Source organism: Streptomyces sp. PTY087I2 (assembly GCF_001687325.1).
Classification (GTDB): Bacteria; Actinomycetota; Actinomycetes; order Streptomycetales; family Streptomycetaceae; genus Streptomyces.
This window is the reverse complement of the sequence record NZ_LZRD01000011.1, coordinates 1-56313: the sequence shown is the minus strand read 5'-3', so window position 1 is coordinate 56313 and position 56313 is coordinate 1. Positions and strand designations below refer to the sequence as shown.

The window sequence follows — 56313 nt, the reverse complement described above, 5'->3', positions numbered from 1 at the left end:
GGGCGGACGCGGGGCTGTACCTCTGACGCCGGGTCGCGGGGTCGTACCTCTGACCCCGGGCCCACGGGTCGGCCGGGTCCCCGGGGCCGCCGGGTCCACGGGTTACCGGTACGGCTGCGCGGTCAGTCGCCGTACGCCGCCCGCACCGCGTCCTTGGCCAGCGACAGGGCCTGCTGCCGGGTGAGGCCGAGCCGCTCGGCGGTCTCGGCGTACTGCTGCGCGGCGGCCGCGGCCCGCTGTTCGGCCGCTCCCCCGGCGGCCGCGACGAACGTTCCGTTACGCCCCCGGGTCTCGATCACCCCGTCCGCCTCCAGGGCCCGGTAGGCCTTGGCGACGGTGTTGGCGGCGAGGCCCAGTTCCTCGGCGAAGCCGCGTACGGTCGGGAGCCGGTGGCCGACGGGCAGCGCGCCGGAACGGGCCAGTTCGGAGAGCTGTGTGCGCAGTTGCTCGTACGGGGCGATGCCGGAGTCCGGGTCGAGGACGATCTTCTCAGTCACGGGCCGATTGTCCCCCACGGGCGGAAAAAGGGGAGGCGTTCGGGGCGCGGCTGCGCATACGGTCCACCGCATGACTGTGATCGTGCGTGACTTCCGCCCGTCCGACGCGGAGGCGTGGACCCGGGCCCGCCGGGCCTCGGTCCCCTGGATGGTGGCCACCCCCGAGCAGATCGTCCACGACCTGGCGCACGCCCATCCGGACAAGCACTACCGGCTGCTGGTCGCCGAGGAGGACGGCGAGATCATCGCCACGGCCCAGGCGGGCATCGCCCACGAGAGCCCCGAGCCGGGGCAGGGCTACTTCACCCCGCAGACGCTCCCAGGCCGCACCAACCGGGGCGCGGGCTCGCTGCTGCTGCGCACGGCGGAGGAGCACCTGGCCGGGGTCGGGGCCACGGTGCTGTACGCGTGGGTGCTGGACAACGCGGAGAGCCTGGAGTTCGCCCGTAAGCGGGGTTACGAGCCCAAGCGCTCGGCGCACTTCCAGCGGCTGGACCTGGCGGGTGGTTCCCTGCCGCCGCGTCAGGAGCTGCCGCCGGGTGTCGAGCTGCGGACCGGGGCGGACTTCGCCGACGATCCCCGGGCGCTGTTCGAGGCGGACGCCGAGGTGACGGCGGACGAGCCGGGCGACATCGCCTCCGAGCTGGACGACTACGAGGACTGGCTGACGAACGTCTGGCGGCACCCGGCCTTCGACCAGGGGCTGACGTCGGTGGCGCTGGTGGACGGGAAGGTGGCGGCGTTCAGCGCGGCGACCACCGACGGCGTACGGACGTATCTGAGCGCCATGACCGGCACCCTGCGGGAGTTCCGGGGGCGGGGCCTGGCGAAGCTCGCGAAGAACGACTCGCTGCACCGGGCACGGGCGGCCGGCTACACGGACGCCTACACCTCCAACGACACCGGCAACGGCCCGATGCTGGCCGTCAACCAGTGGTTCGGCTACCAGGTCTGCGCGACGGAGGTCCGCCATGTCCGCACCCTCTGAACCGCTGGTCGTCGCCCTGACCAAGGCGGGCCGCACCAAGATCCGCTATCCGGCGGAGCTGGTCCGGGACGACGGTGTCCGCGTCACCGTCCGGGCACCGTGGGCCGCGCCCGGGGTACGGGACTTCGGCTTCGTCCGGTTCGAGCCGGGCGATGTGTTCACCGAGCACTACGGGCGGGACCGGTGGTTCGCGGTGAAGGAGGTCCGCACCGGCGACGGCGGGCTCAAGGGCTGGTACTGCGACATCACCCGCCCCGCCGTGCTCGCGGACGGGGTGCTGACGGTCGAGGACCTGGACCTGGATCTGTGGGTCTCGGCCGACGGCTCGACGGTCCTGCGGCTGGACGAGGACGAGTTCGAGGCGAGCGGCCTGACGGACCGCGACCCGGCGGCGGCCCTCGCGGCAGCCTCGGCCCTGGACGAGCTGGAACACCGGGCGAAGTCCGAGGGGCTGGCTCCTCTCCTGGCCTGACCCGACCGGCCCCGCGCTTGAGCCGATCCGGGGCCGACTTACGGCACCCGGCAGCCGGACCGAGTCACAGCGGCGGCCCCGCTCAGGGGCGCGGCCGTGACGCGGCAACCAGCTCCACCTCGTAGCCCGCCGGGTCCTCCAGATAGGCGGCGTGGTGGCCGGTGCCGCCCGCGTGCGGATGGCGGTCCGGGAACAGCAGGCGCCAGCCGTACGCCGGGGCCTCGGCCGTCAGGGCGTCCAGGGCCGCCCGGTCCGCGACGTGGAACGCCAGGTGGTTGAGGCCGGGGCGGCGGCGGTCGTGGTCACCCGCGACCAGGTCCGGGGACTGCTCCAGGACGACGTACGCGTCGCCGCGCCGCCAGCTGCGGCCATGGGCCCAGTGCTGGTACGGGACATGGCCGAGGCGGCCCAGCAGCCAGCCCCAACTGCGCTCCGCCGCCGCCAGGTCCGCCACCCACAGCTCGATGTGGTGCACCCGGCCGGTCGCCTCCCCGGCGGCGGGCAGCGGGACGGCCCGCCCGACGCCGCCCGGGACGTACGCGATCGGCTCCCCGTCCCGATGCCAGTGGATCATGAAGTGCTCGCCCGCCCGATAGCCGTCCAGGCCCGCGCGGCAGTACGCCACCATGTCGTCCGGCAGCGCGGCCAGCGGGAACCAGTCCAGCTCGGAGCACTTCTCCGGCTCCGCGTTGCGCGGCGGGCGCTCCGGGTCGTACTCCGCGACGAAGAACCAGCCCATGCGCGCCCCGCCGCCGGGCCCCCGGTGCTGCATCACCAGGGCCACCCGCAGCTCGTCGGGGTCCAGTTCGAGGCCGATCTCCTCGGCGGCCTCCCGGATCATCGCCTCCCGGACGTCCTCGCCGTCCTCCGCGTGGCCGGAGGGCATATGGAGCAGCCCGTCCGCATAGCCCGTGTTGGAGCGGCGGGCCAGCAGGACGTCCGGGCCCCGGCGCAGGATCAGATGGACGTCGACGACCTCAGTGTGCCGGTGGGGCGGCATCGCGCGGGCGACCAGCGCATAGCGTTCGTCGTCGACCTTCTTGCCCCAGAGCCGGCTGTCGGACGCCAGGTCCTCGTGGTGGATGCGCTCGGTGTGCGCGGAGAGCAGGGCGGTGAGCGTGGTGGCGGACAGACCGGTGCCGTTCCACACCCCTTCGACCAGGACGAGCCGCCCGCCCGGCTTCAGCAGGCCGAACCAGTGCTCCAGGGCGGCCGCCGGGTCGGGCAGCAGCCAGACGACGTGCCGGGCCACGATCACGTCGAACGCCCGCTCCCCGACCGGGGGCCGGGCGGCGTCCCCGACGAGGACCTCCGCGCCGGTCCCGGCGAGCTTGGCCCGGGCCAGCTCGGCCATGCGGGGCGAGCGGTCGACGGCGGTGACGCGGTGGCCCTGGCCCGCGGCGAGCAGCGAGAGACTGCCGGTGCCGCACCCCACATCCAGCACATCGCCGCGGGTGGCGGGCAGCCAGCTCTCCAGCCGCCCGGCCCAGGCGTCGCGCACCGCGGGGTCGAGAAGCCCGTGGTCGGGCTCCTCGTCGAAGGATCCGGCCGCCGCGTCCCAGTCGATCGTGGTCATGGCTCCGATGCTCTCAGCCGCCACCGACAGTGCGGGACTTCTCCGCCGTTTTCCGGTCACCGCGCAGCCGTGCGATCAGCCGGCCGATCAGCGGCCAGGCCACGATCAGCACCACGATCACGTAGACGGTGACGGAGAACGGGGTGTTGACGAGGCCGGTCACGCTGCCGTCGCTGATCTGGAGGGCGCGGCGCAGCTGCTGTTCGGCGGCCGGGCCGAGGATGACTCCGATGACGGCGGGCAGCACCGGCAGCCCGTACCGCCGCATCCCGAACCCGATCAGCCCGATGACGAGAAGGATCACCAGGTCGAGGGACTCGCCGCCGACCGCGTACGCGCCGACGGCGGCGAAGAAGAGGATGCCCGCGTAGAGATAGGGGCGAGGGATCCGCAGGAGCTTCGCCCAGACGGGGGCGAGCGGGAGGTTGAGGGCGAGCAGCAGAACCATTCCGACGAACAGCGAGGCGATGAGGCCCCAGACCAGCTCCGGTTCACGCTCGAACAGCAGCGGGCCGGGCTGGATTCCGTACTGCTGGAAGGCGGCCAGCATCACGGCGGCGACGGCGGTGGTGGGCAGCCCAAGGGTGAGCATCGAGACGAGGGTTCCGGCGGCGGAGGCGGAGGCGGCGGCCTCGGGTCCGGCGACGCCTTCGATGGCGCCCTTGCCGAACTGGTCGCGGTGCTTGGAGAGCCGCTTCTCGGTGACGTAACTGAGGAAGGTGGGGATCTCCGCGCCGCCCGCCGGGATCGCCCCGAACGGGAAGCCGATGGCGGGCCCGCGCAGCCACGGTTTCCAAGTGCGCTTCAGATCGGCCCGGCCGAGCCAGGGCCGGCCGACGGGGATCGGCTTTCCGGTGGAGCGGCGCAGATGGGCGGCGACCCAGAGGGCCTCACCGATAGCGAAGAGCCCGACTGCGACGATCACCACGTCGACGCCGTCGGCGAGTTGGAGCGAGCCGAAGGTCAGGCGCTGCTGGCCGGTCATCTGGTCGAGGCCGACCAGGCCGATGGTGAGGCCGATGAGGAGGGAGGCGATGCCGCGGATGCGGGAGGCGCCGAGGACGGAGGTGACGGCGATGAAGGCCAGCACCATGATGGCGAAGTAGTCGGGCGCGCCGATGCCGATGGCGAGCGACGCGACAGTCGGGGCGAGGACGACCAGCAGGATCGTGCCGATCATGCCGCCCGCGAAGTGACCGATCGCGGCGGCGGCGAGCGCCTGGGCACCGCGTCCGGCCTTCGCCATCGGGTTGCCCTCGATCGCGGCGACCACGGCGGCGCTCTCACCGGGGGTGTTGAGGAGGATCGAGGTGGTGGAGCCGCCGAACATCGCGCCGTAGTAGATGCCCGCGAACATGATGAACGCGCCGGTCGGGTCGAGTCCGTACGTCACCGGGAGCAGCAGCGCCACGGCCATCGCCGGGCCGATGCCGGGCAGCACACCGATGGCGGTGCCGAGCAGGACGCCTATCGCGGCCCACAGCAGGTTCATCGGGGTGAGCGCGGTGCCGAAGCCGTCGATGAGGGAGTTGAGGGAATCCATCGGTCAGAGCACCCCCATCAGCGGGCCGCCCGGAAGGGGGACACCGAGCAGGTTGTCGAAGACGAAGTAGGTGAAGAGGGAGAGTCCGGCCGCGATGAGCGGGTCGCGGTCGTAGTGGCGGCTGCCCAGCGCGTAGGCGGAGCCCCAGAAGAGCAGCGCCCCGGCGATCGGGAAACCGAGCGGGCCGATCAGGACGGCGGCGCCGAGGAAGACTCCGGTGAGCAGGAGCACGGTGCGCCAGTCGGCGGGTTCGTCGAGGTCGACGTCCTCGCCGCCCTCGGCCTCGCCGCGGCCGCCGCGCAGGACGTCGACGGCGAGCAGGGCCCCGACCAGCAGGAGCCCGGCGCCGACGACGAAGGGGACGGTGCGGGGGCCGATGGGACCGCGCTGGGCGATGTCGACGTTCATGGTGAGGGCGTCGGTGAGCACGAGCACGCCGAGCGCGAACAGGAGGACGCAGACGCCGAGCTCGGAATGCTCGCGCAGCCAGGCGCGGGCGCCGCTCGCCTCGCCGGGCCCGGTGGGTTCGATGGGTTCGGTGGTCACAGTCCCAGCTCCTTGAGGACGGTGGCGACGCGCCGGTCCTGCTCGTCGAGGAAGTCGCCGAAGGGTTTGCCGGCGAGGAAGGCGTCGTCCCAGCCGTTCTTCTTCATCGACTCCTTCCACTGCTTCGAGGCGTGGAGTTCGCGGATGAGAGCGGTGAGCTTGTCGCGCTCGGTGTCCGAGAGGCCGGGCGGGGCGACGATGCCGCGCCAGTTGGTGAACTCGGTGTCGAGTCCGGCTTCGCGCAGGGTGGGGGCGTCGAGGCCCGGTACCCGCTCGGGTCCGGTCACCGCGAGCAGCCGCAGCTCGCCGGCCTCGATCTGGTCGCGGTACTCGCCGAGGCCGGAGACCCCGAAGCCGACCTTGTTGCCGAGGATGGAGGCGAGGAGTTCGCCGCCGCCGTCGAACGGGACGTAGTTGACGGTCCTCGGGGCGATTCCGGCGGCCTGCGCCATGAGCATCGGGGCGAGGTGGTCGGGGCCGCCGGGCGAGGAGCCGCCGCCGACCGGGACGCGGGCCGGGTCCTTCTTCCAGGCGGCGAGGAGGTCGGCGATGGTGCGGTAGGGCGAGTTCTTGGCCACCACCACGATGTCCGGTTCCTCGGTGAGCCGGGCGATCGGGGTGGTGTCGGCGAGGGTGCTAGGGGACTTGTTGGTGTGGACGGCTCCGACGACGCCGAGGCCCATGGAGAGTGCGAGTTTGCCGTTGCCGTGTTCGCCGACGAGCCGGGTCAGCCCGACCGTGCCGCCGGCGCCCGGCAGGTTGAACACCTCGATGTTGTGGGTGAGTCCGGCGTCCTCGGCGTTCTTGGCCATGGTGCGGGCGGTGATGTCGTAGCCGCCGCCGGGGGTGTTGGGGACCATGAAGCGGAGCCCGGGAATCTGGGTGCCGGTGTCGGAGCCGTCGCCGGTGGAGAGCAGGGGCGGCCCGACCACCACCAGCAACGCGGCCCCGAACAGGGCGAGGAGAGTGCGCAGTCGCACAGGTTCCGCCTTTCGCTGTGAAGTGGCCCACATGTTGCCCGCGCGTTAAGGAGCTGTCTCTCTTCCGGTATCAACGGACGTTGTGGTCATTGAGGTCGCGGCCTAGCGTGTCGGCGTGACAACTGTGCTGGTGGTGGACGACGACTTCATGGTCGCGAAGCTGCACGGCCGCTATGTGTCCGCGATGGACGGTTTTACGGTGGTCGGGGTGGCGCACAACGGCGCCGACGCCCTGCGGGCCGCCGAGCGGCTGCACCCCGATCTGGTGCTGCTCGACATCTACCTGCCCGACATGGACGGCATCGACGTCCTGCGCGCCCTGCGCACGGCGGAGGAGCGGGACGCATCGCGCCCCAGCACGGACGCCCTGTTCATCACGGCGGCCAAGGACGCGGGCGTGATCCGGGCGGCGCTGCGGGCAGGAGCCCTCCATTACCTGATCAAGCCGTTCAACCGCTCCGCCCTCCAGGAGCAGTTGCGCCATGTCGCCGCCCTGCGCACCCGCCTGGACGAGCTGGGCGAGGCCCGCCAGGAGGACGTCGACCAGATCTTCGGCACCCGCCCGCCCGGCTCCCGGGAGCTGCCGAAGGGCCTGGCCGCCCCCACGGCCGACCTGGTGGAACGCACCCTGCGCGACCACCCCGGGGGCCTGTCGGCATCGGAGTGCGCGGAGGCGGGAGCCCTGTCCCGGGTGAGCGCGCGCCGCTACCTGGAGTGGTTCGCCGGAACGGGCCGCGCGGAGGTGACCCTGCGGTACGGGGGAACGGGGCGGCCGGAGCGGCGCTACCGCTGGAAGGGCTGAGGCGCGGCGGAGCGCCGTTGACGGCGCACCCGCCCGAGGTGTCCCGGGGCGGGGCCCTGACCGGTTCCTGAGCCCACGCCTAACCGCTCCTTAAAGGGACCATAAGGATCGCCCTCACCCCGTCCCAGCAGGGGTTTTCGTCCTTCCGAGCGGCTAGCTTGCTGATCGCCACCCCGACAGCAGTGCCGTACAGAAGGAGATCCACCCATGACCGCTCGTCGCAAGGCCGCCGGAATTCTCGCCCTCGGGTTCGCACCGCTCGCGCTGGCCGGGCTGACCGCCACGCCGGCCGTCGCGCACGGTTCGCTGACGGACCCGGTCAGCCGGGTGTCGGCGTGCTTCGCGGAGGGGCCGGAGAGCCCGAAGTCGGCGGCGTGCCAGGCGGCGGTCGCGGCGGGCGGGACGCAGGCGCTGTACGACTGGAACGGGGTCAACATCGCCAACGCGGCGGGCAAGCACCGTGAGCTGATCCCGGACGGCAAGCTGTGCAGCGCGGCCAACGACAAGTTCAAGGGGCTCGACCTGCCGCGCGCCGACTGGCCGGCCACCGCGTTGTCGGCGGGCAAGCACACCTTCAAGTTCCGTGCGACGGCCCCACACAAGGGCTCGTTCGAGCTGTACATGACCAAGCCCGGCTATGACGCCACGAAGCCGCTGGCCTGGTCGGACCTGGAGGCGAAGCCCTTCGCCGAGGTCACCGACCCGGCGCTGGTGGACGGTTCGTACGTCTTCGACGGGACGATCCCCGAGCGCTCCGGGCGGCAGCTGGTCTACACGATCTGGCAGCGCTCCGACTCCCCCGAGGCGTTCTACGCCTGCTCCGACGTGACGTTCGGCGGCGGGTCCGCGGGTGGCGGTTCGGCGGAGAAGGAGGAGGGGAAGGGCGAGCAGGGGTCCGGTGGCGACACCGGCGCCGAGGCTCCGGCGCCGGCTCCCTCCGCGCCGTCCGAGAAGGCGATCACCGAGGGCGCCGAGAAGTCCTCCGTCGAGCACAACGGCCACGGTGACGACGACGCGAACACCGGGGCGAAGGTCACCGCCGCCGCTCCGGCCCCGGAGAAGAAGGCCGAGGGCAACGCCCCCGAGGCCAACACCGCGAGCAAGGACGAGGTGCTGGCCGAGACCGGTGGCTCCGGCAGCAGCACCTACCTGGCGATCGGGGGCGCCGGAGTGCTCGCCGCCGGTGCGGCCGTGCTGTTCGCCTCGCAGCGCCGGCGGGCCGCCGCCGCGACGGGGCGCCACAGCCGCTGACCGCGGCGCCCCTCTCCGTACCCCTGCCGCGTCCCTCCGGGACGTCGGGCGCGGCAGGATGTGACGGGCCGGGGTCCGCCGTCCGTACGACTCGGACGGCGGGCCCCGGCCCGTCGCTGTCGTGCGGTGGGTCAGCCGATGACCGAGGCGCAGGTGGTCGGGGTGGCGCGGGCCGGGTCGAGGGCGTTGGCCACCTCGTGGAAGGCGATGCGGTCGATGGTCCCGATCGCGACGTGCTCGGAGAGGTCGAGCGGGCACAGGTCCTGGAGCAGCACATTGCGTACGTTCGGCCCGTCCAGGTACTGCGTGCGGTACGGGGTCACGACCTGGTCGTACTTGGTCGCGATGACGGTGTAGCGGACGCCGGGCACGGTGTCGCCGCCCGCCGTGAGCTTGGTGATGAAGGGCGATCCCGCGATCTGGTCGGCGAGTCCGGGGGTCTTGTCGTTGATGAACTTCTCCACGCCGGGGAAGAACGGCAGCAGTTCGGTGAGGCCGAGCAGCGTGGTGCCGTGGTTGTCCGGGGCGATGCCGACGAGGGCGTTGACCTTGTCGGCGCCGCCGAGGAACTTCAGGTAGTAGTTCGGCATCATGCCGCCCTGGGAGTGACCGACGATGTCGGCCTTCGGGGCTCCGGTGGAGGCGAGCACCTTGTCGACGAACACGTCGAGCTGTTCGGCGGACTTGTCGATGGGCCCGAGGCCGTGGAAGAACGGCACGCCGGGGAGCTGGCCGTAGTCGAGGGAGAAGACGCAGTAACCCCGGTTGACCAGGTAGGGGGCGAGGACCAGCCAGTTGTCGATCGAGTTCCCGAAGGTTCCGTGGACCAGGACGACGGGGCGGGGATGGGCGGCGGAGGGTTTGCAGGAGTAGTCGTTCCACCCTCGCGATGTGGCCGTTTCGGCGGCCGGGGCCGCGCTCGCGGTCGCCGTGGGGGCGACGAGAACGGCGAGGGCCAGGAGCAGGGCGGCGAGCAGACTGCGCGTGCGGGGAACGCGCGCAGCACGGATCCAGGGCAGCATCGTGTGGTCTCCTTGCGGCTCAAGGGAGGTGCGATGGCGGTGCGCCCTGTGGCCCGGACCACAAGCTGTGTGTGCTCATGCCAAATTACGCACGAGTAAGCTCGCGAGGGAAGTTACGCGTCGGTAAAAACTGGCACGGCCTCGGCCCGGATCACGTAATGAGGGTGAGCCGCAGACAGGGCCCCGACGACGGCCCCACCTGACGTACGCCCCAACTCCCGGTGCCGGGCCGACAATTCCTGATGTCCACTCGGCGTAACCCCTAGGCATGACGCGTACATGACGGCATGCTGCTCCTGCCCCTCGCACCACCCGGCGAGGAGCGCCTCAGGAGCAACTCCATTCACCCCCACGGAGGTCGTTCATGCGTCGTCGCTTCATGGTTCCGCTCGCCGCGGTCGCCCTGTCCCTCCCCCTCACCCTGGGCAGCGCCGTCTCCGCCTCGGCCGCCCCCGCCGACAAGCCCCAGGTGCTCAGCTCCTGGACCCAGACGAGCGCCTCCAGCTACAACGCCTGGAACGCGGCCCGCAACAACCAGGGCGCCTGGGCCGCGTACGGCTTCGACTGGTCGACGGACTATTGCAGCAGCTCCCCCGACAACCCCTTCGGCTTCCCGTTCCAGAACTCCTGCGCCCGCCACGACTTCGGGTACCGGAACTACAAGGCCGCGGGCACGTTCTCCGCCAACAAGGCCCGGATCGACTCCGCCTTCTACGAGGACCTCAAGCGCGTCTGCGCCGGCTACTCGGGCGCGACGAAGACCTCGTGCAACAGCACGGCCTGGGCCTACTACCAGGCCGTGAAGATCTTCGGCGTCTCCCCGGCGGACGCGGGCACGCGCAATCTGCCCCAGGCCGCCTGAGCCCGGCCGCGTCAGGTACATACAGGAAGGGCCCCCGGCGTAAAAACCGGGGGCCCTTCCTCGCGCCGTCGTACGGTGGAGCGGTGGTGCGTCAGCCGATCTCGGCGCCGTAGGCGGCCAGCGCCTCCGGGACCGGCTGGAAGAAGGTCGTACCGCCCGAGGAGCAGTCGCCGCTGCCGCCCGAGGTCAGACCGAGCGCGGTGTCGCCCGCGAAGAGGGCGCCGCCGCTGTCGCCCGGCTCGGCGCAGACCGTCGTCTGGATGAGGCCGTTGACGATGTCGCCGTTGCCGTAGTTGACCGTGGCGTCCAGCGCGGTGACCTCGCCGTCGTGCACCTGGGTGGTGGAGCCGCTGCGGGTGACCTGCTGGCCGACCGTCGCGTCGCCCGCCCGGGTGATCGCCTGGGTGGAGCCGTCGTAGAGGTTCACCTCGCTCGGGTGCTCGATGTCCGAGGTGTACTTGACCAGGCCGTAGTCGTTCTCCGGGAAGCTGGAGCCCTCGTTCGCCCCGATCTCCGCGCCGCCCTGGGAGTCCGACCAGCTGGTGACCGACTCGGTGCAGTGGCCGGCGGTCAGGAAGTACGGCTCGCCGTCCTTGACCACGTTGAAGCCGAGGGAGCAGCGGGAGCCGGAGCCCCAGATGGCGTCGCCGCCCGCGATCAGCGGCTTGAACTCACCCGCCGCCTTGTTGAGTTCGGCCTTGCCGCCGAGGCCCTCGACCACGGCCGTGAGCTTCTTCCAGGCCGCGCCGTCGACCGTGCTGTCGGCGGTGACCTTCACCTTGTTGGTCACCGGGTCGACCGCCCAGGAGGTGCCCGGGATCGTCGCCCTGTCGGTGAGGGTCTGCCGGGCCGACTTCAGCTCGGCGAGGGAGTTCTCCACGATCCTGGCCTTGGCGCCCGCCTGGCGGACCCGCTCGGCGCCGGCCTCGTCGACGACGTTCACGACGAGGGTCTTCGCCGTGGTGTCGTAGTACGCGCCCGCCGCGTCCGCGCCCAGGTCACGGTCCAGGGTGTCGGCAAGCTTTCCGGCCGCGTCCGCGCTGAGGGTCTCGGCCACGAACTCCGGCACATCGTCACTGGCGTTCGCAGACTGGAACGTGAATCCCGCTGCGACCAGAGCGACGACCGCCGAGCCGGCCAGCGTCGCGCGCTTCCTGGATATCCGTCGATGCTTCAACTTCGACCTCCTGTGGGGCCGTGCACGAAGCATGTGGGGTGCCCGTACACGGAGGATGGGGCGCCCACTATTCCGAGGCCGGGAAACGCACACAAGGCCGACTTCCGGACGTGCACACGACGCCGACGCTTCGCCCTTGGGTCGTTCACTTACCCCCGGTCATGCCATGTCGATTCCGTTCGCGAACACCCGGTGCAACCATCGGCGGCCCCAGGGTGAGGACTAGTCCTGTCCGATTTTCGTCCCCTCGGTCCGGATGGTGGTGCGGTCCGTCCGGATGGCGACGGACCTCGTCCGCCGGGAGCCTCCCCGTACCTTCACAGTTCCTGTCGTCGAACAGTCCCCGTAACGCCCCTGATGGGTCATCATCGAAAAGGCGGCACGCGCCCGCCGGACGACCGAGCGGAGGAGGCACGGGTGCGCAATCGGGTGCTCGCGGCGGACGGCCGGCATCTGATGGTGGAGCGGATGGGGGATCCACGGGGAAGACCGGTGTTCCTGCTGCACGGCACCCCGGGCAGCAGGCTCGGGCCCGCCCCCCGGGGCATGGTGCTGTACCAGCGCCATACGCAGCTGATCACCTACGACCGCCCCGGATACGGCGACAGCGACCGGCACGAGGGCCGCCGGATCAAGGACGTCGTCGAGGACGTCCGGGCCATCGCCGACTCGTTGGGCCTGGAGCGGTTCGCCGTGGTGGGCCGCTCCGGCGGCGCCCCGCACGCCCTGGCCTGCGCGGCGCTGATGCCGGAACGGATCACCCGGACCGCGGCGCTGGTCAGTCTCGCGCCCCCGGACGCGGCCGGCCTCGACTGGTTCGACGGGATGGCCGCGTCCAATGTCCTCGCGTACTCCACGGCGGCGGACGACCCGGCCGGCCTGGCGGAGTCCTTCATCGACCGCTCCGCGCAGATCCGGCGGAACCCGGTCCGGCTCCTGGACGATCTGCGCCGGGAGCTGACCGACTCCGACCGGATGGTGGTCAACGACGCGGGGATCCGGTCCATGCTGCTGCGCAACTACAGCGAGGGGCTGCGCCATTCGGCGTACGGCTGGATCGACGACGCCCTCGCGTTCTCCAGCCCCTGGGGGTTCGATCCCGCCCGGATCACCGGCGAGGTGCTGCTCTGGCACGGGGTGCAGGACGTCTTCGCCCCGGTCGGCCACTCCCGCTGGCTGGCCGGGCAGATCCCGGGCGCCACCGCCGTACTCGAACCGTCGGCGGCCCACTTCGACGCGTTCCCCATGCTGCCCCGGGTCCTGGACTGGCTGCTGGACGCGCGGGAGCACCCGTACCGGACGCTGCCGACGGCCGTGCCGGGAGGGTGAGCCCTCCCGGCACGGCCGGTCCACGTCCGGTCACACCGACATCGGCTCCAGCTCCCGTCGGAACCGCTCCTCGGTGCGGGCGATCCGGGCCAGCGGATGGTCGTCGCCGAGCTGCCGCGACAGCTCGACGACGATCTCCGACCGCAACTGCTCCGCCTCGTCCTCCCGGCCCATCGCGTCGAGCGTGACCGCCATGTTCGAGGTCATGGCCAGGGTCTCCGGATGGTGCGCACCGAGCGCCGCGCGCAACTGCCCGGACAGCCGCTGCTCCGTCTCCAGCACGATGTCCAGCTCGCCCCGGTCGGCCGTCGCACTGGCCAGGTTCATCACACAGAACAGGGTGTTGGGGTGCTCCCGGCCGAACGTCTCCCGCATACCGGCGACGACCTGCTTCAGCACCCGTTCCGCCGCCTCCGGCTCCCCGGCCCCGGTCAGATAGACGCCGAGGTTGTTCTGTGCCGCCAGGGTGTACGGGTGCTTCTCCCCCGGCACCTTCATGTACTGGTCGACGACCTCCTGTGCGGTCTCCAGCGCCTCGGCGTTCTCCCCCGCCGCGAACAGGTCCGCCGCCAGGTTGAGATCGCAGGCCAGCGAATCGGGGTTGGCGATGGTGTACTTCGCCCGGTAGCGGCCGCGGGTCGCCACCGTGAGCCGACGCGCGTCCTCCAGCCGGCCCGCCCTGCGCAGCGACACCGCGAGGCTCTTCGCGGCGCTCAGCGTGGCGGGGAAGGTGCGGCCCATCGTCTCCTTGAAGCTGTTGTACGTGGTGCTGAGCAGCCCCACCGAGTCCTCGTACCGGCCGACCTCCCGCAGGTCGCGCGCCAGGTTCATGGCGGAGGACAGGCTGTAGGGATGGTCCGGTCCGAGCACCTGGGTGCGCAGGTCGTAGACGTCCTGGTCGATCTCCCGGGCCCGGGCGTACTGGCCGACGCTGCGCAGGTTCAGGGCCAGGTTGTTGGCGGCGGCCAGGGTCCGGGGGTGGGAGTCGTGGAAGATCTGCCCGAACCCCTCGTGGGCCTCGGTCGCCATCTCGATCGCCCGCGCGTAGTCCCCGAGCAGCCCGAGGTCGATGGCCAGGCTGCTGGTGGTCATGTACGTGTGCGGGTGCTCGGGTCCCAGCACCTCCCGCTGCCGCTCCAGGGTGACCTCGTCCAGCTCCCTCGCCTCCACATAACGCCCCCGGGTGCGCAGGATGTTGGAGAGGTGGAAGCGGAGGTAGAGGTACTGGAGGTCGCGTTCGCCCAGGTTCTCGCGCCAGATCTCGCGCAGGTCCTCGCCCAGCGCCCACGCGGTCCTGATGTCACCGCGCTTCCAGAGGTAGCGGACCCGGTCGATCAGGAGCCTGCGGGTCTCCGGCTCCTTGCAGTTGCGGGCGTCGGAGGGGCCGAGGTGCGGCCAGATCGTGGCGAAGCGCGGCCAGGTCTCCGGGTTGTCTATCGGCTCGTCGTCGTCGGGCCGGGCCCCGGCGAGGATGCGGTGGACGACGTGCCGGGCCTCGCGCTGCTCCTCCTCGCTGAGCTGCGCCTTGATCACGGCCTGGACGAGGCGGTGCACCTGGATGGAGTTGGAGACCTGGTCGACCTTGGCCAGGGCGAAGCGGCCGATCTCCCGGATGACCCGGCCCAGCACCAGCTTCTCCTGGAGCGAGGAGTCGTACGGCTTCAGCGCGTCGATCATCTCCTTGCTGTAGAGGAGGTTCGCGGAGATCGGCTCGGGGGCGAAGAAGGCGCAGAGCTGGAGCAGCCGCACGGCGGCGGGCGAGCGCTCCTTGAGCCGGGCGATGGAGATGTTCCAGGTCGCGGCGACCGGTTCCGGGTAGCCGGCCGGCTGGTTGAGCGCGAGGACCTGGGGCGCCTGCTGGGCGAGCTGTTCGAGATAGGCGTCGATGGGCGTCGCGGTCTCCGCGATCCAGGCGGCCGCCTGCTCCACGGCGAGCGGCAGGTCGCCCACCGCGGTCGCCACCTGGGCGGCGTCCTCGTCGCTGAGCCCCGGGGCCCGGCGCTGGAGATGCTCGATCGACTCCTCGCGCAGGAAGACGTCCACGGGCAGCGCGTCCCCGTGCTGGGACCAGCTCTGGTTGCGGGAGGTCACCAGGATGTGGCCGGAGCCGCCCTGCGGGAAGTAGCGGCGCAGCTGCTCGGGGTCGTCCGCGTTGTCGAAGACGAGCAGCCAGCGGTCGGATGGCACCCCGCGCCGCAGCAGGTCGACGGCCTCCTGGGAGGCGGCCGCCATGTCGTCGCCGCCCTGGGCGCCGAGCCGGCCAGCGAGTTCGGCGAGCGAGGCGACGACGTCGTCGGGCTGCTCGGACGATATCCACCACACCAGGTCGTAGTCGGCCATGAAGCGGTGCACGTACTCCAGGGCCACCTGGGTCTTGCCGACGCCACCGAGTCCGTACAGGGTCTGCGGCTGCGGCAGGACGACGGCCAGGCCGCCGCCGAGCTGGTCGCGCATCCGCTCCAGGACGAGCGAGCGGCCGGTGAAGCCGGGGTTGCGGGGCGGCGCGTTCCAGATCCTCGGCACGGTGCCGGGGAAGCGGGGCCCGGGCGAGACCCCGTCGGCGACCTGCACCGGACGGTCCAGGGCCCGCATCACGGCGGTGGTGGCGTGCACCTCGTCCAGCCGGAAGAGGTCGACCGGGTTGCGGTCGATGTACGGGGAGGTCAGGCGTACGTCCCCGACCCGCAGCGGGACCAGCCGGCGGCGGCCGCTGCCGACGGCCTCGGCGGCGGTCCGCTCCCACAGCTCGACCGCGCGCTGGGACTTCAGATACGCGCTGGAGAGCAGGACGACGGTGCGGGCGGCGTTCTCGGCGGTGGTGTCGGCCTGCTCCTCGGGCGGGCGTTCGGCGGAGACGTCGCGCGGCACGACCCGGAAACCGGCCCGGGTGAGGATGGATTCGAGCCAGTCGGCCCACATCCGGTTCTCCGCCACATAGCTGAGGTGGAGATCGGCGGGCAGGGCGGGCCTGCGCCGGGTGAAGGCGTCGCGGATCCGCAGCCGGACCTCTTCGCCGACCGGGGGCATCGAGGTGATCTCCCGGTCGGTGATGACCGCGGTGAGCCGTTCGAAGGCGGAGAGCAGCGAGTTGGTGAGCCCGGCCTCGTCGCCGAAGGTGGCCAGCGTCTCCTCGTAGGCGTAGTAGGGCCGGTAGGGGATCTCCACCGCCCCCCAGTAGGCGGTGAGTTCGTCGCCGGACAGATCGCGGGGCAGCCGGTCGAACTTGAGCCGGGCCAGTGCCCGTCCGGCGTCCGCCTTCTCCTTCTCGCCCTCGTCGATGCGCATCGGTACGGGGTAGAGGGCGATGGGGCGGCCGGTGTTGCGCTCGGCGATCTGGCGGGCGACGGAGGCCGCGCCGTCGATGGACTGGTCGCTGAGGGTGAAGCAGTCGACGAGGACGTCCGGGAGGTGGACGGTGCAGATGTCGGCGATGTCGCTGAGGCCGGTCCGGCTGTCGATGAGGACGTAGTCGTAGTGGGCCTTCATGTCGTCGCGCAGGGCGTCGAAGAAGTGGCCGCCGCCGAACCGGTCGTAGAAGTTGTCCCAGTCGAAGGTGGAGACGGTGGCGCTGTACTCGCGGTTCTGCCGTCCGGCGGAGACGAAGTCGAGCGTGCCGCCCTGCGGGAACTCCCAGCCGAGCGATTCCGGGGTGAGCGACACGGCGTGCGGCTGGATGCGGGCGTAGTCGCGGTGCCAGTCCTCGGCGCGCTGGGCGGGGCTGGTCGCGGCCCAGGCGTACTCGGTGATCAGGTCGATCACACCGGTGGTGGCGCCGAGGGTGGCCGGATCGAGGAAGGGGTGGAAGAACCGGTGGAGTCCGGGGGCCTCCAGGTCCCAGTCGACGGCCAGGACCCGCTTGCCGTTGGCCGCGAGGATCCAGGCGACGTTGGCGAGCGCCATGGTGCGCCCGGTACCGCCCTTGTACGAGTAGAAGGTGACGATGCGCCCGTCACGACCGGCACTCATAGGTCCTCCGCTTCCGTCGCAGGGTCGTGCGGGTCGGGTATGTAGCTCGTGTTGCCCATGGGGCCGGTGAGCCGGGTCCGCTCGCCGGATCCGCCGCCGGATCCGGGCGGGTAGGCCTTCGCGTGCTTCAGATACTGCTGGGCGGCCACCTCGACCACCTGGGGCAGGAGCTGGCCGAACGCCTCCATGGTGGGGACTCCTTTGGCGGCGGCGCGGCAGAGGGCCCGGCCCTGGCCCATCTTGACGGGCATGACCGCTTCGAGCTTCTCGGTGAGCTCCGTCTCCGCCGCCCGGCTCTGGTGGTCGTCGCGGCTCCACGGGACGACCATGGTCACCCAGGGCCGGTTCTCCGCGTCGAAGGCGGCGAGCCTGCGGCAGTGGTCCTCGTCCCGCAGGGCCCAGCGGTCGACGAGCAGGATCTCGGGGGTGCTGGGCGGGGCCTTGCCGTCGTGCCGGTCCTCGTCGAACGAGGTGATGACGGCCTGGTAGTTGAGCGAGCGGACCAGCTCCTCGGCCACATAGGCCAGCGGCCGGGCGGAGGCGGGAAAGTACGGGTTCCAGTCCTGGGGATGGTCGCCGTAGTGGTCGCTGTTGCGGCCTTCGGGCAGATCATGGCGGGTGGGCGCCGCGATGGTGATCTGCATCGGCCGGGGTGCGCCGACTCCGCTGCTGGGGGAGCCGAAGGCGCTGGGGGCCAGGCGGTAGTCGACGGGCCGGCCGGTGTCGATACGGACCGAGTCGGCGACGCTGACGATGCGTTTGGCCAGTTCGTAGACGGCCCGTTCGTATTCCTCGGCGAAGAGTCTGAGCTTGATCAGCCCGTAGAGTCCGTCGCTGACGTACCGTTCGCCGAAGTCGCGGTGGTTGAACTGCAACCGCTCGGCGGAGCCGGGCAGTTGGCTCGGCGGCACCGGCACCCAGAGCGCGGGGACGATGGCCTCGGCCGGCTGGTTGGAGCGGGCCCGGTGGTGGATGGCCCGCTGCTCGAAGGCGTACCACTCCTTGCCGCACATCTCGCTGGCGAAGTAGCGCGGCGAGAACAGCGGAACGAAGACCCGGCAGGTGGCGAGGACATCGCCGAGCCGTTCCGACCAGCCCTCGCCGGAGCGTATCTCCCGGTCCATGAATCCCGCGGGCGCTCCGGCCGGTAAGTCGGTCATGGCCATCACATGGCCGCAGAGATCCTGGAAAAGCCGTTCGACCCACATATCGGGGTCCGTCCCGGTGCCGTACCCGGGTGTATGGGCGTAACTCAGAAAGAAATACGGCCGATGGCCCACCGCTCGCTGTTGCGTCGATGCGTGCACACGACCCCCGTCCTGTATGAGCACTCGCATCCCGGAAGGAGGAAGGGAGTGCAAGCGAACTCATCATTCCGGAGCGGGCCGCATTCCAGCCCCTGCCGTTCGGTCATTCGAACGTCACTTTCCGGTCAGACGCCAGGACGTTCGATGCGGGACCGGACAGCGAGAGGCTTCTGCCGTGATTCCTCCCGGCCGCACTCCGCGTTCCGCTGATCTCCTTGCGGACAGCGGCGATCAGCTGTTTTCCGTCGACCGTCACCTCCGCCGCGTTTTCGATCATGTCGAGCGCTTCCGGGACACCCGTGAGGAAGCGCGGATCGTAAAGCCCGAGCCCCGCCCGTTCGAATGTCTCCGCCAGCAGTCGGGAGAACGGCACGTGTTCGCTCCCCCAAGGCGTTCGATGGTCCCAGGTACCGTCCAGGGCGTAAAGATCCGTCACTTCACCGAGCGCCCGCAATTTCGCCCGGCGGAACGCGCTGAGCAGGCCGAGTGCCAGCTCCCTGCCATCGGCCGTCGGCCCGACACCGAGCGCGCCGTGGCCGTGCCGCCCCGGCTCGGCCGTGCCGTCGACCAGCGGGGTCAGCGTGGTCAGCGTACGGGCGGCCTCGGCGGCCTGGTCCGGTACGGCGTCGGCCAGCAGCGACCAGGCCTCGGCGATCCGGTGCGACCAGGCCTCGGCCCGCTCCGCGGTGAGCCGCTCGGCCGGGGCGATACCGAAAGCGTCACGGAAGGGGTCGAGGTCGTCCAGCAGGAGGGCAGGAGCCGGAACCTGGCGCAGAACGCGGAGGGGCCGCCAGTGCGAACCCTCCAGCTCCTCGGGCGCGATGCGCAGCTCCGGGCCGGGAGCGGCGGGCGCGGTGTCCGGTCGGCGGACGAGGAATCCGTCGCCCGTGGCGCGTACCACGGCCATGCCCCGCTCCCCCGGCTCGCCGACGACCGCGGTGCCGAGGGTGGGCAGATGCAGGCTTCCGTCGCGGTACGCCACCGGCACCGGCAGGTCGAGCCCGGCCCGGACCGCGGCGGCGGCCACACAGGCGCCGAGCCGTTCGGCGGCGGGCTCGGTCAGGCCGCGGCCGACGCGGACGTCCTCCAGGGCGCCGACCAGCCAGGTGCGGGTGTGGGGGTGTGCGAGCACGGTGTCGAGCGCGTCGGCGCCCGAGGCGTCCGCCTCCACGCTCGCCGCGAGCCGCCAGGCCTCGTCCCAGAGCTCTCCGCCCCGTCCGTCGAGGGTGTCGTGGAGCGCCGCGAGCAGGGTGCGGGTCAGATCCACGTGTGCGGCGAGCAGCGCGTCCGGCGACCGGACGGCGGGTGACTCGGTGGCGGCGGCCGTACGTTCCTCGATGCCCCGGATCAGGGCGGCCAGGTCGGCGCAGTACACGGAGGGGTTGTCGAAGCCGCCGCCGGTGGCGTCGTCGGAGCGGTACCGGTGGGTGTAGAGCCCGCCGCCGCACGAGCGGACGACCGGGCAGCGGCGGCAGGTCTCGCTGACCCCGGCCAGGCCGAGCTGGCGGGCCCGGACGCCGGGGTGGGCGGCGACCTCGTCGAAGGTGTTGCGGAAGACGTCGAACCCGGTGGCGGCGGCGCCCTCGTAGGCGCTCTTGAGCGAGTCGACCTGTTCCAGCTTTCCGTCGGTCTCGATGACGACGAGGTCGGTGGGGGCGAGGCCCAGGGACTCGGTGAGGCTGGGGCCGCCGCTCAGGCTGGAGAGCACCGAGGCGAACATCCGGACGGGCATGGGGCGGCCCTGTTCCGTCCAGCGGTCGAAGACGGTCAGGAGCCAGGCGGCGTACGCGGTGGGCGAGCCGTCCGGGCGCGGCGGCGGGTCGTCCCAGGTGGCGTGCGGCAGCAGGAAGTCGACGAGCGGGGGTTCGAGCTCGGCGAGGGCGTCGTGCACGGCCACGGGGTCGTTGTGGATGTCGACCGTGCAGAGCAGGCCGAGGTCCAGATGGCGGTAGCGCTCCTCGCGGAGCAGTTCGACCGCCCGCAGCACCATCGGGTGGCTGCTGCGTCCGTTGGCGAATCGGCGGTGGCGGTCGTTGGCCGCGCGGTCGCCGTCGAGCGAGATCCCGACCCGGACGTGGAACTCGTCGAAGAGGTCGAGATAACGGGGGCTGAGCTGGACGCCGTTGGTGTGGATCCTGAGGTCCAGCTCAGCGATGCCGTTCAGGGCCGAGCCGAGCTCCTCGCAGACCCGTCGCAATCGCGCGGGCCCCGCCAGGAGCGGTTCCCCACCGTGCAGGATCACTGTGACGGAGGGAAGCGCATGAGTCGTCGCATGCTCGGCCAGACGCCGGGCGGTCCACGAAATCGCCTCGTCGGAGATGGTCTTGGGGCGGGTCTGCCAGCTCTGATCTGCGTGTTCGTAGACATAACAATGGTCGCAGGCAAGATCACACCTGCTGTGCACTTTGAGCACGAATTCACGGAAGGGGACCAGGGGTCCTGTCATTCCGCCATTCTATCCGCTTCTGACGCCGGCTCAGAGAGCCGAACTGAAAGTGGAAATCCGGGTGGACCGGGCCGTTGTCGCGCCGATTGCACGGTCGAGCTTCCTGGCTGCCTCGGCACTGCGGACATCGGTCGCCGCGAGGGTCGCGCGGGTCTTCGCGAAGGCGAAGGCTGGGGTGGTTCCGTAGGTCTTCACGGCCGTCCTAGGGGGATCCTGAAGGGGTCTGTTTCCGGACATTGAAACGCTGCACGGATTCCGTGTCATGACACGGCCCGGCACGCGCACTTTACTACCGCTGAGGCCCCCGCACATGCCGGCGGACCAGCCTTCACAGCGGGTTTTTCCCGTCGAAACACGTCTTCCGCACGACCGCCCGGATGAACGGAGGACGAGCGGCGGATGCGCCGGCCCGCGGAGTCTGCCGCTCCTTTGCCGGCCTTCGCAGGTGAGGGGCTTCTCGCGACCCCCGAAGCGGCCTGCACAGCTGTCGGGCAGGCGCATCCCGACGGGCCCGGCCGGGCCGGGCCCGTACGCGCCGGAACGTCTCGACGAGGACAGCAGTTCACTCGTTCACCGGTTCCGCACCGGGCACGTTGTGCTCCGCCCGGGAGCCGCGCATGCAGTCCAGGACGCGTTCGTGGCTGTCGCCCACGACGTCCGTGACCCGCACACGGACCTGGAGCGCGTCGACCCGCTCGACGAACCGCTGCGAGAACACCCCGACCGGCACCGTCTCGTAGTTCCCGGTGCCGACCAGCGGAAAGCCCTTCCCGAAGGCGATGAGCTGGTAATCCCGCCCCACCGAGAGACCGTCCGCCGTCAGTGTGGCCACGACCTCCGGGACGGCGACCCAGGGCGCCGTCGACACATCGGACCCGCCGCGCAGCACCGCACGGCACTCCCAGCTCTCGATCACGGCGATGTGCTGACCGCCGTTCAGTATCCCCACCCGCCACGCGGGTTTCCCCTCGGCGAGCAGTCCCTTGCGCCAGGAGCCGCGCCAGGGCCAGCCGTCCCGGACACCGGGCGAGACATTGGCCCGGACGGCCTCCCACAGCAGGATCAGAACAAGGACCGCGAGCAGCACCAGTGGAGCGGTGAAGAGCAGCGGGCTGCGGCGCACCCTGCGCTGGCTGTCCCGAAGCGGCCTGTCGCCATCCGCCCCTCCGTCTCTGTCCCCCTCGATGGCCCCTCCCCCGCTCAGCGATGAGCATGCCTGCCGAAGAAAGCGGCAACTCACCTTATATTCAGTCCAGTTGGGCAACCCTGTCACAGTGCCGCCGTGCGCGGAAGAACACCCGGGGAAGTGGCCGAACCTTGCCGCACCGGCCGTCCGAGGGGCCAGGACGGTCTTGCCCGGTCCCGCCCCCGCCCCTACTCTCGTGGGCCCGGGCGGGTCGGGCGCGCCTGCCACCGGGGTCACACGACAATTGCAGACGGAGGCGACCGTGACGGCGTTGCCCGAGCCGCTGAGATCCATGGTCTTCAGGAACGACGACCTGCCCGAGCTGTTCCATCACACGGACGCGGTCGCCGTGGCCCGCCAGCGCGAGGCCGTGAACACCACCCGGGTGCAGCTGGCGCTGCTCGTGGCCGGCACGGTGCCCGCGGCGCTGCCCTGGCACGCCGAGGACGGGCCCGCGGCCCGGGCGCTGTACGGCGCGGCGGTGCTGGCCTATCTGGGCGTGCTCTTCACGACGTTCCTCGCCTCCCAGCGCAAAGCAAAGTCGCATTGGCAACTCAACCGCTCCGCAGCGGAGTTCATCAAATCGAACTGCTGGCGCTACGCGGTGCACGGCGCCCCCTTCGACAGCGCGTCCGAGCATCCGGAGGCGCTGTTCGCCAATCGTCTGGAGGACGGTCTCCAGGAGCTGCGGAAGGTGGGCTGGGCCGATCCGCGTGAGGAACTGCCGGATTCCGGCGGCCTCATCACGGAGTCGATGCGCGCGTTGCGGAACAAGGCCTACACGGTCCGCAAGGAGACGTATGTACGGGACCGGCTCATCGAACAGCGCCGTTGGTACCGCCGCCGCCAGCAGGCTTCCCGGCGCGGGGCGCTGATGTGGTCGGGCGCGATCGTCGCGCTGACGCTCCCGGCGCTGGCGCTGAGCGTGCTCCAGACCTTCGGGGTGGGCCGGTCGTTCGGTCTGACGGGGGTGCTGTCCGCGGCGGCGGCGGCCTGTCTCGCCTGGAACGAGATGCGCCGGCACCATCCGCTGATCTCGGCACACTCGCTGGTGGAGCAGGACCTGGAGTCGATGCAGGCCGCCATGGAGACCACCCTCACCGAACGGCACTGGCCGGCGGCGGTGTTCGAGACCGAGCGGATCGTGTCGCCCGAGCACACCGACTGGCTGGTCAGACACCGCGTGTGAGCCCCTTCGGTACGGCCCCGGCTCCGGCTCCGGTCAGCCGCGCAGCACCCCGTCGCGCCAGATCACGGTGACCGGGCGGCCGAGCGTGCGCGCGTACGTCACGATGTCGCCCGTGCCGCCGAGGCCCCGGGCGGGGAGGCCGTCCCAGACCGCGAGCAGCCGGTCGCAGTGGTCGGCGATGTAGGCGCCCGCCGCGTAGTACGCCTCGTCGGTGGAGTGCGGGAAGTCGAGCCGGACCTCCCGTGCCGCGCGCGCCTTGAGCGTCCGGTAGCGGGCGAGGTCGGCGGCGTTGTCGAAGCAGGCCTCGTAGTCGCCGCTGGGGATCACGGCGGTCAGTTCGGCGCCGCAGGTGAGGGCGAGGTCGGCGAAGAGCTGGTCGGCGCCGACCGCCAGGCTGGAGAGGGCCTGGGTGGCGCGGTCGGGGCCGCAGAGAGCGGCCCGCATTCCGGCGAGCACATGGGCCTCCGCCTCGGCGGGGATGGAGCGGTGACCGGTCACTCCGATGCGATACACGGACCTGCTACCCCCTGATGCCAGCGGGGCGCACCCCGGGAGCGCCCCCGCCCCCGCCGCCCCGTCACGACGATCCGTCGTGGCCGACATCCTCTCAAGAGCCCCCCGGCGAGCGGGAGCCCCCGTCCGGAATCCCGGACGGGGGCACGTATGTACGGACAGCTCCGTACGTGATCCGGCGGGGCCGGTCAGTACACGCTGACGCCGTACGCGTTCAGGGCTTCCACGACCGGCTGGAAGAAGGTCGTGCCGCCGGATGAGCAGTTGCCGCTGCCTCCGGAGGTGAGACCGATCGCCCGGGTGCCGGAGTAGAGCGGGCCGCCGGAGTCGCCGGGCTCGGCGCACACGTTGGTGCGGATCATGCCGTAGACGACGTCGCCGCCCCCGTAGTTGACGGTGGCGTTGAGTCCGGTGACCGAGCCGCTGCGGGTGCCGGTGGTGGAGCCGCGGCGGGTGACGGCCATGCCGACGGTGGCGTTGGCGGCGCTGGTGATGTCCTGGCCGCCGACCGTGCCGTCCTTGGGGATCGTGGTGTTGGTGTAGCGCACGATGCCGTAGTCGTTGTTGGGGAAGCTGGACCCGGCGGTCGTCCCGAGCACGGTGGTGCGGGCGGAGTTGGCGTACCAGGTGCCCGTGCCGTTGGTGCAGTGACCGGCGGTCAGGAAGTAATAGGTGCTGCCGCTGCGGACGTTGAAGCCCAGCGAGCAGCGGCCGCTGCCCGAGTAGATCGCGTCGCCGCCGGAGATCAGCTTGCTGAACTTGCCGGGGGTGCGTTCGATGCGCAGCGCGTCGGCGTTGGCGCCCGCCGACTTCTTGATCTGGTTGATCTCGGCCTGGGTGACCGTGCTGTCGACGGTGACGACGAGGCGTTTGGTCTGCGGGTCGATGTTCCAGGCGGTGCCCGCGATGTCGGCGCCGAGCACGGCGTCGCTCGCCGCGGTCAGCTGGTTGGCGCTGAACGTTCGGGGGGTTTCGGCGTTCGCGGTGGGGATGGCCAGTGCCGCGACGGCGGCGAGCCCCGCGAGGACGGCCGTGGTACGGACGCGTCTCGCCGCGTTGGAGCGGTTGTTGGTGCGCTTGATCCTCACGTCGGGTTCCTCCGAGGGGAATCGGGGGCCCTCCTGTGGGGTGGCGGGCCCGTGAGGCGCAGTCGGGGGCCTGTCCGGATTCCGGAGTTGCCGTGCCCCTGACAATCGCTGACCGGAGTATCGAGGGGCCCGGACGGGAGGCGCAAGAATGCCTTTCGGCCACGCGGACCCCATACGTCTCCGGCCCCGGGAGCCGTGGGGCCGCCGGGGCCGGAGGGACCGCTTCCGCGGCTCAGGCGTCGATCCGGTTCCGCTCCCCCGCCGGGACGGCCACGGTGAGCGTGTTGCCCGGGGGCGGGAAGGGGCAGATGAAGTGGTCGGCGAAGGCGCACGGCGGCAGCAGCGCGCGGTTGAAGTCGACGCTCACGCTGCCGTCGGCGGCGGGCGCCCCGGGCCGCAGGAAACGGAAGCGGTAGCTACTGTTCCCGCTGGTCGCGTCGGCGAAGACGGCCCACAGCGACCCGTCGGGCTCGACCGCGACCTGGAGCGTGTGCTCCTGTCCGTCCACCGTGAAGGCGATCTCCCCGCCGAGCCCGAGACCGCGCTCGACCCCGTCCGCGTTGGCCACCCGTACGGTCCGGTCGGCGTACGGGCGGAAGGTCCCCGGCAGCGTCCAGCGAGGGTCGTACGGGGTGGCCTCGATGGTCGAGAAGGCGTGCCGGGCCGGCGATCCCGGGTCGAAGTCCCGTACCGCCCACAGCCCTTCGCGACGGAGGACCACCAGACGCCGCTCCCCCTGCGCGACCCGGGAGTCGTCGACGGGTCCGCGGTCCGCGCCGAGCCGGACCTCGCCGGTCAGGGGCTTGCCGTCGACGACGATGCCGTCCTCGGCGGCGGCCGTGAGGACCACCTCGTCGCCGTCCTCGCGCCACTGCCCCGGGACGGCCGGAATTCGCCCTTCCGGGTAGTCCGAGAGCCAGTGGGTTCCGGTCAGCGAGAGCGGGCCGTACGGGGCGGCGACGGCGACGACGCGCCCCTCGTGCCACCGCTGCCAGTCCCGCGCCGCGTCCGGCCCGCTACCGCCCTGTTCCTGCTGCTGTGCGTCCGTGCTCATGCGGTCAACCTTTCCATACCGGCTCCGGGAGGCCGAGGTGCGACCGCAGCGTGGAGCCCGTGTATTCGGAGCGGAACGCGCCGCTCTCCTGGAGGAGCGGGACGACCCGGTCGACGACGTCGTCCAGCCCGCCGGGGGTGAGATGGGGGACGAGGATGAAGCCGTCGGCGGCCCGTTGGTCGACGAACGCGGTCAGCTCGGCCGCGACGGTGCGGGGCGAGCCGATGAACGACTGGCGGGTGGTCGTCTCGATGACGGTCCCCCGCAGGGAGAGCCCCTTGGCCTCGGCGAGCGCGCGCCAGCGGGCGACGATCGCGAAGGGGTCGCCGTGCCGGACCCGGCCCTGGGTGATCTCCGAGTCGGGGACCGGGTCGATCTCGGGGAGCGGCCCGTCGGGGTCGTACGCGGAGAGGTCGGTGCCCCAGATCTGTTCGGCGGCGAGGATCGCGTTCTGCGGGGAGACCTGCTGCCGGCGGATCTCGGCGGCCTTCTCCTGCGCCTCGGCATCGTTGTCGCCGACGACCACGGTGACCCCGGGCATGATCTTGAGGCTGTCGGCCTCCCTGCCGTACGCCGCGAGCCGGCCCTTGACGTCGGCGTAGAACTCCCGGCCCGCCTCCAGGGTGCCGTGCCGGGTGAAGATGATGTCGGCGGCCGACGCGGCGAACTCCCGGCCCTCGGAGGAGTCCCCGGCCTGGATGACGACCGGGTGGCCCTGCGGCGAGCGCGGGACCGTGAATTCCCCGGAGATCGTGAACTGCGGCCCCTCGTGGGCGAACGGCCGCGATTCGCCGTCGGGCGTCCAGGAGTCCCACAGTTCCCGGGCGGTGGCGACGAACTCGGCGGCCCTCGTGTACCGGTCGGCCCGGTCCAGATAGCCGCCCCGGCGGAAGTTCTCCCCGGTGAAGGCGTCGGACGAGGTCACCACGTTCCAAGCGGCGCGGCCCCCGCTGAGGTGGTCGAGGGTGGCGAGGCGGCGGGCCAGCTCGTACGGCTCGTTGAAGGTGGCGTTCACGGTGGCGGCGAGGCCGAGCCGTTCGGTGACGGCGGCCAGCGCGTTCAGCACGGTCAGCGATTCGGGCCGGCCGACCACGTCGAGGTCGTGGATGCGGCCGTTGTGCTCGCGCAGCCGCAGCCCCTCGGCGAGGAAGAAGAAGTCGAACTTCCCGCGCTCCGCGGTCCGGGCCAGCTGCTCGAAGGAGGAGAAGTCGATCTGGCTGCGGGAGCGCGGATCGGCCCACACCGTGGTGTTGTTGACGCCCGGGAAGTGCGCGGCGAGATGCATCGGACGGGGCACGGTCAGGCCTCCTTCGCGGCGGTCCTGGCGGCGGCGTACCGGCTCGCGGGGCGCACGAGCCCCAGGTGTTCGCGCAGGGTGCCGCCGGGGTGGAAGGTACGGAACAGGCTGCGGTGCTGGAGGAGGGCCACGGTGCCGTTGACGATCCTTTCCAGGTCGCGTTCGGGGGTGATGGGCGTGAGGTGGAAGCCGTCGGCCGCGCCCACCCGGTGCCACTGGGCGATGAGGTCGGCGAGGTCGACCGGGCCGCCCCGGAAGTAGGTGCCGCGCCCGGCGAGCTGCGGTCCGCTCTCCAGACCGGGTTCCGGCGCGGTCTCCACGTCCCCGAGGTCGACGGTGAGCGCGACGAGGACCCGCAGCGCCCCGGGGTCGCGCCCGTGGGCGGCGGCCTTGGCGCGCACCTCGTCGCGGACGGCGGCCGCCTGCTCGGGGGTGGTGGCCCGGACATGGGCGACGTCGGCGTGCCGGGCGGCCGCCTCGCGGGCCGGGGCGGTGGTGGCGTCGATGACGGTGACCGGGCGGCCCTGCGGCGGGCGCGGGACGATCGCCGGGCCCTTCACCGTAAAGGTGGAGCCCTCGAAGTCGACATAGTGCAGCTTGTCCCGGTCGATGAAGCGGCCGGTGGCGGCGTCCCGGATCTCGGCGTCGTCCTCCCAACTGTCCCAGAGCCGGCCGGAGACATCGGCGACCTCCCCGGCCTCCTGCCAGAGCGCGGTGGGCGGCGCGGCGGGACGTCTGCCGAAGAGCCGGGCCTCCGCCTCGGTGGTGGAGACGTCGGCCTGCCAGCCCGCGCGGCCCCGGCTCACCCAGTCCAGGGTGGCGACGGCCGAGGAGACGTGGAAGGGCTCGGTGTGGGTGGTGGTGACGGTCGGGACGAGGCCGATGCGGTCGGTGGCGGGCGCGACGCGGGCGAGGACGGCGAGCGCGTCGAGCCCGGGGCGGGCGAAGGAGTCGCCGAGGGTGACGTAGTCGAGCGCGCCGTCCTCGGCGAGCTTCGCCAGCCGGAGGTAGTGCCCGGCGTCGTAGTGCGGCGGGCCGCCGATCTCGGCGGCCAGATGGAGGGATGTACGGGCGGACATATCGGGGACCTCTCGGGTCTGCGGTCGGTCGGGGGCCTCGCGGGGGTCGCCGTGGCCGGGCCGGACGGAGCCCGGCCACGGCGACACCCGCACAACCCCGGCGTCAGCTCTTGGTCTTGGGCAGGCCGGGCGGGTTGATCTCCGACTTCTCCACGGCCTCGCCGCTGAGCCCCCAGCGCTTGAGCACCTTGCCGTAGGAGCCGTCCTGCACGATGTGGTCGATCGCGGCGGCGTACGCCTTCACCAGGCCGCTGTCCTTCTTGGTGGTGGCGGCGATCTTGCCCTGGAGGTCGCCGCCGGCGCCGGAGAGCTGGCCGATGATCTCGGACTGGCCGGCCGTGGCGACGTGGTAGGCGGCGGTGGGGCTCGGGCCGAGGTGGGCGTCGATGCGGCCGGACTGGAGCGCCAGGTAGTAGTCGGTGTCCTTCTGGAAGTACTTGATGTCCACCGGCTTGCGCCCGGCCTTGACGTTCTCCTCGCTCCACTCGACGAGGATCTTCTCCTGGTTGGTGCCGGAGGAGACCGAGATCGTCTTCCCGGCGACGTCGGCGGGCTCCTTCACCGTCCAGCCGGAGCCCTTCTTGGCCTCGAAGGCGATGTTGTCGAGCCGGTAGGTGGCGAAGTCGTACTTCTCCTTGCGCTCCTCGGTCACGGTGACGTTGGACAGGACGGCGTCGAACTTGGAGCTGTCCAGGCCGACGAAGAGGTTCTCCCAGGAGACCTCCTCGAACTGCGGCTTCAGACCGAGGGTGTCGGCGACGAGGGTGGCGATGTCGATCTCGGAGCCGATCCGGGTCTTGTCGTCGGTGGCGTAGAAACCGAGCGGCGGCGAGGCGTCGGCGCTGGCCCCGATCCGCAGCGTGCCGCGCTTGCGGATCGCCTCGGGGACGAGATCGGCGGCGGCCGCCACCTTCTTGCCTCTGATCCGGTCCTGGTCGGGTCCGATGTTGACCCCGGCGTCCTTGTGGCCCTTAGGGGCCGCCAGGTCGGCCGCGGGGTCGGAGGTGCCGCAGGCGGTGAGCAGACCGGTGGCGGTGAGGGTGGCGAGGGCGAGGGTGATGCTGCGGCGGACGGACACGTACGTGCTCCTTGCGTAGAAGAAAGGCGGGGTTTCAGAGGACCTTGGAGAGGAACGCGCGGGTGCGCTCCTGGGTGGGGTGGTCGAGTACGTCGGCGGGCGGGCCCTGCTCGACGATGCGGCCCTCGTCCATGAAGACGACGGTGTCGGCGACCTCGCGGGCGAAGCCGATCTCATGGGTGACGACGATCATCGTGGTGCCGCCGTGGGCCAGGTCCTTGATGACGTCGAGGACCTCGCCGACGAGTTCGGGGTCGAGCGCGGAGGTCGGCTCGTCGAAGAGCAGCAGCCGGGGTTCGAGGGCCAGGGCGCGGGCGATGGCGACGCGCTGCTGCTGGCCGCCGGAGAGCTGTGCGGGGTAGGCCGTCGCCTTGTCGGAGAGGCCGACCCGTTCGAGCAGCTTCTCCGCCGCCGCCACGGCCGCCTTGCGGGCGCGGCCCAGCGCCGAGACGGGCGCCTCGATGATGTTCTCCAGGACGGTGAGGTGCGGGAAGAGGTTGAAGTTCTGGAAGACGAAGCCGATCTTGGTGCGCTGGCGCAGCACCTCGCGTTCGCGCAGCTCGTAGAGCTTGTTGCCGTCCCTGCGGTAGCCGACCAGGGTGCCGTTCACGCTGATCCAGCCCTGGTCGACCTTCTCCAGGTGGTTGATGGTGCGCAGGAGGGTGGACTTGCCGGAGCCGGAGGGGCCGAGGACGACGGTGACTTCGCCGGGCCGGACCGACAGGTCGATGCCGCGCAGCACCTCCAGGGAGCCGAACTTCTTGTGCACGGAGCTGATTTCGACCATGGCATCGCTGGGTGCGCTCATCGCACGGCCCCCTTGGCGTAGTGACGTTCGACGTAGTGCTGGAGGACGGAGAGCACGGTGGTGAGGAGGATGTACCAGACGGTGGCGACCATCAGCAGGGGCACCACCCGGCCGTTGCGGCCGTAGACCACCTGCACCTGGTAGAAGAGTTCGCCGATCGCCATGACGGAGACGATCGAGGTGCCCTTGAACAGCGAGATGATCTCGTTGGCGGCGTTGGGCAGGATCGAGCGCATCGCCTGTGGGAGGACGATCCGCCGCAGCTGCCGGAACTTGGGGATGCCGAGCGCGGCCGCCGCCTCCAACTGGCCGCTGCCGACGGCCAGTACGCCGCCCCGTACGATCTCCGCCGCGTAGGCCGCCTGGTGCAGGGCGAGGCCGAGGACGGCGGCGCTCATCGCCCCGACCAGGTTCATCGTGTCGAAGGCGAAGAACCCGGGACCGAACGGGATGCCGAAGGTCACCTCCTTGTAGAGATAGGCGAGGTTGAACCAGAACAGCAGCTGCACGATGAGCGGGATCGAGCGGAATGCCCAGATGTAGCCGTACGCGACGGTCCTGAGGAACCCGCTCGCGGACAGCCGCATGAAGGCCAGGACGATGCCGAGAGCGAAGCCGATCGCCGTTCCGTAGAAGGTCAGTTGGAGGGTGATCCAGACGGCCTTGAGGATGGTCGGCGCGGTGAAGAACTGTGCGAAGACGTCCCATTCCCAACCGGGGTTGGTGATCAGCCCGTTGAGGAACTGCGCCAGCAGGACGGCCGTCACGGCGATGGCGACCCACCGCCAGGGGTGGCGTACGGGTACGACGGTCAGCTCGTCGGGGCCCGCGTCGCTCTCGGCCTCCTTCGCGGCGGGCGGATCGATGGGTGGGTCGCTGGTCAGTGACATGAGAGGAGTCCTTGGGCGCGGAAGCGGTGGTACGGGAGAGGGGTGCGGAGGGACGGAGGCCCGGCGGTACGGAGAGGGGCCGGGCCGGTCAGGAGGCGAGGCGGCCGTGACAGGAGAGGTCACGCAGGAAGGTGAGTGCGGCGCGGGCGGCGGCGTCGTTCTGTCGGAACGCGGGTCCGCCGGTACGGGGCCGGGTGAAGGCCCCACTGGAGCGGGCGGTGGTGAACGGGCCCAGCGCGAAGCGGCGCGGGTGCGGGCGGCCCTCACCGTCCAGGACCCGGCTGTCGGCCGGGTCCACGGCGAGCAGCCCGTCGTCGGTGACGGCGGCCCCGCCGTCGCGCAGGGCACGCAGCAGGGGGCTCGCGGTGTGCCGGAGCGAGGGGTCGGGGAGCCGGGCCTCGACCAGCGCGCGGGCCTCGGTGTGCGCACCGGGGACGGTGGCGCTGCGGGCCCGGAAGAGGCCCTGCTCCTCGTCGGTCTCCACGGTGAGGTCGGCGCCGAGGAAGCGGACCACGCCGGCCCGGGAGAGGGCCAGGAGCTGCTGGAGGCGGGGGCCGGGCGGGCCGGAGGCCAGATAGCTGAAGAAGCCGTGCCACCAGGAGCCGATGTCGCCGAGCCGGACGAGCTGGGCGTAGGCGGAGAGCAGCCCGAGGAAGACCGCGAGGTCCTCGCTGTGGTCCGGGTCGTGACGGCGGGTCAGGTCGGCAGTGATGTGGGCGCGCAGGGCTTCCTGGAGAGCCTCGGGCGAGTCGTGGCGGACGCCGTCCAGGGGCCGGTCCAGCGCGTCGAGGTCGAGCCGGTCGGCGGGGTCGGGCACGGCCTCGGCGATCAGCCCGGCCAGTTCGGGGCTGCCCGGGTCGGCGGCGGCGTACTTCTCGGCGAAGACCTCGTGGGCCAGGGCGGTGCGCTCGGGGTGGGCGGTGAACAGCCGGTGGTAGTGGGCGTGGCCGAGCTCCTTCGCGACCGTCGGCCAGATGTCGCGCCGGAAGTCGAGCGGCCCGGTCCCGCTCAGCAGCTCCTCGGTCCACTCGGGCCCCAAGTGCTGCGGCAGCGGCGGGCGTTCGCCGGTCCAGGGGTAACCGATCTTCGCGTGGTACGGGACACCGCGCCGCGATCCGACGTACAGCACGGGTTCACGGCCGGACGGCAGGTACTCCCCGTTCTCGTACCGTCCCCCGCGCCCCTCGGTGAGCAGGACCATCAGGTCGACGAAGGCGAGCCCGAAGCCCCGGACGATGACCGGCTCCCCGGGGCGCAGGGCGGCGAGGTCGCTGTCGGCGGTGAAGTCGGGCGGCAGGTGGACCAGTTCGTGCCGTCGGGCGAAGTCGCCGAGTTCCTTCTGCTCGGGGTCCTGCTCGGCGTCGAGGTGGCCCACGGTGAGGACGACGAGGTCGGCGAGCAGGGGTTCGGGGCGGTCCTGGAGCCGGACGCGCTGGCGGCCGCCGCGCGGACCGGTGATGGCGAGGGCGGTGGTGCGGTGTTCGTGCACGGTGATGCCGGGCGGCAGGGCGGCGACGGCGCGCTCGTAGGTCCAGCGCAGATAGGCGCTCTGGAGGCGCCGGGTGGGGAAGTCCGCTCCGGCGAGGCCGTGGATCTCGGCCAGCACGGCGGGGTCCGCGTCCGGGGTGATGCGCCCGGCGCGGACGTCCTCGGCCCAGGCGTCCAGGGCCGGTCCCGGTACGACGGGTCCGGCCAGCTCGACCGTCTCGTCGGTGAACATGGTGACGTCCTCGGCCATGGAGTTCATCCACAGCAGCGGCGACTGGTCGGGCCGCCAGATCCGGCCGCCGCCCGCCGGGTGGGGGTCGACCAGATGGAGGTCCAGGCGCTGATTCCCGTACAGCTCACCGGCGTTGGCGGCGATGCGCTCGATCACGCCGGTGCCGCGGGGGCCGCCGCCGATGACCACGATGCTGGGTGCGGCGGTCATCGCGCACCCGCCGTGCCACGGGCGTAGTACCGCTCGACGTAGCGCTGGCCGATGCTCAGCAGCGTGGTGACGGCCGCGTACCAGATGGTGGCGACGAGGAGCAGCGGGATGACCTGGTAGGTGCGGTGGTAGACGAGCTGGACGGAGTACAGCAGGTCCTGCACGGCGATGATGCTGACGATGGAGGTGCCCTTGAGCGTGCCGATCAGCATGTTCCCGGCGGGCGGCACGATGGAGCGCATGGCCTGCGGGAGCACGATCCGGCGGAACCGCCGCCAGGGGCCGAGGCCGAGGGACTGGGCGGCCTCGATCTGTCCGCGTTCGACGGAGAGGATGCCGCCGCGCACCACCTCGGCGGCGTACGCGGCCTCGTGCAGGGTGAGCCCGATGACGGCGATGGTGACCGGCCCGAGGAGGCGAGTCGTGGAGACGCCGAGGATCTGCGGGTACAGGGCGCCGATGTTGAACCAGAACAGCAGCTGGACCAGGATCGGCGTGGACCGGAAGAGCCAGACGTAACCCCAACTGACCGCCTGGAGAACCGGATTGCCCGAGAGCCGAAGGACGGCGAGCAGCGCGCCCAGCGCGAATCCGAGCACCATGACCACCGCGGTGAGCCAGAGGGTGAGCCAGAGGCCACGCAGGACGGGCACGGTGGCGAAGTAGGCGAGCACGACGTCCCACTGGAAGGCGTCGTTGCGGATCACGGAGTCCATCGCGAGCGCGAGCAGCACAAGCACGGCAACGGCCGCTGCCCAGCGGCCTGTTCGGCGTACGGGGACGATGCGGGGCACCGCCTCGGCGGCGTCCTTGGCGAGCGACGGTGGGGCGGGGGAAGGCGAGGAGGAGGGCAGCGAGACGGTCTGCGGGGGCATGCGGGAGCTCCGTGGATGCTCAGATCGAACACGGGGCGTGCCTTCACACCGGAAAAACCACACGTGGACCGGGCCCCTCAGCGCCGGTCCTCCTCCGAGATAAGCGGCGTGCGCGGGGAGTTGTCAAGCCTGTCCATACTGTGAGCCGTAGATCTCACCTCGGTTGACGCGCACCCGGATGCCTGTTCCACTTGGCCCATGCATCCGCAGCAGTGGCTGGTCACCCGCTCCCACATCGACTTCGGTCGTGTGTGGTCCTCTTCCTGTTGAGCTGACCCTCTGCTGTCCGGTTTCTTCCCGCTCACGCCGCTTTTCCGGCGTTCGAGCCCCGTTCCCCGCGTGACTTCACCTTCGCCTTCGCCACACCGCTCCACCCTCCCCTCGCATCGCTGAACGCTCGCACCGCCGAACGTTCTCGCATCGCTGAACGCTCTCGCCGTTCCCCCGTGCCGTCCCGGCTCCGTGCCGTCGTGGCCCGGGATGGTCGGCGTCCCCCGACGAACCCGGAGAAGCACCCCCATGTCCCGATCCCGGCATACCGGCCTGTTCGCCCTGATCACCGTGGCCGCCCTGACGCTCACCGGCTGTGCGGAGCCCACGGACGCGGCGGGCGGCGGATCCGGCCGGGCCGCCGCCAAGGGGAAGACCCCGACGACCGATGTCGTCTCGAAGGTCCGCAAGGACGAGGCCGCCGCGAAGCTGCTGCCCGCCGGGGTGCGGGAGGCCGGCACGCTGCGGATCGCCTCGTCCGTCGGCGCGCCGCCCGGCGCCTTCTACGAGGAGGACGGCTCCACGGCGGCCGGCGCCGACATCGACTTCGCGGACGCGGTGGCCCGGGTGCTCGGGCTGAAGCTGAAGCGCGAGGTGGCGTCCTTCGAGGCGATCCTGCCGGCGCTCGGGAGCGGGAAGTACGACCTGGGCACGGGGAACTTCGGCGTCACCGACGAACGCCGCAGGACCATCGACTTCGTGACCTACATCAACGACGGGCAGGGCTTCGCGGTCCGCGAGGACAGCGAGCTGAAGAAGGTCGACGACCTGACGCAGCTGTGCGGCCTGGACGTGGCGACCGGAGCGGGCACCACCTTCGAGGTGACGCTCCAGGAGAATCTGCCCCGGTGCGCGGAGGCGGGCAAAAAGCCGTACAAGGTCAAGACCTACGCCGACCAGGCGGCGGTGTGGATCTCGCTCCAGCAGAACCGGGCCGATGTGGTGATGTCGACCATCAACGGGCTGCGCTACGCGGTGACCCAGCTGGAGGGGCTGCGCTTCCTCAACGAGTTCAAGCGGCTCGACGTCGGCTTCGCCTTCAAGAAGGGCAGCCCGCTGACCCCCGCCTTCCAGGCCGCGGTCAACCGGCTCAAGGAGGACGGCACCTACGACCGCATCCTGAAGAAGTGGGGCACCACCGAGTCCGCGATCGAGACCTCCGAGATCTCGCCACCCGAGCTGAAGTGACCCGGCGTCAGCCCGGCGGGCCGCGGTCGGCGCTCAGCAGTCGCAGCCGCAGGAATCCCCGCAACAGCAGCAGCCCTCGCCGCAGTCGCCGCAGCAGCTGCACGCCTCGCAGCAGTCGCCGCAGTTCTGGCACGGCGCCTGCCGCTGTTCCCGGCTCCAGGGGTCCTCGAAACTCCCGCAGCACATCTGGCAGGTGCAGGCGAGCCCGACCCAGACCAGGCAGCCGGCGATCAGCCCGCGCCGGTCGCGGGGCGGCGGAGGCGGCGGGGAGCCCGGGCCGCCGGGAGCGTACGGGTTGCCGGGCGGCGCGCCGTACGGATTGCCCGGCGGAGGCCCGAAGGAGCCGCCCGGGGTCAGCAGCCCCTGGCCTCCCTGCCCCTCCTGGCCCTCCCGGTGCGAGCAGGAGGAGGTGCCGAACGCCCGGTCGACCGAGCGCCGCAGTTCGTGGGCGAGCAGGACGTGGACGAGCTTGCCGTCGGTGAACTCCACCTCGCGCAGCGCGAGCCGTACGCCGTGGAGCGCGTCGTCGCAGAGCCTGCGGGCCTCGGTGAGCGAGGTACCGGTGGCCGTCAGCGGATTCCAGGCGCCCGACGCGGCGTCAGCCTCCCGGTCCTCCACGGCGTCCAGCAGATGGGCGAGCCGCCCGAAGAGCCGGCCGGCCTCCGCCAGCGGCGCGGCGTTCTGCGGCTTCCCGGCGAGGTGGGCGGTGTGGGCGAAGGCGGCGGCGGTGGCGGTCTCGGTGGGTTCGGTGACCGTCAGCAGCGGGGTGCCGATTCCGGCGAGCGTCTCGATCCCGGTCTGCCGGTCGACCGCGTCGACCAGGAGGGCGGTGTCGAAGCCGAGGGCCGCCCCGGTCCGCGCGCCCGCCCGGTCCCATCCGGCGGCCACCCGGCGCGCGGCGGCGGCGACCGGGCGGCGGGCCAACAGCCCGTCCCGGTCGGCGACGTGGTCGCGGACCTTGGCCGAGGCGAGGACGAGCGAGACGGCGGCGGCGAGCCGGGCCCCCTCGCCCTGGGCGACCGGCGCGGTGCGCATGGCGCGCAGCGGGCAGGGGCCCGCGGTGCGCCGTCCGCCGGGCGCGAGGCCCGTCTGAGCCTCCGTCAGGACGGAGACGATGAGGCCGTCATAGTTCGTCACGATACGCGCGAACTGTCCGTGATCCGCCCTCAGAGCCAGGCAGAGACCGCAGAGATGGGCCATCCACTCGACTCTGAGACCTTCGGAGAGGCGGTGGGTGCAGGGCCTGACGATTCCGAACACGACGATCCCCCGGGAGCCGTTCAGCCGGTGCGCGACGCTCGTGCACCGGGGCGTCGTGCATCGTATCGAGCCATCCGTTCACCCGTCCGTCGGCAGGATCACCCGTACGGCTCGAAGCATCATATCTTCTTTTCGCAACCCTCCTTATGCAGGACGAACCCTGACGAATCGCCACATCCTCTGCACCAGTAGCGTCACGAATCGCCTGCGAGCCGACTATCTACTTGGCGCGCTATCCGCATCATGGACGACCATAGGGATACGAAAGAGATGCGGAACGCCACAGAACCGCGGTGAGAGGAGGCGTCCATGGGATCGGTGCGCAAGGCGAGTGCCTGGCTGGGCCTCGTGGAGGACAACGACGAGCGGTACTACGACGACGAGTACAACGAGGGCACAGAGACCGGTACGGGCAATCAGGCCTGGGTCACCGACCCCCGGGTGCAGGTGGCCGCCGAGGCGGCCGAGGAGCGGGACCGCCGGATCGCGACGGTGACCCCGGACAGCTTCCGGGACGCCCGGGCCATCGGCGAGCTGTTCCGGGACGGCGTCCCGGTGATCGTCAACCTCACGGCCATGGACCCCGCCGACGCCAAGCGCGTGGTGGACTTCGCCGCCGGGCTGATCTTCGGTCTGCGCGGCTCGATCGACCGGGTGGCCACCCGGGTCTTCCTGCTCTCCCCCGCCGACACCCAGGTGGTGGCGGGCGAAGCCGCCGGCCGGAAGACCGACGGCTTCTTCAACCAGAGCTGAGCAGGGCGCTCGCCGGAACGTCCCGGTCAACGCATCCGGCCGACGTGTGCGTCACGGCGCACCTCCGTCACCGGAAGGCGTCGAGACCGGTGAGCGCCTTGCCCAGCACCAGCTGGTGCATCTCCACGGTGCCCTCGTAGGTGAGCACCGACTCCAGGTTCGTCGCGTGCCGCATGACCGGATACTCCAGCGAGATTCCGTTGGCCCCGAGGATCGTGCGCGAGGTGCGGCAGATCTCGATCGCCTCCCGCACGTTGTTGAGCTTGCCGAAACTGACCTGCTCGGGGCGGAGCCGTCCCGCGTCCATGCGCCTGCCCAGATGGTGGGCGAGCAGGATGCCCTTGTGCAGCTCCAGGGCCATGTCCGCCAGCTTGGCCTGGGTGAGCTGGAAGCCGCCGATCGGCCGGCCGAACTGCTCCCGGCTCCGCGCGTAGTCGAGGGCCGACTCGAAGCTGGCCCGCGCCGCGCCCATGGCGCCCCAGACGATGCCGTAGCGCGCGTGGCTCAGACAGCTGAGCGGGCCGCGCAGCCCCTGCGCGTCCGGCAGCACCGCGTCGGCCGGCAGCCGCACCTCGTCCATCACCAGCTCGCTGGTGACCGAGGCGCGCAGCGACCACTTGTGGTGGATCTCCGGCGCGGAGAAGCCAGGAGTGTCGGTCGGGACGACGAAGCCCCGGATGCCCCGGCCGTCCTCGCCCTCGTCGGTCTGCGCCCAGACGATCGCGACGCCGGCGACCGAGCCGTTGGTGATCCACATCTTGCGGCCGGTGAGGATCCAGTCCTCGCCGTCGCGCTTGGCGTACGTCCGCATCCCGGCCGGGTCCGAGCCGTGGTCGGGCTCGGTCAGGCCGAAGCAGCCGATGATCTCGCCGGCCGCCATGCCGGGCAGCCACCGCTGCTTCTGCTCCTCGGAGCCGAAGCGGTGGATCGCGTACATGGCGAGCGACCCCTGTACGGAGACGAGCGAGCGGATCCCGGAGTCGGCGGCCTCCAGCTCCAGGCAGGCCAGCCCGTACTGGACGGCGCTCGCCCCGGCGCAGCCGTAGCCGTCGAGGGACATGCCGAGCGCGCCCAGGGCGCCGAGCTCGCGGGCCAGCTCCCGGATGCCGGGCAGCTCGCCCTTCTCGTACCACTCGGCGATGTGCGGCAGGACGCGGTCGGTGGCCCAGGTGCGGACGGTGTCGCGGATCGCGAGGTCGTCCGGGCCGAGCAGGTCGTCGATGCCGAGGGGATCGGCGGCGTCGAACGGCGGGAGCTTCGACGGCTTCGCGGACGCGGTGCTGGACATGAGGGTGCCTCCGGCGGCTCGCACGGTGCTCGGAGGGACCGGGAGACGCCCGCCCTCCGAAAACTAGCAGTGGTAGTCAGGGCGTCGTGCTGACGTTACGGGTCAGTGTGCCGCTCGTCCAGAGCCCGCCGCCTCGGCCGGTTCGCGGCGCGCGGGCAGCATCGGGCGCGGGATCCGGCGGGCACGCCCGGCGGGCCGGACGGGCTCGGCGGCCTTGGCCGGCTCGGCCGGTTCGGCTTCGGTCCGGCGGCAGGGCTCCTTCGGCGGGCACTCCATGACCTTCGGCAGCCGCAGGGCGGCCAGCGCCCCGAGCAGCAGCAGCCCGGCGCTGACGAAGAGCGTGATGTGGAGTCCGTCGATGAAGGCGTGCTGGGCCGTGGTGCGCAGCAGATCGCCCATCGGGCCGCCGAGCTGCGCGGCGACCTGGTAGGCCTCGCCCAGCGAGTGGGAGGCCTCGGCCCCGGCGCGGGCGGGGACGCCCTGCTCGCGGAGGGAGGCGAGGCCGGGGGCGTAGGCGGCGTTCATGACACTGCCGAGCAGGGCGATGCCGAGGCCCGCGCCCAGTTGGTAGGAGGTCTCGCCGATCGCCGCCGCGCCGCCCGCCCGCTCCGGCGGGGCGTCGCTGAGCATCGACTCGTACGCCCCGAAGAGCGTGGTTTGCAGTCCGAAGCCGAGCAGCACGAACGCGGCGGTGAGCAGTCCCGGCCGGTCGTGCTGGCCCATCGCGGTGAGCACCAGCACGGAGGAGGCGGTGAGGACGAAGCCCCAGCCGACCATGCGCCGGGGGCCGAGGCGGCGCAGGGTGTACGAGCCGGTGGCGCCCGCGGCCATCGCCGCGAAGGTCAGCGGCAGGAGGCGCAGCCCGGTCTCCAGCGGGGTGAGCCCCAGCACCAGCTGGAGGTACTGGACGGCGATCAGCTGGAGGCCGACCAGCGCCAGCATGGCCAGCACGATGCAGCCGACGGCGGTGGAGAACGCCGGGCGGGCGAACATCGTGACGTCGATCAGCGGATGCCTGCGGCGCTTCTGGCGGCGGACGAAGACGATCAGGAGGGCGAGACCGAGGGCCAGCGGGCCGAGCGCGACCGGATCCAGGAGCCCCGCACCGCCGCCCAGGCGCTTGACGCCCAGGACGACGCCGAGCACCCCGGCCGCGGCCATCAGCGCGCCCAGCACGTCCCACGGGCCGTCCTCGCCGCCGCGCGACTCGGGCAGCAGCCAGCGGCCGAGCGGCAGGATCACGGCCATCAGCGGGATGTTGATCAGGAAGACCGAGCCCCACCAGAAGTGCTCGACCAGGAAGCCGCCGACGACCGGACCGGTGGCGGCGCCGACCGCGGCGACCGCGGTCCACACCCCGATGGCGAGCGCCCGCTCCCGGCGGTCGGGGAAGACCTGGCGCAGGATCGACAGCGTGGCGGGCATGATCATCGCGCCGCCGACGCCGAGGAGGGCCCGGGCCGCTATCAGGACGCCGGAGGTGTCGGCCGTCGCGGCGAGCACGGAGGCTGCGCCGAACAGCGCGTAACCGATCAGGAGCACACGCCGTCTGCCGATCCGGTCACCCAGCGTGCCGAAGAGAATGAGCAGCGAGGCGCAGACGAGGGGGTAGGCGTCGACAATCCACAGAAGGGCCGTGCCGCTCGGGCGCAGATCCTCGGTGAGGGACGGAACCGCGACATGAAGCACGGTCGCGTCGAGGGCGACGACCAGAAGGCTGAGACAGAGGACGACGAGAACGACCCAGCGGTTGGCGTCGTCGGCGGCTTTGCGCAGCCGGACTCCGGCCGTGGTCGTCCCGGACATCTACCTACCTCCCGATGAGTCCCTCGCGCTCGGCGGACCGACGGTGACGTGGGGTGCGCGTCCCTCGGGCCCGGCATCGACGGGCGAGTGATTCGCCAGCGTACGCGAGTTCGGGGTGGTCACACGTGGTCCACGTCATACCCCGGTCCGCCGCACAGTGTGGCGTACGCCATCCCGGACCCGGTCGGGGGGCTCCCCCGGGAGGGCCGACGGGCCCGTCGCGGCGGGGGCACAAGCGGCCGGCGCGAGGACGGCGGGGGCGGCGTGCGTCTCCCCCGAATGGCGGGATCAATTGCCGCGGATTCCGGTGCGGCTCATTTTCCGAGAGATCAAACACGCTTACGAACGGAACCCGCGCGCTTTTGGGGCCAAGATCACGGGGATTCTTCCCGACGCCCGGAAAAGACGGCGTCCCGAGACAAAGTCCACATCACATCGTCATCACAAAGCGGCCGGATTGGCCTGCTCGCGCGCTCACTCGCTGTAACGTCGATTGGGTGCGTACCGACATCTTTGCCCGGCTGGACCGGGAGCCGGAACCGCCGAAGATAGAGGCACCGCGGATGAGCCGTCACCGCATCGCCCTCTTCGGCGGGACGTTGGCGTTCTATCTCGCCATCGTCTGGGCGGTGCTGATCACGTCCTGGCTGGTGGCCCTGGACTGGAAGGTCATGCTGTTCCGGCCCTACCAGCAGTGGCCCGAGCTGCACCCCTTCCTGGACTACTACGTCGTGCTCGGCCAGCGCGGCCCCACGGCGGTGATGGTCGCCTGCTGGCTGGGCTGGCGCTCCTGGCGTCAGCACACGCTCCGGCCGCTGCTGGTCCTCGGCACGTCCCTGCTGCTGCTCAATGTCACGGTGGGCGCGGTCAAGCTGGGGCTCGGGCGGCTCGGCCCGCACTACGCGACGCAGATCGGCTCGGCCGAGATGTTCGCCGGCGGCGATATATTTCCCTCCGGGCACACCGCGAACGCCGTCGTGACCTGGGGAATCCTCGCCTATCTGGCCACCACGCCCCGGGCCAGGCGCTATCTGTCGGCGGTCTCCGCGACGGTCTCGCTGGGCGTCGGCCTCACCACCGTCTACATCGGTACGCACTGGCTCAGCGATGTCCTGCTGGGATGGGCGGCCGGGCTGCTCATCCTGCTGGCGCTCCCCTGGTTCGAGCCGCTGATCGCCCGGACCGAGGCCTGGATCTTCGCGATGCGCGAGCGGTGGCGGGAGCGTCGCGGCGGGGCCGGTCCGGCCCCCGTGGCCGATACCGGGCCGCAGCCGGTGCTGCTGCCGCAGTCGATGGCCACCGACGCCCTCACCGCCGAGGCCGTGACCGCCCCGGCCGAACCGGTGCTCCCCGCCGGGCACGCGGCGACGGGTGTCCGGGCGCGGGCCCACACCGGGCACCCCGCGCGCCCGGGCTCCATGCCGGTGGCCCCGGCGGGCGTCCGCCGTCCGCCGCCGCACACCGAGCGGGGCCCGCGCGCGGGCAGCCCGGCCCGCCCGATGACCGGCGGCTGACACAGGCCCGTAGCGACGCCGAAGGCCCCGACCACGGTCGGGGCCTTCGGCGTTCGCGGGGTGCCGAACCGGGCGCGGGGGCGGGTCAGCCCACCCAGCAGCGCGTCACGGTGTTGTCCTCGACCTGGAAGTTGATGCGGCCGTGGCGGAACTCCATGGTCAGGAACGTGCCCGGGGGGACGGCCCGGACCGTGTCCCAGCCACGGCTTCTGGCCTGCCGCTCGGCGGCGTCGGCGGCGAGGCCGACATACGCGTCGGTGGCGTCGTCCGGCTGTGCTGGAGGGGTCGGTAGAGATGCCATGCCCTCACCGTAGGCGGCCCCGGACCGTGACGGAAGGCGGGGCCCGCCGGGGCGTTCCACTGCATCTCCACGTGCCGTGGCGGTCACGCTTGTGTCACAGGATCCCCACACGCATATACGCGGTTCCATTCACTCGAACGGACCGGCGAGAAGCATCGGCGCGCATTATCCGGGGTCCCGGTTCACCGGTCCGACGATGGTCTCGGCAGCCTTCCGGAATCATGGGGTGACCTGCTTCTTTTACGATCGGAACGGCGGCTCGTCCGAATGGCCGGGACACCGGAATTTCGCTCCCCCGTAAACCTTCATTTCCTTGTCACTCCGGGGAATCACCCCGGAGACTCACGGTCCGTCGAGCGCCCGCGTGAGCCGGTCCCGCGCGTCCCGCATCATCTCGGTGAGCTCGGGAGGCTCGACGACCTCGAAATCGATCCCCATCACCAGCACGTGGATCACCAGCACGGTGAGATCCGGCGCGCCCGTGGTCAGCCGGCAGCTGTCCGCGTCCACGGCCTCGAGGACCCCGGCGGACGGCGAGATCCGCTGGGCTGCCTCCGCCAGTGGAGCTTTCAGCAGGATCACGGCGCGGGCCGCGTAGGCGGAGACCGCGACGCCCTGGGAGACGTACGCCGCCAGATCCTCGGCGGGCGGGGGGCGTGGGACGAAGCGGGGGCCGTGGGGCGGGGTCGGGGTGATCCGGTCGGCCCGGAAGGTGCGCCAGGCCTCCCGCTCCAGGTCCCAGGCCACCAGATACCAGCGGCGCTCGGTGCAGACCAGCCGGTGCGGCTCGACCGTGCGGCGCGAGGACTCCCCGCCGTGGGTCCGGTAGGCGAACCGGAGCCGTTCGGCGTCCCGGCAGGCCGCGGCCAGCTCGGTGAGCAGGCCGGGGTCGACCGCGGAGGCGTCCTGGCCGCGCAGCATCGGCACGGTGAACGCGCCGAGCGCGCCCACCCGGCGGCGCAGCCGGTTCGGCAGCACCTGTTCCAGCTTGGCGAGCGCGCGTACGGAGGACTCGCCAATGCCCTCGACGCCGTGTCCGGCGGCCGTGCGCAGGCCGACGGCGACCGCGACGGCCTCCTCGTCGTCGAGCAGCAGCGGCGGCAGCTCGGCGCCCGCCCCGAGCTGGTAGCCGCCGCCGGTTCCCCGGGCGGCGTTCACCGGGTAGCCCAGTTCGCGCAGCTTGTCGACATCCCGGCGGACGGTGCGCGGGGTGACGCCGAGCCGGTCGGCCAGATCGGCGCCGGACCAGTCGCGGTGGGTCTGGAGCAGTGAGAGCAGGCGCAGCAGCCGTGCCGAGGTCTCCAACATGCGGGCGAGTCTGCCAGGGCTTGCGGACAGCCCCCGTCCGCAAGCCCCTCCCTTACTCAGCCGACGGCCGGTGCGGGCTCCAGGCGCAGGCAGAGGTCGTTGTCGGCGGTGTAGCAGGGAGCGGCGAGCACCCCGGGGGCCGCCGGGTGGCCCGGGTAGACGAAGGACTTGTTGCGGGACCAGACGTCGTCGAGGATCCGGGAGACCCTGACCCGGTCCGCGCCCGCCGCCGGGACCAGCCACAGCTGCCAGAGCTGCGCCTCGGGCACGGGTCCGGCGGCCACCGGGGCGTAGGGCAGGGTGAAGGCGAAGGACCCGGCCGGTCCGTCCGGGTCCGGGGCGGTGAGCGGGACGCTGTGCACCCGGCCCGGCTCCCCCGGCAGGCGGGCCTCCACCGTGGCCCCCTCCCCCGCCTCGACGCCGTACAGCACGCCCCGGACCGTCATGCCGGACGGGCCCGCGAGGACGGCGCCCGCTTCGGCGTGCGGGGCGCGGACCCAGCTGCGCACGGCGAGCCGGCCGTCGAGCGTCGGGTACGGGACCCGGGCGCTGACGGTGGCGGCCCCGGTGTCCGGGCAGCGGTCGACGAGGGCCCGCAGATCGCGCAGCCCGGGTTCGACGACCGCCTCGGCGGGCTCGTCCCCGGGCTCCTCGACATACGCGTCCCAGCGTCCCTCGGCCAGTTCGGCGGAGGCGGGGAGCACCGCCCGCAGCCGCCCGGGCGACGGCCTGCTGAGCGGTATGCGTATCGTGCCGCCGGGCTTCCTGCCGGCCGCGCCCCGGCGGCGCAGGAGCAGCACGGAGTCGGGGGCCGGGGCCGGGGCCGTCATCAGGTCGAAGGTGAGGGTTCCGGCGCGGTCGGCGGCGCAGTCGGCGCGTACGGCGGTGGCGTTCATGAGGTCCTTCCCTTGCGGAGCAGGTCGGCGGCCTTGTAGCGCACGGCGTAGGCCCCGTCGAGGACGCTGCCCCGGGTGCGGTGCAGCGCGGTGCGCAGGGGGCCGTGCCCGTGTCCCTGGGTGCCGCGCGCGACGAGTTCGGCGAAGAGGCTCTCGTGCTGCTCGGCGATGCGGGCGGGGTCGAAGCGGGCCGAGGCCTTGAGCGCGGCCCCGCCCATCCGGTGGCGCAGTCCGTCGTCCTCGATCAGCTGGAGCAGCGCGGCGGCGGTCGCGTCCGGGTCGCCGACCGGCACCAGGCGGCCGTCGACGCCGTCCTCGATGATCTCGGCCGGTCCGTGCGGGCAGTCGGTGGCGACGACCGGCAGTCCGCCGCGCATCGCCTCGACGATCGTCATGCCGAAGGACTCGCGCTCCGAGGTGACGGCGGCGATCGACCCCTTGGGCCATTCGGCCTCCATCGGGTTGGCCGAGCCCATCAGGAACACATGGTTGTGCAGGCCGAGTTCGTCGATGAGGCCGCGCAGCGCCGCCTGTTCGTTCCCGGTCGCGTCCCCGTCGCCGTAGATGCGCAGCCGCCAGTCGGGGCGGGCCGCGGACACCTGGGCGAAGGCCCGCACCAGGTGGTCGTAGCGCTTGACCCGGTGCAGCCGGCCGGCCGCGACGACCCACTTCAGGTCGCCGTCCGCGGGCGGGCAGGCGGGCTCGGGGACGGCGTTGGGGATGGCCTCGATCCGTACGCCCGGCAGCTTCAGCCGGCCGCGGTAGTCGTCGGCGTCGGCGCGGGTGACGGTGGTGAGCGCGTCGAGCAGCGGGTAGCGGTGGGCGATCTCGCGGCGCAGCCGGTAGCCGTGGCTGTCGAGGGTCAGGTGCTCCTGCCCGACGCGCACGGGTCCGCGGCGGGTCTGCCGGCTGATGTGCACGTTGAGTCCGGGGCGGGTGCCGACGACGACGTCCGCCTCGATGGACCGGAGATGGGCGGCGATGCGGGCGTCGGTGAGCCGGCTGTACTGCTTGTGTCGGCTGTCGCCGCGCGGGAACACGGTGGCGGGCCGGGCGTGTTCGGGGTTCTCACCGTCGTAGGTCGCGCTCTTCTTCCGCAGGTCGACGAGGTGGCGCAGCGTCACGCCCTCGGGCGCGCCGAGGACGGGGGCGTCACGGTGCCGGAAGACGGACACGATCTCGACGTCGTGCCGCTCGGCGAGCGTACGGGCGAGCGTGAACGTCGTCCGGATCGTTCCTCCGATTCCGTAGGCATTGTGCAGAAGAAAAGAAATATGCATGGTGTCGCTGTTTCCCCTGTCGACCCGGCCTGGTCAAGACTGTCACTTCCCCGCGGATTTGTGCCCGAAATACGCCGGGAAATCCCGGAGCATCCGCGAGATGGCGCACGGGATCCCCGGTTCCGTCACCGGACCCCCACTGACCTGCGGGTTCCGGAGGCTGCCCATCCGTTTTCCTGCGGGTCCGTATGTGCCGGACCCGCTCCCACGGGCCCACCGGTGCGGTAAACCGGCGCCTGCCCGCCACTCGTTCGCCAATACATTCCTCCGAGCTTGACGAAGGAAAATGCCGGGAGGTTGCCTGCGTCCCGGCAAAAATTCCGGGCGGGTCGCGGAAGCCGTACGCCGGACACGCGGGAGCCGTACGCCGAACAGTCGATGTACCGATGTGTCGACCTGGCCGCACTTCCGTCCGCCCAGGTGCGTGACCCCGGCCACGGATCCCGCGTTGTCTCTTCATGAGCCGGGAACCACCCGGCCCACGCACCGAGTTCGAGGAGCCCCCGTGCCGCGCATGCTCGACGTCAGCCAGGACGTACGCGCCGAGATCGGCGACGACGAAGCCGACCGGCTGCTCGTCGGCGACAACGCCCCGGGCAGTTACGACTGCACCTCCTGCCGGACCCCCGGCGACTCCGACCAGGAACGCACCAGCACCGTGCTGTTCATCGGCGACGAGACCGCCGTCCTCGCGTTCGCCCACGCGACGTGCATCCCCTCACAGGTCGTCAGGGTCGCGGAGGACCAGCTCCAGGGCGCGGTGCGCAGCATCACCGGAAGCGAGCAGAAGGACACGGAGGGGCTCATGCCCGAACAGGCCGTCCTCGGCATCACCAGCGGACTCGTCCTCATCGAGAACGATCTGCGCCCGGCCCTGGTCGTCGAACCGACCGGCCCGGTCGCCCGGCCCGGCACCGACGGCAGCGGGGGCGACGAGTTCCTCCAGCTGCTGCTGGAGCAGGGCTTCCGCCCGGCCCCCGACATGAACCGGCTGCCGGAGGTCCTCCCGGGCTGGTCCGTGCTGCTGGCGGTGGGTCAGCTGCACGCCGTCCTCCAGCCGAGCGCCGGCGGCGGCAACCCGGTCGCCTGGTGGCAGGCCCACCAGCCGCTCCAGGTCACCGAGGGCTGGCGGGCGGCGGTCAACAAGTCGCAGACGGTCCTCGTCTTCGCCGCCCCGGCCGGCACGATCGGCCAGCAGCCGCGCGAGGACCTGCTGCGGGACGCCCTGGAGAAGGCCGCGGTCAACGGGCTCCTGGTCGCCGCCTCGATGCCGCTGGCCGGGACCTGATCATGTCCGGCCGGCTCGGCCACCCCCTCCGAACAGCGATTTCTCCGGCGGGGCCGCATCCGACGGGCCGTGAGGTCGTTGGCACCTACGTGCACTCATACGACTCCCCTCGCCAGCATCAGAGTCAGATCCCTGCCATGCGTCCTTCGCAGGATCCGTCGGGGGGCCCGTCCCCCACCCCGATCTACGACGCGCTGTACTCCGAGTACCGGCGCTCGTTCCGGGCGTTGCCGGGCGACCGGAGCGGCGAGGAGAATCTCTCCTTCTCGGCCTTCGGCGCCGGTCTCTTCGCCTCCAGGGCCCCGCTGAGCGGTCACTCCGCCTCCTCCTCGCACGGCGGGCACAGCGGCCAGAGCGGAAGCGGCGGGCAGAGCCAGCACACGACCGGCAGCCTCGGCTCCTGGCAGCGGGTCGGGCGGCATGCGGGACGGCCCCGTCCCGCAGCGCTGCCGCCGGGGTCACGGGACTCCTGAGGCCCGGACGGGCAGAGGCAGTACGACGAAGCCCTGGGCCGCTCTCTCGTGGGAGCGGCCCAGGGCTTCGTCGTACGCCGGTGTTACTTGTTGCGGCCGCGCTTCTCGCGGACCCGGACGGAAATGTGGATCGGGGTGCCCTCGAAGCCGAACTCCTCGCGCAGCCGGCGCTCGACGAAGCGGCGGTAGCCGTGCTCCAGGAAGCCGGAGGCGAAGAGCACGAAGCGCGGGGGCTTGGTGCCCGCCTGGGTGCCGAACAGGATGCGCGGCTGCTTGCCGCCGCGGATCGGGTGCGGGTTGGAGGCGACGATCTCGCCGAGGAAGGCGTTGAGCCGGCCGGTGGGGACGCGGGTCTCCCAGCCCTCCAGGGCGGTCTCGATGGCCGGGACCAGCTTCTCCATGTGGCGGCCGGTGACGGCGGAGACGTTGACGCGCGGGGCCCAGGAGATCTGCGCGAGCTCCGTCTCGATCTCGCGCTCCAGGTAGTAGCGGCGCTCCTCGTCGAGGGTGTCCCACTTGTTGAAGGCCACGACGATGGCGCGCCCGGCCTCCACGGCCATCGTGATGATGCGCTGGTCCTGGACGCTGATGGACTCGCTGGAGTCGATCAGGACGACGGCGACCTCGGCCTTCTCCACGGCGGCGGCCGTACGCAGCGAGGCGTAGTAGTCCGCGCCTTCCTGGAGGTGGACGCGGCGGCGGATACCGGCCGTGTCGATGAACTTCCAGGTGATGCCGCCGAGGTTGATCAGCTCGTCGACCGGGTCGCGGGTGGTGCCCGCCAGCTCGTTGACGACGACCCGGTCCTCGCCCGCGACCTTGTTCAGCAGGGAGGACTTGCCGACGTTCGGGCGGCCGATCAGGGCGATCCGGCGGGGCCCGCCGAGGGCCGTGCCGAACTTCTGGGCCGGGGCGTCCGGCAGGGCCTCCAGGACCGCGTCGAGCATGTCGCCGGTGCCGCGGCCGTGCAGCGAGGAGACCGGGTAGGGCTCGCCGAGACCGAGGGACCACAGGGCGGTGGCGTCGGCCTCGCCGCTCTGGCCGTCGACCTTGTTGGCGCAGAGGACGACGGGCTTGCCGGCCCGGCGCAGCAGCTTGACGACGGCCTCGTCGGTGTCGGTGGCGCCGACGGTGGAGTCGACGACGAAGACGACCGCGTCGGCCGTCTCGATGGCGTACTCCGCCTGGGCGGCGACGGAGGCGTCGAGGCCCAGCACGTCCTGCTCCCAGCCGCCGGTGTCGACGACCTTGAAGCGGCGGCCGGCCCATTCGGCCTCGTAGCTGACGCGGTCGCGGGTGACACCGGGCTTGTCCTGCACGACGGCCTCGCGGCGGCCGATGATCCGGTTCACCAGGGTCGACTTGCCGACATTGGGGCGGCCGACGACGGCGAGCACGGGAAGCGGGCCGTGACCGGCCTCGTCGAGCGCGCCCTCGACCTCCTCGGGGTCGAAGCCTTCCTGCGCGGCGAGCTCCATGAACTCCGCGTACTCGGCATCGCCAAGTTCTCCGTGCTCGTGGCCCGAGCCCTCGGAGTGAATCTGGTCGTTCATGAAGTCCGTTCCTCTTTGCATCATCATCGATGGACCACGATCAGCGCGGTCCACTACTCAAGTCAGGTCAAGTCTGGCCTATCGCCCGGTGAGGCGCTTGGCGCTTTCCAGGTGGGCGGTCAGCTTCGCCTGGATCCGCAGGGTCGCCTCGTCCAGCGCCTTGCGCGTACGCCGCCCGTCGTCGGCGCTCGCGTCGAACGCGTCGCCGAAGACGACGTCGACCCGGCTGCGCAGCGGGGGCAGCCCCCGTATCAGCCGTCCGCGGCGCTCGGTGCTTCCCAGGACGGCCACCGGGACGATCGGGGCCCCGCCCCGTACCGCGAAATAGGCGAGTCCGGCCCGCAGCGAGGCGAAGTCTCCCTCGCCCCGGGTGCCCTCCGGGAAGATCCCGAGGGCTCCGCCGTTCTCCAGTACGCCGAGCGCGTGGCTGATGGCGGTGCGGTCGACGGTCGTACGGTCCACCTCGATCTGCCCGATTCCGTGCAGGAACGGGTCGAGGGGGCCGACGAACGCCTCCTTCTTGATCAGGAAGTGCACCGGCCGGGGTGCGGTGCCCATCAGCATCGGTCCGTCGATGTTGTGGGAGTGGTTCACCGCGAGGATGACGGGTCCGGCGGCGGGCACCCGCCAGGCGCCGAGCACCCGGGGCTTCCACAGCCCGTACATCAGGCCGATGCCGATGGTGCGCCCGACGGCCGCTCCGCGCAGCGTGGGCGCGCCGGTGGCATCGCTCACGCGGCGACCCGCTTCCCCTCGACGAGGGTGACGACGCACTCGATGACCTGCTGGAGGGTCAGCTCGGTGGTGTCCACCTCGACGGCGTCGTCCGCCTTGGCGAGCGGGGAGGTCTTGCGGCCGGAGTCGGCGGCGTCCCGCTTGATCAGGGCCTCACGCGTGGCGGTCAGGTCGGAGCCCTTGACCTCGCCGCTGCGGCGGGCGGCGCGGGCCTCCGGGGAGGCGGTGAGGAAGATCTTGAGGTCGGCGTCGGGCAGCACGGTGGTGCCGATGTCGCGGCCCTCGACGACGATGCCGCCGGTGGCGGCCGCGGCGATGGAGCGCTGGAGCGCGGTGATGAGCGTGCGCACCTCGGGGACCGCGCTGACGGCGCTGACCTTGGAGGTGACCTCCTGGGTGCGGATCGGGCCGGAGGCGTCCTCGCCGTCGACGGTGATCGTCGGGGCGGCGGGGTCGGTGCCGGAGACGATCACGGGCTTGGCGGCGGCGGTAGCGATCTCCTCCGCGTTGCTCACGTCGATGCCGTTGGTCAGCATCCACCAGGTGATGGCCCGGTACTGCGCGCCCGTGTCCAGGTAGCTCAGGCCGAGCGCGGCGGCGACGGCCTTGGAGGTGCTCGACTTGCCGGTGCCCGAGGGCCCGTCGATGGCGACGATCACGGAGGAGCGTGCGGTTTCCACGGTGGTGGACACCTTCCTGGTACACGGGGTGGGGACGGACGGGCCAGGGAACGGCCTCGTACCAGGTTACCGAGTGCGGGACGTGCCCTTGTACCCCGTACGGCGGAGGCGCCCGCCACCCGGCCGGGTGGCGGGCGTCCCGGGCTCAGCCGCGGATCGACCAGCCCCGTTCCTGGAGGGCCGCGCCGAGGACCGGGGCGGCGCTGGGCTCGACCATGATCTGGACGAGGCCCGCCTGCTGGCCGGTGGCGTGCTCGATGCGGACGTCCTCGATGTTGACCCCGGCCCGCCCGGCGTCGGCGAAGATCGCGGCCAGCTCGCCCGGCTTGTCGCCGATGAGGACGGCGACGGTCTCGTACGCGGTGGGGGCGGCGCCGTGCTTGCCGGGGACCCGGACGCGGCCGGCGTTGCCGCGCCGCAGGACGTCCTCGATGGTGTGGGTGCCCGCGCTGCGCCTCTCCGCGTCGGCGGAGCCGAGGCCGCGCAGCGCGGTCACGGTCTCCTCCAGGTCGGCGGCGACCCCGGCGAGGACGTCGGCGACCGGGCCGGGGTTGGCGGAGAGGATCTCCACCCACATCCGGGGGTCGGAGGCGGCGATCCGGGTGACGTCGCGGATGCCCTGTCCGCACAGCCGTACGGCGGTCTCGTCGGCCTCCTCCAGCCGGGCGGCGACCATCGAGGAGATCAGCTGCGGGGTGTGCGAGACGAGGGCGACGGCCCGGTCGTGGGCGTCGGCGTCCATGACGACGGGGACGGCCCGGCAGAGGGCGACCAGTTCCAGCGCGAGGTTGAGCACCTCGGTGTCGGTGTCCCGGGTCGGGGTGAGGACCCAGGGGCGGCCCTCGAAGAGGTCGGCGGTGGCGGCCAGCGGACCGGACCGCTCCTTGCCCGCCATGGGATGCGTACCGATGTACGGGGTGAGGTCGAGGCCGAGCGCCTCCAGCTCGCGGCGGGGGCCGCCCTTGACGCTGGCGACGTCCAGGTAGCCGCGGGCCACGCCGTCGCGCATGGCGGTGGCGAGGACGGCGGCGGTGTGCGCGGGCGGCACGGCGACGACGGCGAGGTCGACCGGGCCGGCGGGCGGCTCCTCGGTCCCGGCGCCGAGCGCGGCGGCGGTGCGGGCCGACTCGGGGTCGTGGTCGACGAGGTGCACATGGATGCCCCGGCCGGCCAGCGCGAGGGCGGCGGAGGTGCCGACGAGCCCGGTTCCGATGACGAGGGCGGTTCTCACTGGGCGATGTCCTTGCGCAGGGCGGCGGTGGCGCCGAGGTAGACGTGGTTGATCTCGGCGCGCGAGAGATAGGTCTCGACATGCACGAGGATACGGACGACCCGGGGCATGGCCCCCTCGACGTCCAGTTCCTGGGCGCAGATCAGGGGTACGTCGACGATCCCGAGGCCGCGCGCGGCGGCGGCCGGGAAGTCGCTGTGCAGGTCCGGGGTGGCGGTGAACCAGATGCTGATCAGGTCGTCGGCGACGAGCTCGTTGCGTTCCAGGACGGCGGTCAGCAGCTCACCGACCCGCTCGTCCATGTGCCCGGCCTCGTCCCGTTCCAGCTGGACGGCGCCCCGGACCGCTCGTACCGCCACGTCGCACTCCTCGTTCTTCGCTCATGTGCTCTTCACGCTTCGTCCGCCTCCGGCCCGGCGGCCGGCGGCTCACCTCAGCCTAGATCGACAGCGGCGGGCCCGGTCACGGTGTTCCGTCCGTGAGACGGGCGGGCCGCAGCCGTCGGAGCCCGGTCCGCCACCCGGTCGGGGGCACGGCCCGCCCGGTTGCTTCGCCCGGGGGCCCGCCGCCGCCACGATGGCCCCCACCGACCGTCACCGAAGGAGAGCCTCCATGAACGCACGGCGTAGGACGGTGCTGGCCGCGGGTGCGGCGGGCGCCGCCGCCCTGGCCACCGGCTGCGGATCCTCCGACGGGGACGGCGGCGGGGACGCGAGCCCGACGCCGAGCGCGCCGGGGGACGCCACGGGCGGGGCGGAGCTGGCCCGGACCGAGGACATCCCGGTCGGCGGCGGCACCATCTTCAAGGAGCAGAAGGTGGTGGTGACGCAGCCGGCGGAGGGCGAGTTCAAGGCGTTCTCCGCCGTCTGCACCCATGCGAGCTGTCTCGTCTCGACCGTGCGCGACGGCACCATCAACTGCCCGTGCCACGGGAGCAGGTTCAGCATCACGGACGCGGCGGTCGAGACCGGCCCGGCGACCCGGCCGCTGCCCGCCGAGGAGATCAGCGTCTCGGGCGGGGCGATCCGGCTGGGCTGAGTACGGCCCTGGAATCTCAGGGGCGCCGCGGCCCGCTCCCCCGTACGCTCACGGCCATGATCACCGCCGCCGACGAGGCACTCGTACGCGACCACACGGTCTACGCCTGTGTGATGGGCTCACGCGCGTTCGGACTGGCCACGGAGGACAGCGACACGGACCGGCGCGGTGTGTTCCTCGCGCCCACTCCGCTGTTCTGGCGCTTCGAGAAGCCGCCGACGCATGTCGAAGGGCCCGCGCCGGAGCAGTTCTCCTGGGAGCTGGAACGCTTCTGCGAGCTGGCGCTCCGGGCCAACCCGAACGTGCTGGAGTGTCTGCACTCCCCGCTGGTGGAGTCGATGGACGACACGGGCCGGGAGCTGCTGGCGCTGCGCGGGGCGTTTCTGTCCCGTCAGGCGCACGGCACGTTCGTCCGGTACGCGCTGGGCCAGCGGAGGAAGCTGGAGGCGGACGTACGGGTACACGGCGCGCCGCGCTGGAAGCACGCGATGCATCTGCTGCGGCTGCTGGCGAGCAGCCGGGACCTGCTGCGCACGGGCGAGCTGCGCATCGGCGTGGGGGATGCCCGGGAGGAGCTGCTGGCGGTGAAACGGGGCGAGGTGTCCTGGGCGGAGGTGGAGCGCCGGATGGACCGCCTCGGCCGGGAGAACGACGAGGCGGCGGCCCGGTCCCCGCTGCCGCCGGAGCCGGACCGGGCGGCCGTGGAGGACTTCCTCGTACGGACCCGGCGGGCCTCGGCGGTGCGGGCCTGAGGGCGCTCAGGCGTCCCAGAGCGCCGCGAGGGACAGCAGGTCGCTGCGGTACTCGATGCGCTCGGACCACTCCTTGGGCCAGGCCGCCGCGCCCAGGTGGGCCCCGGCCAGCGCTCCGGTCAGGCAGGCGATGGAGTCCGAGTCGCCCCGGGTGCAGGCGGCCCGGCGCAGGGCGGTGACGGGCTCCTCGGGGAAGAGCAGGAAGCAGTGCAGGGCGGTGGCGAGGGCCTCCTCGGCGATCCAGCCGTCGCCGGTCCGCTCGCACGGGTCGGTCTCGGGCGACGGGTCGCGCAGCGCGTCCCGTACGGTCTCCAGGGCCAGCAGGCACTCGTCCCAGCCGCGCTGGATGTACGCCTGCGGGGTGGCGTCGCCCGCGTGGCGCCAGAGGTCGCCGAGCCAGCGGGTGTGGTAGCGGCCCCGGTTCTCCACGGCGTAGCTGCGCAACTGCCCGATCAGGCCGAGGGGTTCGGCGCCCTGGGCGAGCAGGAACACCGCGCGGGCCAGCAGGTCGGACGCGGCCAGGGCGGTGGGGTGGCCGTGGGTGAGGGCGGCCTGGAGCTGGGCGGCACCGGCCCGCTGCTCGGCGCTGAGGCCGGGGACCAGGCCGACGGGGGCGACCCGCATGTTGGCGCCGCAGCCCTTGGAGTGCGTCTGGCTGGCCTCCTGCCAGATCCGGGTGTTCTCCAGCAGCCGGCAGGCGGTGAGGCAGGTGTTGCCGGGGGCGCGGTTGTTGTCCGGCGCGTGGTACCAGGCGATGAACTCGGCGCTGACCGGGCCCACCATCCGTTCGGGGGTGAGCAGTCCGCTGTCCATGGCGGTACGGATGCCCCGGCCCAGCGCGATCGTCATCTGGGTGTCGTCGGAGACGACGGCGGGGTTCAGGAGGGGCATCCGACGCCAGGGGCCGAACGTGGCGAGGATGGAGGGCACGTCGTTGAACTCGGTGGGGAAGCCGAGCGCGTCGCCGAGGGCGAGCCCGGTCAGGACGCCGGTCGCGGCCTGCTTGGTGAGGGGCGGGGTGGCGAGGGTCATCGGTCGTGTCCTTCCGTTCCGGAGGAGGAGGGGGAGGCTTCGGTGCGCGGCGGGCGCAGGAGCGGCGGGTGCAGGGCGGTGGCGTCGCCCGCCCGGTAGAGGGCGGCGGGTTTGCCCCGGCCGCCGGTGCGGCGCGGCGGGCCGCCGACCGGCTGGACGAAGCCCGGGGCGCTCAGCACCTTGCGCCGGAAGTTGGGGCGGTCGAGCTCGACCCCCCAGACGGTTTCGTAGACCTGCTGGAGCTCGCCGAGGGTGAACTCGGCGGGGCAGAACGCGGTGGCCAGGCAGCTGTATTCGAGCTTGGCGCCGATCCGGTCGCGGGCGTCGGCGAGGATCGTGTCGTGGTCGAAGGCGAGGGGCCCGGCCGCGTCCGCGTCCCACCACCGCGCGCTCGCCGCGTCGCCGCCGCCGCGCGGTTCGGGCAGGTCCGGCAGGAGGGCGGCGTAGGCGACGGAGACGACCCGCATCCTCGGGTCGCGGTCCGGGTCGGTGTAGGTGCGCAGCTGCTCCAGGTGGAGGGCGCCGACCGTGTCCGGGCCGAGGCCGGTCTCCTCGGCCAGTTCGCGGCGGGCGGCGTCCCCGGCGGACTCGCGGGGCAGCAGGAAGCCGCCGGGCAGCGCCCACCGGCCCCGGAAGGGCTCCTGGCCGCGTTCGACGAGCAGCACGTGCAGCCGGGCCTCGCGGACGGTGAAGACGGCGAGGTCGACGGTGACGGCGAACGGGGCGAAGGCGTGCGGGTCGTAGCCCTCGGGGGCGGGGGTGGTCATCGTTGCTCCGGGAGAGGTGCGGCGAAGTCCCGGCCGGTGGCGAGGAGTTCGTCGACGGCGACAGCGGCGGCGAGCCGCGTCTCGAGCGACTCATCCTTTATAGTCACTCTGACTATAAAGGATGGACGGGGACAGCGAAAGGCCCGCGGCCGGTTCTGTTCGAACTTTCCGAACAGAACCGACCGCGGGCCCCGGTGAAGCTTCTGGAGACTTCTAGAGACCGACCTCGCGCATCAGCATGCCGACCTCGGTGTTGGTGAGGCGGCGCAGCCAGCCGGACTTCTGGTCGCCCAGCGGGATCGGCCCGAAGGACGTCCGCACGAGCCGCTCGACCGGGAAGCCGGCCTCGGCCAGCATCCGGCGCACGATGTGCTTGCGGCCCTCGTGGAGGGTCACCTCGACCAGGTAGTTCTTGCCGGTGTTCTCGACGACGCGGAAGTGGTCGGCGCGGGCGTACCCGTCCTCCAGCTGGATGCCGTCCTTGAGCCGCTTGCCGAGGTCGCGCGGCAGCGGGCCCTGGATGGCGGCCAGGTAGGTCTTCTTCACGCCGTACTTCGGGTGCGTGAGGCGGTGGGCCAGCTCACCGTGGTTGGTGAGCATGATGATGCCCTCCGTCTCGGTGTCGAGCCGGCCGACGTGGAACAGCCGCGTCTCGCGGTTGGTCACGTAGTCGCCGAGGCACTGGCGGCCGTCCGGGTCCTCCATCGAGGAGACGACACCGGCGGGCTTGTTCAGCGCGAAGAAGAGATACGACTGGGCGGCGACGGTGAGGCCGTCGACCTTGATCTCGTCCTTGTGCACGTCGACGCGCATGCCCTGCTCGACGACGATCTCGCCGTTGACCTCGACGCGGGCCTGCTCGATCAGCTCCTCGCACGCGCGGCGCGAGCCCATTCCGGCCCGGGCGAGGACCTTCTGCAACCGCTCGCCCTCCTGCTCGGCGCCCGGGTGGGTCTTGGGCAGCTTGATGTCGGGCTTGTTCGCGTACCGGTCGCGGTTGCGCTGCTCGATCTTGGCGTCCAGCTCACGGGGGCGCGAGGGGCTGCCGCCGCGCCGGAAGCCGCCGCCGCTGCCGCCCTGCGCGGACTTCGGGCCGCCCTTGGCGCCGCCGCGGGCCGCCGCGCCCCGGCCCTTGCGGGGGCCGTCCTG

52 protein-coding genes (1 of these 52 only partly in view) are annotated in these 56313 nt (G+C 71.9%); 15 read left to right on the top strand and 37 right to left on the bottom strand.

Annotation, left to right across the window (positions count from 1 at the left end):
- Positions 1–26, top strand: the end of a protein-coding gene (locus tag A3Q37_RS14090; protein ID WP_065484108.1) for a DUF5925 domain-containing protein. The gene continues 1069 nt to the left of window position 1, outside the view; the window shows 26 of its 1095 coding nt (coding positions 1070–1095); its start codon lies beyond the left edge, outside the window; its stop codon occupies positions 24–26.
- A 96-nt stretch (positions 27–122) separates the two neighbouring features.
- Here A3Q37_RS14090 and A3Q37_RS14085 read toward each other — a convergent pair whose 3' ends face one another.
- Positions 123–497 (bottom strand): GntR family transcriptional regulator, encoded by a 375-nt coding sequence (locus A3Q37_RS14085; RefSeq protein ID WP_065483566.1) that lies wholly within the window; start codon positions 495–497, stop codon positions 123–125.
- A gap of 70 nt (positions 498–567) precedes the next feature.
- Here A3Q37_RS14085 and A3Q37_RS14080 point away from each other — a divergent pair, with 70 nt between their 5' ends.
- Both A3Q37_RS14080 and A3Q37_RS14075 read left to right on the top strand, forming a co-directional pair.
- A complete protein-coding gene (locus tag A3Q37_RS14080; RefSeq protein WP_065483563.1) occupies positions 568–1485 on the top strand; it encodes a GNAT family N-acetyltransferase in 918 nt (305 codons plus the stop codon).
- Positions 1469–1957 (top strand): DUF402 domain-containing protein, encoded by a 489-nt coding sequence (locus A3Q37_RS14075; RefSeq protein WP_065483560.1) that lies wholly within the window; start codon positions 1469–1471, stop codon positions 1955–1957. Before A3Q37_RS14080 ends, A3Q37_RS14075 begins: the two co-directional genes overlap by 17 nt.
- A gap of 82 nt (positions 1958–2039) precedes the next feature.
- Here the strand turns inward: A3Q37_RS14075 and A3Q37_RS14070 are convergent, their stop codons facing one another.
- From A3Q37_RS14070 to A3Q37_RS14055, 4 genes are read right to left on the bottom strand one after another with little or no spacing between them, the layout of a single operon-like run.
- Complete coding sequence (locus A3Q37_RS14070) at positions 2040–3533, bottom strand: trifunctional class I SAM-dependent methyltransferase/NUDIX hydrolase/VOC family protein (protein WP_079137797.1); 1494 nt, start codon at positions 3531–3533, stop codon at positions 2040–2042.
- A gap of 13 nt (positions 3534–3546) precedes the next feature.
- Positions 3547–5076 carry a tripartite tricarboxylate transporter permease gene (locus A3Q37_RS14065; protein WP_065483557.1) on the bottom strand — a complete coding sequence of 510 codons (1530 nt, stop codon included), beginning with the start codon at positions 5074–5076 and terminating at the stop codon, positions 3547–3549.
- Positions 5077–5079: 3 nt separating this feature from the next.
- Positions 5080–5622: a tripartite tricarboxylate transporter TctB family protein gene (locus A3Q37_RS14060; protein WP_065483552.1), complete on the bottom strand. Its 543-nt coding sequence runs from the start codon at positions 5620–5622 to the stop codon at positions 5080–5082.
- Positions 5619–6602 (bottom strand): tripartite tricarboxylate transporter substrate binding protein, encoded by a 984-nt coding sequence (locus A3Q37_RS14055; protein WP_065483549.1) that lies wholly within the window; start codon positions 6600–6602, stop codon positions 5619–5621. Before A3Q37_RS14055 ends, A3Q37_RS14060 begins: the two co-directional genes overlap by 4 nt.
- Before the next feature lie 148 nt (positions 6603–6750).
- On the opposite strand from A3Q37_RS14055, the gene A3Q37_RS14050 reads away from it, so the two are divergent.
- Complete coding sequence (locus tag A3Q37_RS14050) at positions 6751–7404, top strand: response regulator (RefSeq protein WP_255311817.1); 654 nt, start codon at positions 6751–6753, stop codon at positions 7402–7404.
- 207 nt (positions 7405–7611) lie between these two features.
- The gene (locus tag A3Q37_RS14045; protein WP_065483542.1) at positions 7612–8655 is read left to right on the top strand and encodes a lytic polysaccharide monooxygenase; all 1044 of its coding nucleotides are present in this window, start codon (positions 7612–7614) and stop codon (positions 8653–8655) included.
- 131 nt (positions 8656–8786) lie between these two features.
- Here the strand turns inward: A3Q37_RS14045 and A3Q37_RS14040 are convergent, their stop codons facing one another.
- Entirely contained in the window at positions 8787–9677 is an 891-nt protein-coding gene (locus tag A3Q37_RS14040) for a triacylglycerol lipase (protein WP_065483539.1), read from the bottom strand.
- 364 nt (positions 9678–10041) lie between these two features.
- On the opposite strand from A3Q37_RS14040, the gene A3Q37_RS14035 reads away from it, so the two are divergent.
- Positions 10042–10539: a phospholipase gene (locus A3Q37_RS14035; RefSeq protein WP_065483536.1), complete on the top strand. Its 498-nt coding sequence runs from the start codon at positions 10042–10044 to the stop codon at positions 10537–10539.
- Between the two features lie 91 nt (positions 10540–10630).
- Here A3Q37_RS14035 and A3Q37_RS14030 read toward each other — a convergent pair whose 3' ends face one another.
- On the bottom strand, positions 10631–11809 hold the full coding sequence (locus A3Q37_RS14030; RefSeq protein WP_176711413.1) for a S1 family peptidase: 1179 nt from the start codon (positions 11807–11809) through the stop codon (positions 10631–10633).
- A 324-nt stretch (positions 11810–12133) separates the two neighbouring features.
- Between A3Q37_RS14030 and A3Q37_RS14025 the strand changes: the two genes are divergently transcribed.
- Entirely contained in the window at positions 12134–13045 is a 912-nt protein-coding gene (locus tag A3Q37_RS14025; RefSeq protein ID WP_065483531.1) for an alpha/beta fold hydrolase, read from the top strand.
- A gap of 30 nt (positions 13046–13075) precedes the next feature.
- Here the strand turns inward: A3Q37_RS14025 and fxsT are convergent, their stop codons facing one another.
- The 5 genes from fxsT to A3Q37_RS14005 form a co-directional block, all read right to left on the bottom strand.
- Entirely contained in the window at positions 13076–17011 is a 3936-nt protein-coding gene (gene fxsT / locus A3Q37_RS14020; protein WP_079137791.1) for an FxSxx-COOH system tetratricopeptide repeat protein, read from the bottom strand.
- Positions 17008–18348, bottom strand: a complete 1341-nt coding sequence (gene fsxC, locus A3Q37_RS14015) for an FxsC protein (RefSeq protein ID WP_176711412.1) — start codon at positions 18346–18348, stop codon at positions 17008–17010. The genes fxsT and fsxC overlap by 4 nt, the downstream gene beginning before the upstream one ends.
- Positions 18349–18421: 73 nt before the next feature.
- The gene (gene fxsB, locus A3Q37_RS14010) at positions 18422–20764 is read right to left on the bottom strand and encodes a radical SAM/SPASM protein FxsBH, inactivated beta-hydroxylase extension form (RefSeq protein ID WP_079137790.1); all 2343 of its coding nucleotides are present in this window, start codon (positions 20762–20764) and stop codon (positions 18422–18424) included.
- Positions 20765–20794: 30 nt separating this feature from the next.
- The gene (locus A3Q37_RS37485; protein WP_107471537.1) at positions 20795–20959 is read right to left on the bottom strand and encodes an FXSXX-COOH protein; all 165 of its coding nucleotides are present in this window, start codon (positions 20957–20959) and stop codon (positions 20795–20797) included.
- A 367-nt stretch (positions 20960–21326) separates the two neighbouring features.
- Positions 21327–21887, bottom strand: a complete 561-nt coding sequence (locus A3Q37_RS14005) for a hypothetical protein (RefSeq protein WP_255311811.1) — start codon at positions 21885–21887, stop codon at positions 21327–21329.
- Positions 21888–22242: 355 nt separating this feature from the next.
- Between A3Q37_RS14005 and A3Q37_RS14000 the strand changes: the two genes are divergently transcribed.
- Positions 22243–23139, top strand: coding sequence for a DUF4231 domain-containing protein (locus tag A3Q37_RS14000; RefSeq protein WP_065484100.1), 897 nt, complete (start codon positions 22243–22245; stop codon positions 23137–23139).
- Positions 23140–23172: 33 nt separating this feature from the next.
- On the opposite strand, the gene A3Q37_RS13995 is transcribed toward A3Q37_RS14000, so the two are convergent.
- From A3Q37_RS13995 to A3Q37_RS13950, 10 genes are all read right to left on the bottom strand, one after another.
- Entirely contained in the window at positions 23173–23652 is a 480-nt protein-coding gene (locus A3Q37_RS13995; protein ID WP_065483521.1) for a hypothetical protein, read from the bottom strand.
- Positions 23653–23840: 188 nt separating this feature from the next.
- Positions 23841–24740, bottom strand: coding sequence for a S1 family peptidase (locus A3Q37_RS13990; protein WP_065483518.1), 900 nt, complete (start codon positions 24738–24740; stop codon positions 23841–23843).
- Between the two features lie 232 nt (positions 24741–24972).
- Entirely contained in the window at positions 24973–25794 is an 822-nt protein-coding gene (locus tag A3Q37_RS13985; RefSeq protein WP_065483515.1) for a DUF1684 domain-containing protein, read from the bottom strand.
- 4 nt (positions 25795–25798) lie between these two features.
- Complete coding sequence (locus tag A3Q37_RS13980; RefSeq protein ID WP_065484097.1) at positions 25799–27079, bottom strand: NtaA/DmoA family FMN-dependent monooxygenase; 1281 nt, start codon at positions 27077–27079, stop codon at positions 25799–25801.
- A gap of 14 nt (positions 27080–27093) precedes the next feature.
- Entirely contained in the window at positions 27094–28170 is a 1077-nt protein-coding gene (locus A3Q37_RS13975; RefSeq protein ID WP_065483512.1) for an LLM class flavin-dependent oxidoreductase, read from the bottom strand.
- A 103-nt stretch (positions 28171–28273) separates the two neighbouring features.
- Positions 28274–29248, bottom strand: coding sequence for an ABC transporter substrate-binding protein (locus tag A3Q37_RS13970; protein ID WP_065483509.1), 975 nt, complete (start codon positions 29246–29248; stop codon positions 28274–28276).
- Between the two features lie 34 nt (positions 29249–29282).
- Positions 29283–30035 carry an amino acid ABC transporter ATP-binding protein gene (locus A3Q37_RS13965; RefSeq protein ID WP_065483506.1) on the bottom strand — a complete coding sequence of 251 codons (753 nt, stop codon included), beginning with the start codon at positions 30033–30035 and terminating at the stop codon, positions 29283–29285.
- 17 nt (positions 30036–30052) lie between these two features.
- Positions 30053–30946, bottom strand: a complete 894-nt coding sequence (locus A3Q37_RS13960) for an amino acid ABC transporter permease (protein WP_065483501.1) — start codon at positions 30944–30946, stop codon at positions 30053–30055.
- An 88-nt stretch (positions 30947–31034) separates the two neighbouring features.
- Positions 31035–32876, bottom strand: coding sequence for an FAD/NAD(P)-binding domain-containing protein (locus tag A3Q37_RS13955; protein ID WP_065483497.1), 1842 nt, complete (start codon positions 32874–32876; stop codon positions 31035–31037).
- Positions 32873–33751, bottom strand: a complete 879-nt coding sequence (locus tag A3Q37_RS13950; protein ID WP_065483493.1) for an amino acid ABC transporter permease — start codon at positions 33749–33751, stop codon at positions 32873–32875. Before A3Q37_RS13950 ends, A3Q37_RS13955 begins: the two co-directional genes overlap by 4 nt.
- Positions 33752–34270: 519 nt before the next feature.
- Between A3Q37_RS13950 and A3Q37_RS13945 the strand changes: the two genes are divergently transcribed.
- On the top strand, positions 34271–35209 hold the full coding sequence (locus A3Q37_RS13945) for an ABC transporter substrate-binding protein (protein WP_065483490.1): 939 nt from the start codon (positions 34271–34273) through the stop codon (positions 35207–35209).
- A gap of 33 nt (positions 35210–35242) precedes the next feature.
- Here the strand turns inward: A3Q37_RS13945 and A3Q37_RS13940 are convergent, their stop codons facing one another.
- Positions 35243–36469, bottom strand: a complete 1227-nt coding sequence (locus A3Q37_RS13940) for a DUF5685 family protein (protein WP_065483486.1) — start codon at positions 36467–36469, stop codon at positions 35243–35245.
- A gap of 309 nt (positions 36470–36778) precedes the next feature.
- Between A3Q37_RS13940 and A3Q37_RS13935 the strand changes: the two genes are divergently transcribed.
- On the top strand, positions 36779–37222 hold the full coding sequence (locus A3Q37_RS13935; RefSeq protein ID WP_032767521.1) for a cell division protein SepF: 444 nt from the start codon (positions 36779–36781) through the stop codon (positions 37220–37222).
- A 67-nt stretch (positions 37223–37289) separates the two neighbouring features.
- Here the strand turns inward: A3Q37_RS13935 and A3Q37_RS13930 are convergent, their stop codons facing one another.
- Both A3Q37_RS13930 and A3Q37_RS13925 read right to left on the bottom strand, forming a co-directional pair.
- Positions 37290–38510 carry an acyl-CoA dehydrogenase family protein gene (locus tag A3Q37_RS13930; protein ID WP_065483483.1) on the bottom strand — a complete coding sequence of 407 codons (1221 nt, stop codon included), beginning with the start codon at positions 38508–38510 and terminating at the stop codon, positions 37290–37292.
- 102 nt (positions 38511–38612) lie between these two features.
- Positions 38613–40316 carry an MFS transporter gene (locus tag A3Q37_RS13925; protein WP_065483479.1) on the bottom strand — a complete coding sequence of 568 codons (1704 nt, stop codon included), beginning with the start codon at positions 40314–40316 and terminating at the stop codon, positions 38613–38615.
- A 497-nt stretch (positions 40317–40813) separates the two neighbouring features.
- Between A3Q37_RS13925 and A3Q37_RS13920 the strand changes: the two genes are divergently transcribed.
- Positions 40814–41830, top strand: a complete 1017-nt coding sequence (locus A3Q37_RS13920; protein ID WP_065483476.1) for a phosphatase PAP2 family protein — start codon at positions 40814–40816, stop codon at positions 41828–41830.
- Positions 41831–41915: 85 nt separating this feature from the next.
- Here A3Q37_RS13920 and A3Q37_RS13915 read toward each other — a convergent pair whose 3' ends face one another.
- The 4 genes from A3Q37_RS13915 to A3Q37_RS13900 form a co-directional block, all read right to left on the bottom strand.
- On the bottom strand, positions 41916–42131 hold the full coding sequence (locus A3Q37_RS13915; protein ID WP_065483471.1) for an I78 family peptidase inhibitor: 216 nt from the start codon (positions 42129–42131) through the stop codon (positions 41916–41918).
- A 342-nt stretch (positions 42132–42473) separates the two neighbouring features.
- Positions 42474–43439: a YafY family protein gene (locus tag A3Q37_RS13910; protein WP_065483468.1), complete on the bottom strand. Its 966-nt coding sequence runs from the start codon at positions 43437–43439 to the stop codon at positions 42474–42476.
- Positions 43440–43495: 56 nt separating this feature from the next.
- Positions 43496–44335 (bottom strand): transferase, encoded by an 840-nt coding sequence (locus A3Q37_RS13905; protein WP_065483465.1) that lies wholly within the window; start codon positions 44333–44335, stop codon positions 43496–43498.
- A complete protein-coding gene (locus A3Q37_RS13900; protein WP_065483455.1) occupies positions 44332–45615 on the bottom strand; it encodes a glycosyltransferase family 4 protein in 1284 nt (427 codons plus the stop codon). Before A3Q37_RS13900 ends, A3Q37_RS13905 begins: the two co-directional genes overlap by 4 nt.
- 505 nt (positions 45616–46120) lie before the next feature.
- On the opposite strand from A3Q37_RS13900, the gene A3Q37_RS13895 reads away from it, so the two are divergent.
- On the top strand, positions 46121–46903 hold the full coding sequence (locus A3Q37_RS13895; RefSeq protein ID WP_065483445.1) for a hypothetical protein: 783 nt from the start codon (positions 46121–46123) through the stop codon (positions 46901–46903).
- 137 nt (positions 46904–47040) lie between these two features.
- Positions 47041–47376 (top strand): hypothetical protein, encoded by a 336-nt coding sequence (locus A3Q37_RS13890; protein WP_065483438.1) that lies wholly within the window; start codon positions 47041–47043, stop codon positions 47374–47376.
- An 83-nt stretch (positions 47377–47459) separates the two neighbouring features.
- On the opposite strand, the gene der is transcribed toward A3Q37_RS13890, so the two are convergent.
- From der to aroH, 5 genes are all read right to left on the bottom strand, one after another.
- Entirely contained in the window at positions 47460–48929 is a 1470-nt protein-coding gene (der, locus tag A3Q37_RS13885) for a ribosome biogenesis GTPase Der (RefSeq protein WP_065483435.1), read from the bottom strand.
- Positions 48930–49007: 78 nt separating this feature from the next.
- Positions 49008–49664 (bottom strand): 1-acyl-sn-glycerol-3-phosphate acyltransferase, encoded by a 657-nt coding sequence (locus tag A3Q37_RS13880; RefSeq protein WP_065483432.1) that lies wholly within the window; start codon positions 49662–49664, stop codon positions 49008–49010.
- The gene (cmk, locus tag A3Q37_RS13875) at positions 49661–50356 is read right to left on the bottom strand and encodes a (d)CMP kinase (RefSeq protein WP_065483429.1); all 696 of its coding nucleotides are present in this window, start codon (positions 50354–50356) and stop codon (positions 49661–49663) included. The genes A3Q37_RS13880 and cmk overlap by 4 nt, the downstream gene beginning before the upstream one ends.
- A gap of 133 nt (positions 50357–50489) precedes the next feature.
- Positions 50490–51575, bottom strand: a complete 1086-nt coding sequence (locus A3Q37_RS13870) for a prephenate dehydrogenase (RefSeq protein WP_065483426.1) — start codon at positions 51573–51575, stop codon at positions 50490–50492.
- A complete protein-coding gene (gene aroH, locus A3Q37_RS13865) occupies positions 51572–51934 on the bottom strand; it encodes a chorismate mutase (protein WP_065483423.1) in 363 nt (120 codons plus the stop codon). Before aroH ends, A3Q37_RS13870 begins: the two co-directional genes overlap by 4 nt.
- Before the next feature lie 253 nt (positions 51935–52187).
- Between aroH and A3Q37_RS13860 the strand changes: the two genes are divergently transcribed.
- Together A3Q37_RS13860 and A3Q37_RS13855 are read left to right on the top strand one after the other, a co-directional pair.
- Positions 52188–52613: a Rieske (2Fe-2S) protein gene (locus A3Q37_RS13860; protein ID WP_065483420.1), complete on the top strand. Its 426-nt coding sequence runs from the start codon at positions 52188–52190 to the stop codon at positions 52611–52613.
- Positions 52614–52669: 56 nt separating this feature from the next.
- Positions 52670–53365, top strand: a complete 696-nt coding sequence (locus tag A3Q37_RS13855; protein ID WP_065483417.1) for a DNA polymerase beta superfamily protein — start codon at positions 52670–52672, stop codon at positions 53363–53365.
- 6 nt (positions 53366–53371) lie between these two features.
- Here the strand turns inward: A3Q37_RS13855 and A3Q37_RS13850 are convergent, their stop codons facing one another.
- The 3 genes from A3Q37_RS13850 to A3Q37_RS13840 form a co-directional block, all read right to left on the bottom strand.
- The gene (locus A3Q37_RS13850) at positions 53372–54397 is read right to left on the bottom strand and encodes an ADP-ribosylglycohydrolase family protein (RefSeq protein WP_065483413.1); all 1026 of its coding nucleotides are present in this window, start codon (positions 54395–54397) and stop codon (positions 53372–53374) included.
- Entirely contained in the window at positions 54394–55164 is a 771-nt protein-coding gene (locus A3Q37_RS13845) for an NUDIX domain-containing protein (RefSeq protein ID WP_065483402.1), read from the bottom strand. Before A3Q37_RS13845 ends, A3Q37_RS13850 begins: the two co-directional genes overlap by 4 nt.
- A 213-nt stretch (positions 55165–55377) precedes the next feature.
- The coding region (locus A3Q37_RS13840) for a pseudouridine synthase (RefSeq protein ID WP_065483394.1) at positions 55378–56313 on the bottom strand (936 nt) is incomplete at its 5' end.

Bases quoted from the DNA above. Each gene is read 5' to 3' on its own strand.
- A3Q37_RS13985 (WP_065483515.1), bottom strand. From the start codon at position 25,794: ATGAGCACGGACGCACAGCAGCAGGAACAGGGCGGTAGCGGGCCGGAC.
- A3Q37_RS13925 (WP_065483479.1), bottom strand. From the start codon at position 40,316: ATGTCCGGGACGACCACGGCCGGAGTCCGGCTGCGCAAAGCCGCCGAC.
- A3Q37_RS13935 (WP_032767521.1), top strand. From the start codon at position 36,779: ATGGGATCGGTGCGCAAGGCGAGTGCCTGGCTGGGCCTCGTGGAGGAC.
- A3Q37_RS13930 (WP_065483483.1), bottom strand. From the start codon at position 38,510: ATGTCCAGCACCGCGTCCGCGAAGCCGTCGAAGCTCCCGCCGTTCGAC.
- fsxC (WP_176711412.1), bottom strand. From the start codon at position 18,348: ATGCGAGTGCTCATACAGGACGGGGGTCGTGTGCACGCATCGACGCAA.
- A3Q37_RS14070 (WP_079137797.1), bottom strand. From the start codon at position 3,533: ATGACCACGATCGACTGGGACGCGGCGGCCGGATCCTTCGACGAGGAG.
- A3Q37_RS14000 (WP_065484100.1), top strand. From the start codon at position 22,243: ATGGTCTTCAGGAACGACGACCTGCCCGAGCTGTTCCATCACACGGAC.
- A3Q37_RS14080 (WP_065483563.1), top strand. From the start codon at position 568: ATGACTGTGATCGTGCGTGACTTCCGCCCGTCCGACGCGGAGGCGTGG.
- A3Q37_RS14045 (WP_065483542.1), top strand. From the start codon at position 7,612: ATGACCGCTCGTCGCAAGGCCGCCGGAATTCTCGCCCTCGGGTTCGCA.
- A3Q37_RS13945 (WP_065483490.1), top strand. From the start codon at position 34,271: ATGTCCCGATCCCGGCATACCGGCCTGTTCGCCCTGATCACCGTGGCC.
- A3Q37_RS14065 (WP_065483557.1), bottom strand. From the start codon at position 5,076: ATGGATTCCCTCAACTCCCTCATCGACGGCTTCGGCACCGCGCTCACC.
- A3Q37_RS13980 (WP_065484097.1), bottom strand. From the start codon at position 27,079: ATGCATCTCGCCGCGCACTTCCCGGGCGTCAACAACACCACGGTGTGG.
- A3Q37_RS13915 (WP_065483471.1), bottom strand. From the start codon at position 42,131: ATGGCATCTCTACCGACCCCTCCAGCACAGCCGGACGACGCCACCGAC.
- fxsB (WP_079137790.1), bottom strand. From the start codon at position 20,764: ATGACAGGACCCCTGGTCCCCTTCCGTGAATTCGTGCTCAAAGTGCAC.
- A3Q37_RS13950 (WP_065483493.1), bottom strand. From the start codon at position 33,751: ATGCCCCCGCAGACCGTCTCGCTGCCCTCCTCCTCGCCTTCCCCCGCC.
- A3Q37_RS14035 (WP_065483536.1), top strand. From the start codon at position 10,042: ATGCGTCGTCGCTTCATGGTTCCGCTCGCCGCGGTCGCCCTGTCCCTC.
- A3Q37_RS13890 (WP_065483438.1), top strand. From the start codon at position 47,041: ATGCGTCCTTCGCAGGATCCGTCGGGGGGCCCGTCCCCCACCCCGATC.
- A3Q37_RS13850 (WP_065483413.1), bottom strand. From the start codon at position 54,397: ATGACCCTCGCCACCCCGCCCCTCACCAAGCAGGCCGCGACCGGCGTC.
- A3Q37_RS14050 (WP_255311817.1), top strand. From the start codon at position 6,751: ATGGTCGCGAAGCTGCACGGCCGCTATGTGTCCGCGATGGACGGTTTT.
- A3Q37_RS14075 (WP_065483560.1), top strand. From the start codon at position 1,469: ATGTCCGCACCCTCTGAACCGCTGGTCGTCGCCCTGACCAAGGCGGGC.
- A3Q37_RS14040 (WP_065483539.1), bottom strand. From the start codon at position 9,677: ATGCTGCCCTGGATCCGTGCTGCGCGCGTTCCCCGCACGCGCAGTCTG.
- A3Q37_RS13855 (WP_065483417.1), top strand. From the start codon at position 52,670: ATGATCACCGCCGCCGACGAGGCACTCGTACGCGACCACACGGTCTAC.
- A3Q37_RS13960 (WP_065483501.1), bottom strand. From the start codon at position 30,946: ATGTCACTGACCAGCGACCCACCCATCGATCCGCCCGCCGCGAAGGAG.
- A3Q37_RS13975 (WP_065483512.1), bottom strand. From the start codon at position 28,170: ATGTCCGCCCGTACATCCCTCCATCTGGCCGCCGAGATCGGCGGCCCG.
- A3Q37_RS13955 (WP_065483497.1), bottom strand. From the start codon at position 32,876: ATGACCGCCGCACCCAGCATCGTGGTCATCGGCGGCGGCCCCCGCGGC.
- A3Q37_RS13965 (WP_065483506.1), bottom strand. From the start codon at position 30,035: ATGGTCGAAATCAGCTCCGTGCACAAGAAGTTCGGCTCCCTGGAGGTG.
- fxsT (WP_079137791.1), bottom strand. From the start codon at position 17,011: ATGAGTGCCGGTCGTGACGGGCGCATCGTCACCTTCTACTCGTACAAG.
- A3Q37_RS13860 (WP_065483420.1), top strand. From the start codon at position 52,188: ATGAACGCACGGCGTAGGACGGTGCTGGCCGCGGGTGCGGCGGGCGCC.
- A3Q37_RS13900 (WP_065483455.1), bottom strand. From the start codon at position 45,615: ATGCATATTTCTTTTCTTCTGCACAATGCCTACGGAATCGGAGGAACG.
- A3Q37_RS13845 (WP_065483402.1), bottom strand. From the start codon at position 55,164: ATGACCACCCCCGCCCCCGAGGGCTACGACCCGCACGCCTTCGCCCCG.
- A3Q37_RS13910 (WP_065483468.1), bottom strand. From the start codon at position 43,439: ATGTTGGAGACCTCGGCACGGCTGCTGCGCCTGCTCTCACTGCTCCAG.
- A3Q37_RS13905 (WP_065483465.1), bottom strand. From the start codon at position 44,335: ATGAACGCCACCGCCGTACGCGCCGACTGCGCCGCCGACCGCGCCGGA.
- der (WP_065483435.1), bottom strand. From the start codon at position 48,929: ATGAACGACCAGATTCACTCCGAGGGCTCGGGCCACGAGCACGGAGAA.